The 55,253-nt window shown below is 68.2% G+C and carries 56 protein-coding genes (1 of these 56 running past the window's edge); 26 read left to right on the forward strand and 30 right to left on the reverse strand.

The window, feature by feature from the left end; translation table 11 throughout:
- Nucleotides 1-112: 112 nt before the first annotated feature.
- Nucleotides 113-1,648 (reverse strand): amino acid permease, encoded by a 1,536-nt coding sequence (locus ACWDXS_RS28445; RefSeq protein ID WP_449970252.1) that lies wholly within the window; start codon nt 1,646-1,648, stop codon nt 113-115.
- A gap of 217 nt (nt 1,649-1,865) precedes the next feature.
- Between ACWDXS_RS28445 and ACWDXS_RS28450 the strand changes: the two genes are divergently transcribed.
- Nucleotides 1,866-2,537 (forward strand): TetR/AcrR family transcriptional regulator, encoded by a 672-nt coding sequence (locus tag ACWDXS_RS28450; protein WP_378993320.1) that lies wholly within the window; start codon nt 1,866-1,868, stop codon nt 2,535-2,537.
- A gap of 37 nt (nt 2,538-2,574) precedes the next feature.
- On the opposite strand, the gene ACWDXS_RS28455 is transcribed toward ACWDXS_RS28450, so the two are convergent.
- Nucleotides 2,575-3,396: an alpha/beta fold hydrolase gene (locus ACWDXS_RS28455; protein ID WP_449970256.1), complete on the reverse strand. Its 822-nt coding sequence runs from the start codon at nt 3,394-3,396 to the stop codon at nt 2,575-2,577.
- Between the two features lie 125 nt (nt 3,397-3,521).
- Here ACWDXS_RS28455 and ACWDXS_RS28460 point away from each other — a divergent pair, with 125 nt between their 5' ends.
- Nucleotides 3,522-4,520, forward strand: a complete 999-nt coding sequence (locus ACWDXS_RS28460; RefSeq protein ID WP_449970259.1) for a GlxA family transcriptional regulator — start codon at nt 3,522-3,524, stop codon at nt 4,518-4,520.
- A 6-nt stretch (nt 4,521-4,526) separates the two neighbouring features.
- Here ACWDXS_RS28460 and ACWDXS_RS28465 read toward each other — a convergent pair whose 3' ends face one another.
- The 6 genes from ACWDXS_RS28465 to ACWDXS_RS28490 form a co-directional block, all read right to left on the reverse strand.
- Nucleotides 4,527-5,054 carry a hypothetical protein gene (locus ACWDXS_RS28465; RefSeq protein WP_101465660.1) on the reverse strand — a complete coding sequence of 176 codons (528 nt, stop codon included), beginning with the start codon at nt 5,052-5,054 and terminating at the stop codon, nt 4,527-4,529.
- A gap of 95 nt (nt 5,055-5,149) precedes the next feature.
- On the reverse strand, nt 5,150-5,947 hold the full coding sequence (locus tag ACWDXS_RS28470; protein WP_378993315.1) for a family 1 encapsulin nanocompartment shell protein: 798 nt from the start codon (nt 5,945-5,947) through the stop codon (nt 5,150-5,152).
- Nucleotides 5,948-7,003, reverse strand: a complete 1,056-nt coding sequence (locus tag ACWDXS_RS28475; RefSeq protein ID WP_379313120.1) for a Dyp-type peroxidase — start codon at nt 7,001-7,003, stop codon at nt 5,948-5,950.
- Nucleotides 7,004-7,080: 77 nt separating this feature from the next.
- The gene (locus ACWDXS_RS28480) at nt 7,081-7,407 is read right to left on the reverse strand and encodes a cupin domain-containing protein (RefSeq protein ID WP_101465662.1); all 327 of its coding nucleotides are present in this window, start codon (nt 7,405-7,407) and stop codon (nt 7,081-7,083) included.
- 104 nt (nt 7,408-7,511) lie between these two features.
- A complete protein-coding gene (locus ACWDXS_RS28485; protein ID WP_378993312.1) occupies nt 7,512-7,997 on the reverse strand; it encodes a dihydrofolate reductase in 486 nt (161 codons plus the stop codon).
- Nucleotides 7,994-8,797, reverse strand: coding sequence for a thymidylate synthase (locus ACWDXS_RS28490; protein WP_387445779.1), 804 nt, complete (start codon nt 8,795-8,797; stop codon nt 7,994-7,996). The genes ACWDXS_RS28485 and ACWDXS_RS28490 overlap by 4 nt, the downstream gene beginning before the upstream one ends.
- A gap of 58 nt (nt 8,798-8,855) precedes the next feature.
- Here ACWDXS_RS28490 and cobF point away from each other — a divergent pair, with 58 nt between their 5' ends.
- Nucleotides 8,856-9,614 (forward strand): precorrin-6A synthase (deacetylating), encoded by a 759-nt coding sequence (gene cobF, locus ACWDXS_RS28495; RefSeq protein WP_378993309.1) that lies wholly within the window; start codon nt 8,856-8,858, stop codon nt 9,612-9,614.
- An 18-nt stretch (nt 9,615-9,632) separates the two neighbouring features.
- Nucleotides 9,633-10,502 carry an Fpg/Nei family DNA glycosylase gene (locus ACWDXS_RS28500; protein ID WP_378993308.1) on the forward strand — a complete coding sequence of 290 codons (870 nt, stop codon included), beginning with the start codon at nt 9,633-9,635 and terminating at the stop codon, nt 10,500-10,502.
- Here ACWDXS_RS28500 and ACWDXS_RS28505 read toward each other — a convergent pair.
- From ACWDXS_RS28505 to pdxR, 3 genes are read right to left on the reverse strand one after another with little or no spacing between them, the layout of a single operon-like run.
- A complete protein-coding gene (locus ACWDXS_RS28505; protein WP_449970266.1) occupies nt 10,495-11,940 on the reverse strand; it encodes a dihydrolipoyl dehydrogenase family protein in 1,446 nt (481 codons plus the stop codon). The two genes, ACWDXS_RS28500 and ACWDXS_RS28505, sit on opposite strands and share 8 nt — an antisense overlap.
- On the reverse strand, nt 11,937-12,182 hold the full coding sequence (locus tag ACWDXS_RS28510) for a DUF2630 family protein (protein WP_101465668.1): 246 nt from the start codon (nt 12,180-12,182) through the stop codon (nt 11,937-11,939). The genes ACWDXS_RS28505 and ACWDXS_RS28510 overlap by 4 nt, the downstream gene beginning before the upstream one ends.
- 50 nt (nt 12,183-12,232) lie before the next feature.
- On the reverse strand, nt 12,233-13,627 hold the full coding sequence (pdxR, locus tag ACWDXS_RS28515) for a MocR-like pyridoxine biosynthesis transcription factor PdxR (protein ID WP_449970270.1): 1,395 nt from the start codon (nt 13,625-13,627) through the stop codon (nt 12,233-12,235).
- A gap of 79 nt (nt 13,628-13,706) precedes the next feature.
- Between pdxR and ACWDXS_RS28520 the strand changes: the two genes are divergently transcribed.
- The gene (locus ACWDXS_RS28520; RefSeq protein WP_387445782.1) at nt 13,707-14,399 is read left to right on the forward strand and encodes a pyridoxamine 5'-phosphate oxidase family protein; all 693 of its coding nucleotides are present in this window, start codon (nt 13,707-13,709) and stop codon (nt 14,397-14,399) included.
- A gap of 17 nt (nt 14,400-14,416) precedes the next feature.
- Here ACWDXS_RS28520 and ACWDXS_RS28525 read toward each other — a convergent pair whose 3' ends face one another.
- Nucleotides 14,417-16,519 (reverse strand): bifunctional lysylphosphatidylglycerol flippase/synthetase MprF, encoded by a 2,103-nt coding sequence (locus ACWDXS_RS28525; protein WP_449970274.1) that lies wholly within the window; start codon nt 16,517-16,519, stop codon nt 14,417-14,419.
- A gap of 132 nt (nt 16,520-16,651) precedes the next feature.
- Between ACWDXS_RS28525 and ACWDXS_RS28530 the strand changes: the two genes are divergently transcribed.
- Both ACWDXS_RS28530 and ACWDXS_RS28535 read left to right on the forward strand, forming a co-directional pair.
- Entirely contained in the window at nt 16,652-17,950 is a 1,299-nt protein-coding gene (locus tag ACWDXS_RS28530; RefSeq protein ID WP_449970277.1) for an alpha/beta hydrolase, read from the forward strand.
- A gap of 44 nt (nt 17,951-17,994) precedes the next feature.
- Nucleotides 17,995-18,687, forward strand: a complete 693-nt coding sequence (locus tag ACWDXS_RS28535) for a TetR/AcrR family transcriptional regulator (RefSeq protein ID WP_449970280.1) — start codon at nt 17,995-17,997, stop codon at nt 18,685-18,687.
- Here the strand turns inward: ACWDXS_RS28535 and ACWDXS_RS28540 are convergent.
- Nucleotides 18,636-19,310: a DUF4386 family protein gene (locus ACWDXS_RS28540; protein ID WP_387445786.1), complete on the reverse strand. Its 675-nt coding sequence runs from the start codon at nt 19,308-19,310 to the stop codon at nt 18,636-18,638. The two genes, ACWDXS_RS28535 and ACWDXS_RS28540, sit on opposite strands and share 52 nt — an antisense overlap.
- Nucleotides 19,311-19,367: 57 nt before the next feature.
- Between ACWDXS_RS28540 and ACWDXS_RS28545 the strand changes: the two genes are divergently transcribed.
- Nucleotides 19,368-20,057 (forward strand): TetR/AcrR family transcriptional regulator, encoded by a 690-nt coding sequence (locus tag ACWDXS_RS28545; protein WP_449970283.1) that lies wholly within the window; start codon nt 19,368-19,370, stop codon nt 20,055-20,057.
- Here the strand turns inward: ACWDXS_RS28545 and ACWDXS_RS28550 are convergent, their stop codons facing one another.
- The gene (locus ACWDXS_RS28550; RefSeq protein ID WP_449970286.1) at nt 20,058-21,425 is read right to left on the reverse strand and encodes a hypothetical protein; all 1,368 of its coding nucleotides are present in this window, start codon (nt 21,423-21,425) and stop codon (nt 20,058-20,060) included.
- Nucleotides 21,425-22,237, reverse strand: coding sequence for a crotonase/enoyl-CoA hydratase family protein (locus ACWDXS_RS28555; protein ID WP_449970288.1), 813 nt, complete (start codon nt 22,235-22,237; stop codon nt 21,425-21,427). Before ACWDXS_RS28555 ends, ACWDXS_RS28550 begins: the two co-directional genes overlap by 1 nt.
- 64 nt (nt 22,238-22,301) lie before the next feature.
- Here ACWDXS_RS28555 and ACWDXS_RS28560 point away from each other — a divergent pair, with 64 nt between their 5' ends.
- Genes ACWDXS_RS28560 through ACWDXS_RS28575 form a run of 4 tightly spaced genes read left to right on the forward strand, consistent with a single transcriptional unit; the run spans nt 22,302 to nt 25,893 of the window.
- Nucleotides 22,302-22,907 carry a TetR/AcrR family transcriptional regulator gene (locus ACWDXS_RS28560; RefSeq protein ID WP_387445789.1) on the forward strand — a complete coding sequence of 202 codons (606 nt, stop codon included), beginning with the start codon at nt 22,302-22,304 and terminating at the stop codon, nt 22,905-22,907.
- Between the two features lie 18 nt (nt 22,908-22,925).
- The gene (locus ACWDXS_RS28565) at nt 22,926-24,554 is read left to right on the forward strand and encodes an acyl-CoA dehydrogenase family protein (RefSeq protein ID WP_449970292.1); all 1,629 of its coding nucleotides are present in this window, start codon (nt 22,926-22,928) and stop codon (nt 24,552-24,554) included.
- A gap of 47 nt (nt 24,555-24,601) precedes the next feature.
- On the forward strand, nt 24,602-25,267 hold the full coding sequence (locus ACWDXS_RS28570) for a nucleoside/nucleotide kinase family protein (RefSeq protein ID WP_449970295.1): 666 nt from the start codon (nt 24,602-24,604) through the stop codon (nt 25,265-25,267).
- Between the two features lie 59 nt (nt 25,268-25,326).
- Entirely contained in the window at nt 25,327-25,893 is a 567-nt protein-coding gene (locus ACWDXS_RS28575; protein ID WP_378993286.1) for a potassium channel family protein, read from the forward strand.
- On the opposite strand, the gene pgi is transcribed toward ACWDXS_RS28575, so the two are convergent.
- Nucleotides 25,862-27,505 (reverse strand): glucose-6-phosphate isomerase, encoded by a 1,644-nt coding sequence (gene pgi / locus ACWDXS_RS28580; protein ID WP_449970299.1) that lies wholly within the window; start codon nt 27,503-27,505, stop codon nt 25,862-25,864. The genes ACWDXS_RS28575 and pgi overlap by 32 nt on opposite strands.
- Nucleotides 27,506-27,695: 190 nt before the next feature.
- On the opposite strand from pgi, the gene ACWDXS_RS28585 reads away from it, so the two are divergent.
- Nucleotides 27,696-29,150, forward strand: a complete 1,455-nt coding sequence (locus ACWDXS_RS28585) for an NAD-dependent succinate-semialdehyde dehydrogenase (RefSeq protein ID WP_378993284.1) — start codon at nt 27,696-27,698, stop codon at nt 29,148-29,150.
- A gap of 102 nt (nt 29,151-29,252) precedes the next feature.
- Here the strand turns inward: ACWDXS_RS28585 and ACWDXS_RS28590 are convergent, their stop codons facing one another.
- Nucleotides 29,253-29,546, reverse strand: coding sequence for a chorismate mutase (locus ACWDXS_RS28590; protein WP_056816138.1), 294 nt, complete (start codon nt 29,544-29,546; stop codon nt 29,253-29,255).
- Between the two features lie 377 nt (nt 29,547-29,923).
- On the opposite strand from ACWDXS_RS28590, the gene ACWDXS_RS28595 reads away from it, so the two are divergent.
- On the forward strand, nt 29,924-32,506 hold the full coding sequence (locus ACWDXS_RS28595) for a UvrD-helicase domain-containing protein (protein ID WP_378993282.1): 2,583 nt from the start codon (nt 29,924-29,926) through the stop codon (nt 32,504-32,506).
- Nucleotides 32,507-32,558: 52 nt separating this feature from the next.
- Here the strand turns inward: ACWDXS_RS28595 and ACWDXS_RS28600 are convergent, their stop codons facing one another.
- Together ACWDXS_RS28600 and ACWDXS_RS28605 are read right to left on the reverse strand one after the other, a co-directional pair.
- Nucleotides 32,559-33,938 carry a DUF1731 domain-containing protein gene (locus ACWDXS_RS28600; protein ID WP_449970304.1) on the reverse strand — a complete coding sequence of 460 codons (1,380 nt, stop codon included), beginning with the start codon at nt 33,936-33,938 and terminating at the stop codon, nt 32,559-32,561.
- A 226-nt stretch (nt 33,939-34,164) separates the two neighbouring features.
- Nucleotides 34,165-35,205 carry a M23 family metallopeptidase gene (locus ACWDXS_RS28605; RefSeq protein WP_378993280.1) on the reverse strand — a complete coding sequence of 347 codons (1,041 nt, stop codon included), beginning with the start codon at nt 35,203-35,205 and terminating at the stop codon, nt 34,165-34,167.
- Between the two features lie 517 nt (nt 35,206-35,722).
- On the opposite strand from ACWDXS_RS28605, the gene sucC reads away from it, so the two are divergent.
- The 6 genes from sucC to purH all read left to right on the forward strand — a co-directional run bounded on the left by sucC (nt 35,723) and on the right by purH (nt 42,965).
- The gene (gene sucC, locus ACWDXS_RS28610) at nt 35,723-36,892 is read left to right on the forward strand and encodes an ADP-forming succinate--CoA ligase subunit beta (RefSeq protein ID WP_449970307.1); all 1,170 of its coding nucleotides are present in this window, start codon (nt 35,723-35,725) and stop codon (nt 36,890-36,892) included.
- A gap of 12 nt (nt 36,893-36,904) precedes the next feature.
- Nucleotides 36,905-37,822, forward strand: a complete 918-nt coding sequence (sucD, locus tag ACWDXS_RS28615; RefSeq protein ID WP_378635903.1) for a succinate--CoA ligase subunit alpha — start codon at nt 36,905-36,907, stop codon at nt 37,820-37,822.
- Between the two features lie 204 nt (nt 37,823-38,026).
- Nucleotides 38,027-39,061, forward strand: a complete 1,035-nt coding sequence (locus tag ACWDXS_RS28620; protein ID WP_449970311.1) for a DUF5336 domain-containing protein — start codon at nt 38,027-38,029, stop codon at nt 39,059-39,061.
- Nucleotides 39,062-39,175: 114 nt separating this feature from the next.
- The gene (locus ACWDXS_RS28625) at nt 39,176-40,690 is read left to right on the forward strand and encodes a cell division protein PerM (RefSeq protein ID WP_449970314.1); all 1,515 of its coding nucleotides are present in this window, start codon (nt 39,176-39,178) and stop codon (nt 40,688-40,690) included.
- Between the two features lie 36 nt (nt 40,691-40,726).
- The gene (purN, locus tag ACWDXS_RS28630; RefSeq protein ID WP_378636340.1) at nt 40,727-41,407 is read left to right on the forward strand and encodes a phosphoribosylglycinamide formyltransferase; all 681 of its coding nucleotides are present in this window, start codon (nt 40,727-40,729) and stop codon (nt 41,405-41,407) included.
- Nucleotides 41,400-42,965, forward strand: coding sequence for a bifunctional phosphoribosylaminoimidazolecarboxamide formyltransferase/IMP cyclohydrolase (gene purH / locus ACWDXS_RS28635; RefSeq protein ID WP_449970317.1), 1,566 nt, complete (start codon nt 41,400-41,402; stop codon nt 42,963-42,965). Before purN ends, purH begins: the two co-directional genes overlap by 8 nt.
- 54 nt (nt 42,966-43,019) lie before the next feature.
- Here purH and ACWDXS_RS28640 read toward each other — a convergent pair whose 3' ends face one another.
- The gene (locus tag ACWDXS_RS28640; protein WP_378993271.1) at nt 43,020-43,463 is read right to left on the reverse strand and encodes a hypothetical protein; all 444 of its coding nucleotides are present in this window, start codon (nt 43,461-43,463) and stop codon (nt 43,020-43,022) included.
- Between the two features lie 170 nt (nt 43,464-43,633).
- Between ACWDXS_RS28640 and ACWDXS_RS28645 the strand changes: the two genes are divergently transcribed.
- Nucleotides 43,634-44,191, forward strand: coding sequence for a LysM peptidoglycan-binding domain-containing protein (locus ACWDXS_RS28645; protein ID WP_378635915.1), 558 nt, complete (start codon nt 43,634-43,636; stop codon nt 44,189-44,191).
- A 59-nt stretch (nt 44,192-44,250) separates the two neighbouring features.
- Here ACWDXS_RS28645 and rpsR read toward each other — a convergent pair whose 3' ends face one another.
- The 4 genes from rpsR to rpmB are packed head-to-tail and all read right to left on the reverse strand — an operon-like array spanning nt 44,251 to nt 45,266.
- The gene (gene rpsR, locus ACWDXS_RS28650) at nt 44,251-44,508 is read right to left on the reverse strand and encodes a 30S ribosomal protein S18 (protein ID WP_067449582.1); all 258 of its coding nucleotides are present in this window, start codon (nt 44,506-44,508) and stop codon (nt 44,251-44,253) included.
- Nucleotides 44,509-44,544: 36 nt separating this feature from the next.
- Nucleotides 44,545-44,850, reverse strand: a complete 306-nt coding sequence (gene rpsN, locus ACWDXS_RS28655; protein WP_378993269.1) for a 30S ribosomal protein S14 — start codon at nt 44,848-44,850, stop codon at nt 44,545-44,547.
- A complete protein-coding gene (gene rpmG, locus ACWDXS_RS28660) occupies nt 44,850-45,020 on the reverse strand; it encodes a 50S ribosomal protein L33 (protein WP_449970324.1) in 171 nt (56 codons plus the stop codon). Before rpmG ends, rpsN begins: the two co-directional genes overlap by 1 nt.
- Nucleotides 45,021-45,029: 9 nt before the next feature.
- Nucleotides 45,030-45,266 carry a 50S ribosomal protein L28 gene (gene rpmB / locus ACWDXS_RS28665; RefSeq protein WP_194826729.1) on the reverse strand — a complete coding sequence of 79 codons (237 nt, stop codon included), beginning with the start codon at nt 45,264-45,266 and terminating at the stop codon, nt 45,030-45,032.
- 103 nt (nt 45,267-45,369) lie between these two features.
- Between rpmB and mrf the strand changes: the two genes are divergently transcribed.
- The 3 genes from mrf to rpmF are packed head-to-tail and all read left to right on the forward strand — an operon-like array spanning nt 45,370 to nt 47,114.
- Nucleotides 45,370-46,674 carry a ribosome hibernation factor-recruiting GTPase MRF gene (gene mrf / locus ACWDXS_RS28670; RefSeq protein WP_449970327.1) on the forward strand — a complete coding sequence of 435 codons (1,305 nt, stop codon included), beginning with the start codon at nt 45,370-45,372 and terminating at the stop codon, nt 46,672-46,674.
- A complete protein-coding gene (locus ACWDXS_RS28675; protein ID WP_449970330.1) occupies nt 46,671-46,937 on the forward strand; it encodes a type B 50S ribosomal protein L31 in 267 nt (88 codons plus the stop codon). Before mrf ends, ACWDXS_RS28675 begins: the two co-directional genes overlap by 4 nt.
- A gap of 3 nt (nt 46,938-46,940) precedes the next feature.
- Entirely contained in the window at nt 46,941-47,114 is a 174-nt protein-coding gene (gene rpmF, locus ACWDXS_RS28680; RefSeq protein ID WP_378635926.1) for a 50S ribosomal protein L32, read from the forward strand.
- A 76-nt stretch (nt 47,115-47,190) separates the two neighbouring features.
- On the opposite strand, the gene ACWDXS_RS28685 is transcribed toward rpmF, so the two are convergent.
- From ACWDXS_RS28685 to ACWDXS_RS28710, 6 genes are all read right to left on the reverse strand, one after another.
- Complete coding sequence (locus ACWDXS_RS28685) at nt 47,191-47,415, reverse strand: hypothetical protein (RefSeq protein ID WP_336084385.1); 225 nt, start codon at nt 47,413-47,415, stop codon at nt 47,191-47,193.
- Between the two features lie 504 nt (nt 47,416-47,919).
- Entirely contained in the window at nt 47,920-48,696 is a 777-nt protein-coding gene (locus tag ACWDXS_RS28690) for an MHYT domain-containing protein (RefSeq protein ID WP_378993267.1), read from the reverse strand.
- Nucleotides 48,689-49,288 (reverse strand): GTP-binding protein, encoded by a 600-nt coding sequence (locus tag ACWDXS_RS28695; protein ID WP_266295760.1) that lies wholly within the window; start codon nt 49,286-49,288, stop codon nt 48,689-48,691. Before ACWDXS_RS28695 ends, ACWDXS_RS28690 begins: the two co-directional genes overlap by 8 nt.
- Before the next feature lie 4 nt (nt 49,289-49,292).
- The gene (locus ACWDXS_RS28700; RefSeq protein WP_056813973.1) at nt 49,293-49,664 is read right to left on the reverse strand and encodes a DUF742 domain-containing protein; all 372 of its coding nucleotides are present in this window, start codon (nt 49,662-49,664) and stop codon (nt 49,293-49,295) included.
- Nucleotides 49,665-49,670: 6 nt separating this feature from the next.
- Entirely contained in the window at nt 49,671-50,075 is a 405-nt protein-coding gene (locus ACWDXS_RS28705; protein ID WP_056813970.1) for a roadblock/LC7 domain-containing protein, read from the reverse strand.
- A complete protein-coding gene (locus tag ACWDXS_RS28710; protein WP_449970337.1) occupies nt 50,072-52,852 on the reverse strand; it encodes an ATP-binding protein in 2,781 nt (926 codons plus the stop codon). Before ACWDXS_RS28710 ends, ACWDXS_RS28705 begins: the two co-directional genes overlap by 4 nt.
- 292 nt (nt 52,853-53,144) lie before the next feature.
- On the opposite strand from ACWDXS_RS28710, the gene ACWDXS_RS28715 reads away from it, so the two are divergent.
- Nucleotides 53,145-53,831 carry a response regulator transcription factor gene (locus ACWDXS_RS28715; protein WP_358071318.1) on the forward strand — a complete coding sequence of 229 codons (687 nt, stop codon included), beginning with the start codon at nt 53,145-53,147 and terminating at the stop codon, nt 53,829-53,831.
- A gap of 9 nt (nt 53,832-53,840) precedes the next feature.
- On the forward strand, nt 53,841-55,253 hold the 5' portion of the coding sequence (locus ACWDXS_RS28720; RefSeq protein WP_378993264.1) for a sensor histidine kinase. The gene runs 42 nt beyond the window's last position; 1,413 of the gene's 1,455 nt are visible here — the first part of the coding sequence; the start codon lies at nt 53,841-53,843; the stop codon falls past the right edge of the window.

Genomic DNA, 55,253 nt, shown 5'->3' on the forward strand with positions numbered 1-55,253 from the left:
GGCGGCCCGGCCGCGGACCGGCCACTTCGTGGCCGTCCCTCCCTAGGGGTCGGGAGTGCGGTGGCTGGGTTGGGTGGGTTGTTGAAGACGGGGACGGGCTGGGTGTGGCGGATCAGGTTGTGGCGGGGGCGGTTTCGATGCGGGGAGTGGGGGTTTTGGCTGCTACTACCGAGCGGTAGACGATGGCGCCGGTGGTGAGGATTACGGCTACCGACAAGGGGCCTGCCCAGAGTTGCCACCAGCTGCCGCCGGCTGGGGTGTAGACCTCGGGGCGGGGCCAGGCCAGGTTGATGACCATGGCGATGCCCCAGACGACGGCGAGGGCGTTGATGGGGATGCCGAGGCGGCCCAGGTGGAACAGGGTCTTGTCGTCGGGGGCGGGCAGGCCCTGGACGCGGCGCAGCAGCAGTGGCACGGTGACCAGGAGGTAGGCCAGGTACAGGCTGACGATGCAGACGCTGGCGAGGGTGGCGAAGATGGCGGGGTTGCCGAGGTTCAGGACCAGCAGGCCGATGCCGAGGGCGCCGATCGCGACGGCGGGCCACACGGGGGTGCCGAAGCGGGGGTGCACGGTGGAGAGGGCCTTCGCGAAGGGGAGTTTGCCGTCGCGGGCCATCGAGAACATCAGGCGTGAGCCGGCGGTCTGGATGGCGAGGGTGCACACGATCACCGCGACCGCGACACAGCCGAGCAGCACCGAACCGGCGGGGCTGTTGAGCTTCGAGGTGATGACGTAAGCCAGTCCACCGGTAGACAATTCGCCGTCGGACAGGCTCGGAGCCGCCATCAGCGCGCCGAGCAGCATGAGGCCACCGCCCAGCGCCGAGACCGCCAGCGCGAGCAGGATGGTGCGGGGAGCGACCTTGCGCGGGTTCTTGGTCTCCTCGGAAAGCTCACCGGCGGAATCGAATCCGACCATCACGTACGCGGCCATCAGGCCCGAGACCAGGAATGCCGCCCAATACGGGCCGGGGGAGGCCTGGTCGGTCTGGAACACCACATCGGGGCCGCGCTCGGTGTTGGCGAAGAACAGCGCGATGATCGCCAGCACACCGACGATCTCGACGGTGACACCGATCGAATTGATCTTCGACATCAGGTCGATGCCGATCACATTGATGGTGGTGGTGACGACGAGCAACACGCTGCCGAGCAGCACCGCGTTCATCGCGCCGTCGCGGGAGGTGAGCGCGGTGTCGGTGCCGATGAGCTGGAATCCGCTCCAGATCGAGGGCAGCACCACCTGGAGCGCGATGGCGGCCGCGGAGGCGGTCACGACCTGCGCGATCACCATCATCCAGCCGGCGAACCAGCCGATCAGCCCACCCGCCAGCCGCCGCGACCACTGATAGATACAGCCGGAGATCGGGTAGCGGGCGGCGAGCTCGGCGAAGTTCAGCGCGACCAGGAACTGGCCCGCGAACACCAGCGGCCACGTCCAGAAGAAGGCGGCGCCGCCGAACGAATAGCCGAAGCCGAAGAACTGGAAGATGGTGGTGAGGATGGAGACGAACGAGAAACCTGCCGCGAAGGACGCGTAGCGCCCCAGTTTGCGGTGCAGGACCGGCGTGTAGCCGAAGGCTGCCAGATCGGCGCTGTCGCGGCCGAGTTCGGGTGGGGCGGCGGGGGATTCGAATGTCGTGGCCATGTCGGAGTCCTTCAGCGGTTCGGCCAATATCTATCAGTCGATAGTTTTGCGCGCGCGATCGCTCGAACGGTGTCGTGCGTGTATCGACTGGACGCCCCGCGGTAACTTCTGCGTTGCGTGAGTTTCTGTCAAATGACAGAAATTCGACCGCTGGGCATTCCCGCCGGTGAGCTGCCCGCTGCGGTGCAGGTCGTGGCCCGATGACAGAATCTTCGGTGTGGCGAATCTCGGTCCCGGGCGTCCCCGGCTGGAACAGCGGCGCAGGCAGGGAACTACGCCGCGCGCGGAGATCCTCGACGCGGCGGCGGAGCTCTTCACCACCAAGGGGTACGCCAACACCTCGACGCGGGCAGTCGCCGACGCGGTCGGCATCCGACAGGCATCGCTGTATCACCACTTCGCCGCCAAGGACGACATCCTCGACGCACTACTGGCCGAAACAGTGGCGGGACCGGTCGAACTGGCGCAGCGGATGATGACCGAACCGGATGACGTGGCGACCCAGCTCTACGCGCTTGCCCTGTTCGACGTGCGCCAACTGCGGACGGCGCGGTGGAATCTGGGCGCGCTGTACCTGCTGCCGGAGTTGCGCACGGAACGCTTCGTCGCGTTCCGGCGACGACGTGACGAACTGCGCGGACACTACGAGCGTCTGGCCGCCGCGGCCTCGACGGCCGCGGGGGAATCCGACGACGCGCGGATCCTTCCGTTCCGGCTGGTGGAGACGGTGATCGCGATCAGGTACGACGAGGGGGCGGCGGGCGTGGACACCGAGCGCGTCATCCCGGACGCCGTGCTGCGCATCGTCGGCTACCCGGGCGACACGGGTACGGTGCGGGCATCGGCCGCGGCGCTCCTCGCACGGCTGGGCGAGATCGCTCCCGCCTGAGAGTCCGTACCCGGTGGGCGAGGAGCGCCGCGATACCTCAACTTCGGATGAACGCCAGGATGTCCTGGATGAGTTCCTGCTGATAGGCGCCGAAGACGCCGTGCGGTGCGCCCGCGTACACCTTCAATGTCCCGTTCTCGACGAGCTCGATCGACTTCAGTGCCGCATTCGCGATCGGCACGATCTGGTCGTCGTCGCCGTGCGCGATGAAGACCGGCACCTTCAGGGCCTTCAGATCCTCGGTGAAGTCGGTCGCGGAGAACGCGGCGACACACTCGTAGGCGGCCTGGATCCCCGCGAGCATGCCCTGGCGCCAGAAGTCGTCCTGCGCGCCCTTCGAGACGACGGCGCCCTCGCGGTTGAAGCCGAAGAACGAGGGGGCGAGCTCCTGATAGAAGCTGGAGCGGTCGCTGAGCACCCCGGCGCGGATATTGTCGAACACCTCCATCGGCAGGCCGTCGGGATAGGCCTCGGTGGCGACCATGATCGGTGGGACCGCGCCGATGGTGACGACCTTGGCGACCCGGTCCACACCGTGCTGGGCGGCGTAACGCACTACTTCGCCGCCTCCGGTCGAGTGCCCGACCATGATGACATCGCGCAGGTCGAGCGACTCGATCAGCTCGGCGAGATCGCGCGCGTAGGTGTCCATGTCGTTGCCCTGCCACGGCTGCGAGGAGCGGCCGTGACCGCGGCGGTCGTGCGCGATGACGCGGTAGCCCGCGTCGGCGAAGGTCTTGCGCTCCAGCGCCCACGCGTCGGAGCTCAGCGGCCAGCCGTGGCTGAACACCACAGGTCGTCCGGTGCCCCAATCGGAGAAATAGATCTCGGTGCCGTCGGTGGTGGTGAAGTAGGGCATTGTGCTGTGCTCCTGTCGGAGATGCGGACGAATAGGTTGCCCATAGTTGTCGAGCGCCGGTGCGCTGTCGCCCACCGGAACGGCCGAAGATCCCGCCATTCCGGCCGAGTATTAGATTTATCGGCATGTCCACACCCCGGAATCGCCTACGTCACAGTGCATCCAGTGGTACACGGCGTATCGGGTTTCTCCTGTTCGACGGGGTGAAGGCGCTCGACTACGTCGGTCCCGCAGAGGTATTCGTCGAGGCGAATCAGTTCGCCGATGCCTACGAGATCGTGCTGATCTCGCCCACGGGCGCACCGGTGCACAGCTCGGTGGGCCAGGGAGTTGCTGTGACGACTTCCGTGGCGGACGCGCCCCCGCTCGACACGCTCGTGGTGCCCGGCAGCGAAGTGCGCCCCGCCGAGTTCGTACGTCCCGATCTGGTCGAGGCCGCTAGCGTTCTCGCGGCGCGCAGTCGTCGGGTCGTTTCCATCTGCAGTGGCGCCTTCGTGCTGGCCGAACTCGGGATGCTGGACGGCCGAAGCGCGACCACGCACTGGAAATTCGCCGCCGAGCTCGCCCGCCGGTATCCCCGGATCGACGTGCAGGCGGACCGGATCTTCGTGCGGGACAACGACATCGCGACCTCGGCGGGCGTCGCGGCGGGCATCGACCTCGCGCTCGCGCTGGTGGCGGACGATCTGGGCAGCGACATCGCTCGCCAGGTCGCTCAGGGGCTTCTCGTCTATCTGCAGCGTTCCGGCGGGCAGACCCAGTTCTCGACGCCCATGCGCGCCGTCGCCCTGCCGCCCGGTCCGGTGCGCGTGGTCACCGACCTGATCGCCAGGGACCCCGCCGCGCGGCACAGCGTGGTGGACCTGGCGCGATACGTCAATGTGAGCGTCCGCCACCTCACCCGCCTGTTCACCGAGGAGACCGGGCTCAGCCCGGCCGAGTACGCGGCGAATGTGCGCTTCGATCTCGCCCGGGCCGAGCTCGAAGCCGGCAGTTCGGTGAGCCGGGCCGCCTCCGGCGCGGGTTTCGCCAGCGCCGAGGCGCTACGCCGGGCCTTTGTGACGCGGCTCGGGGTGTCGCCCTCGGACTACCGGCGCAGGTTCGAATCCGAGGCGAGTGCGTAGCGGGTCTCAGCGGGCGGTCGGCGGGGCGATCTGCCAGTGCTGGTTGAGCGCGCCCGCGATCTCGGGCAGCACGGTGATCGGGATTCGTTTGGCGCGCAGCATTTCCCGGATCTCGCTCACCTGTTCGCGCTTGCGCATGTCGTAGGCGCCGGTGACGGGGCGGATCACCGGGGGGATGGACAGCAGTACGAGCTCGTCGGCCGACTCGCCGTTCAGGTCGAGTGCCAGTGCCCAGCGGGCGTGCTCGTCGAGGGTGAAGCGGCCGGCGACGACACGGTCCCACGGCACGGTCGACGAGCGGAACGGGGTCCGCGCGTAGATGGCGTGCTCGTGCAGTTCGATGACATCACGGACGAACAGTGCGACACCCACCGCGAACCCGCCCACCGCCCCGACCAGCAGGCCGGTGATCACCCGGTTCACCCCGAACATCGCCAGGAACAACCCGACGACGCCCGTGGTGACCAGGACCGCGATCAAGCAATAGAACAGACTCCGCCTGGTGGACACCACACCGGCACGCACGACCGACATGCGGACCTCCCTCTCCAGCTCGCCGGGCCCGATGCTCGCGCCGATCGGCGAATCACGATTCGTGGCTCACCCTAGCGGTGCGCATCGCCGCGGACTCACGAGCCGAGCGACACCGCTGCCTCCGAGGTCTCGACGAGGAAGGTGAAGGTCTCCTGGAAGTACAGCTGCACCGTCTCGGCGTCGTGGCTGAGGTAGCCGATCGACAGGTCCTGGCCCAGCGCGAGCTCGAAGTCGCCGCCGCGGGTGGTGAGCGCGAAACCGCCGGAGATCGCCGGCGCCCAGATGATCTCGCCATCGATCAGCCGCTCGATGTGGGTCCGGATCGGGTGACCGTGATCGGAGGTCTCGCTGACCTGGGTGTACAGCTCGGCGCTGAGCACCACCGAATACGGGCCCTGCACGCCGGCCAGGCGCAGGCCGGTGAGGGCGTGCGAGATGGCATCGGGAATGTCGACGACGTTGCTCGGCAGCGCGACGGGGGAGTTCGAGGCGGCATCGCGGATCCCGGTGATGCCCGCGGCGGCGTAGCTCTCGAAGATCGCACGGTCTTCGGCGAAGGCGATCTTCTGCGCGGCGTCCTTGAGGTTGTCGAGGTCGGCGTCGCCCGCTCCGCGCTCGATGTCGTCGAGCTCGGAGCGTTGCAGGGTGAACGGCACCCGCAGCTCGATAACCGGCTGGATCAGGCGCTGATGAGCCTGCACGCCGTCGTCGGGCGAGGCGATCGAGGTGATCCGGCCGAGGTTGCGGGCCGAGAAGTCGAAACCGTGCGGTCCCGATACGTCGACGACCCGGCGACCGGCGATATTGCGCTTGAACGTGCGGGTCGCCTCCTCCTCGATCTGCGACCAGGCTTCGCCGGTGATCGGCGCGAGTTCGCGATGCAGGTTGTTCATTCAATTACTCCTTTTCATCGTGCCGATTGCGAGGGAGCCGTCCGAGCGAGCGGCTGCCGCCGCGTTCGCACGTTCGACGGGGACGATTTCGGGCAGTGTCGCCGGCTCGATCTCGGTGGCCGCCGTGTCGGGTGCGTCGGGCAGGTCATCGAGGAAATCCACGGTGGGCGTGAAGAAGAGCGTGCCGGTCACGGCGAAAGAGAAGTCGAGGATGCGGTCGTAGGCGGCCTCGTCGGTACCGAGGAACATCCGTTCGAGCATGCGTTCGGTGACGCTCGGGGTGGCGGCGTAGGCCACGTAGTAGGTGCCGAACTCGCCGGTGCCGATGGTGCCGAACGGCATATTGGCGCGCACGATCTGGCGTTCGGTGCCGTCGGCTTCGGTGATGGTGTTCACCGCGACGTGCGAGTCGGCGGGTTTCACGTCGTCGGGCAGTTCGTAGTCGGCGAGCTTGGTCCGCCCGATCACCCGCTCCTGTTCCTCGATCGACAGTGCGTTCCACTGGTCGAGCGGGTGGGTGTACTTCTGCACGACCACGTAGCTACCGCCGGTGAACTCGGGGTCCTCGTCGCCGATCAGCGCCGCCGAGGCCGCGCTCGGGCCCTCCGGGTTCTCGGTACCGTCGACGAAGCCGAGCAGGTCGCGCTGCTCGAAATAGCGAAAGCCGATCGTCTCGTCGACGATGGTCGCCGCGCCTTTGAGGCGAGCGCCGATCACCATGGCGAGTTCGAAGCACGGGCCCTGAGTTTCGCCTTTGATATGGAAGAACAGGTCGCCAGGGGTGGCCGGTGCGCTGTGGATCGGGCCGTTGTAACCCGGGAAATCGTGCAGCTCAGCGGGTTTCGGGCCGACGAAGAGCCGGTCCCAGGCCGCGGAGCCGATCGAGGTGACGCAGGTCAATCCTTCACCGGGCACCCGGAAACCGATCGAACGGCGCAATCCGGAGAGATCTGCCAAGAGGTCGCGGACCGCGGATTCGCCACCGGAGTCGATGGTGGCGACAAGGAAAATCGCGGACGGCGTGAGTGGATCGAGGATCGGCTGTGGCTCACCCATGGCGTCCACAGTACGGCTCCGTGCCGACAGGTTTGATCAACACCTCGCGGTGTCAAGCAATTCGGGCGATCGACCTGCTATTTCGCGACGGTCAGCAAAAATGTGACGTCGTCGACAGCTTTGACGCTGTGCCGGGCGCGCGGCACCACGATGAGATCGCCCGCCGAACCCTTCCACTCGTCGGTGCCCGCGATCAGCACCAGCGTGCCGGAGAGCACCTGGATGGTGGCATCGCCCGCATTGTCGTGTTCGGCCAGGCTCTGTCCCTCGGCGAGTGCGACGACCGTCTGGCGCAGCGCGTGGGTGTGGCCGCCGATGAGGGTTTGCGAACTCCGGCCGCTCGTCGACGTGGCCGCCAGCTTGAGCTGTTGACGGGCCACGGCGGTCAGCGATTTCTTGTCCATGGATCGGGCCTTTCGCAGGCATCTCGCGGGCAGGTCTTGCCAGGAGTATGCCCGACGGTGCCCACGCGTTCGGGCGTTTTGCCGCGACCGTTAGCTGCGTGTTGTCAGCCGCGGGTGTAGTGGCGAATGCGGTAGCGCAGACCGGTTTTCGAGGTCAGCCACGGGGTGTCGTCCGCATGCCATTCCGGGCCGATGACCGGGGCGAACGCATCGCCCGCCACGGTGGTGTCGACCTCGGTGACCAGCAGCGTCGTCGCCGAGGCCAGCGCGGCGCGGTAGATCTCGCCGCCGCCCGCCACCCAGGTGTCGGACTCGCCGGTCATCGTCAGCGCGTCGGGTACGGATGCGGCGCGTTCGGCACCGTCGGCCGCCCAATCAGTCTGGCGAGTGACTACGATGTTGCGGCGGCCGGACAGCGGACGAAAGCTCGCGGGCAGCGAATCCCACGTCCGTCTGCCCATGATCACCGGGTGCCCCATGGTGGTGTCGCGGAAATTCGCCATATCCTCGGGCACCCGCCACGGAATGGTGTTGTCGACACCGATCACCCGGTCGTTCGCCTGCGCCCAGATCAGGCCGATCCGCTTCACACCGCCACCGGCGCCTTGATGCCGGGGTGATGTTTGTAGTCGGACAGCTCGATGTCCTCGTAGGCGTAGTCGAACAGGCTCGTCGCCGGGCGCAGGCGCAGCGCCGGGAACGGGTAGGGCTCGCGGGTGAGCTGCTCGCGGACCTGGTCGAGGTGATTGTCGTAGATGTGCACGTCGCCGCCGGTCCAGATGAACTCGCCCGGCTCGAGCTCGGTCTGCTGGGCGACCATCAGCGTGAGCAGGGCGTAGCTGGCGATATTGAACGGCACACCGAGGAACAGGTCGGCGCTGCGCTGGTACAGCTGGCAGGACAGTTTGCCGTCGGCGACATAGAACTGGAAGAAGGCGTGGCAGGGGGCCAGCGCCATCTTGTCCAGGTCGGCCACGTTCCAGGCCGAGACGATCATCCGGCGCGAGTCGGGGTCGGTGCGCAGGGTGTGCAGCACCTGGGCGATCTGATCGATGTGGGTGCCGTCGGGGGTGGGCCACGAGCGCCACTGCACGCCGTAGACGGGGCCGAGCTCACCCTTGGCGTCGGCCCATTCGTCCCAGATGGTCACGCCGTGCTCACGCAGCCAGGAGACATTGGAGTCGCCGCGCAGGAACCACAGCAGCTCGTAGGCGATGGACTTCATGTGGACCCGCTTGGTGGTGATCAGCGGGAAGGACTCGGCCAGGTCGTAGCGCAGCTGGTGACCGAAGATGCTGCGGGTTCCGGTGCCGGTGCGATCGGCTTTTGGCGTGCCTCGCTCCAGCACGTGCCGGAGCAGATCCTCGTACTGCGTATCAGGGGTGGCCACGTCTCGCGATTCTACGGGGGTCGGCTCGGCGGATCGGCACCTGGCAAGCTCTTCGGCTATGCGCAAGCTCTACGTGATCGGCATCGGCGCCGGCGACCCCGACCAGGTGACGGTGCAGGCGATCAAGGCCATGCGAAAGGCCGAGGCCTTCTTCGTGATCGGCAAGGGCACCGAGAAACAGGAACTGGTCGACGTGCGTACCACGATCCTGGCCGAACACGTGGACACGCCGCATCGGATCATCGAGATCACCGATCCGCCGCGTGAGCGCACTCCCGCCGACTACGCCGGTGTCGTCGTGGATTGGCACGAACGGCGCTCCGAGCTCCTCGAAGCCGCGTTCGACCAGGTGGACGGCATCGGCGCGATCCTCGTGTGGGGAGATCCGGCGCTCTACGACAGCACCCTGCGCATGGTCGAGCACGTGCTGGGGCGCGGGCGCGCCGACTTCGACTACGAGGTGATCCCCGGCGTCACCAGCATCGCCGCGCTGGCCGCCCGGCACCGCATGGTGCTGCACCGGATCGGTGAGCCCGTCCATGTCACGACGGGGCGCAGACTGCGCGAAGAAGGGCTCGGACCCGGATCGACCGTGGTGATGCTGGACGGTGAATGCTCGTTCACCGAGGTTCGTGGCGACGACATCCATATCTGGTGGGGCGCCTACCTCGGCATGCCCGACGAAATCCTGATCGAAGGCGCTCTGCGCGAAGTCGAAAGCCGCATCGTGGCCCGCCGCGCGGAACTGCGCGCGGAAAAAGGCTGGATCATGGATGTCTATCTGCTCCGCGACGGATCCCGCGCCGACGCACGATGAATAGCTAAACTGGCAACCGTGCCCGAACTGCCGGAAATAGAGGCGTTGGCGCAGTTCCTTCGGGATCATGCCGTCGGCGCTGTGGTCGGCCGTGTGGACGTGGCGGCGTTGAGTGCGGTGAAGACGTTCGATCCGCCGGTCACCGCGTTGTCCGGCCGCGATGTCACCGGTGCGGGACGGTGGGGGAAATTCCTCGGAATGGATTGTGGCGGACTGTGGCTGATCACCCATTTGTCGCGCGGCGGATGGTTGCGCTGGGTCGATGAGCCGAATCCGTTGCCACCCAAGCCGGGCGGTAAGAGCCCGCTGGCGCTGCGCGTGCATTTCTTCACGCCCGAGGGCGCCACGCCCGCGATCGACCTGACCGAGGCGGGGACGAAGAAACGGCTGGCGGTGTATGTCGTCGAGGATCCGATGCTGGTGCCGGGGATCGCGCGGCTCGGACCCGACGCGCTCGGACTGACCGAGGACGAATTCGCCGCGCTGCTGAAAAGTACATCGCAGCGAATCAAGACCGCGATCGTGGATCAGACTCTGATCGCCGGAATCGGCAATGCCTATTCCGACGAGATTCTGCACACCGCGAAGATCTCCCCGTTCGCGAACACCAGAACGATGTCCGCGGAGAAGGTTTCGCACTTGTACACCGCGATGCGCACGGTGCTGCTCGACGCGGTCGATCGTTCGGTGGGACAGGACGCGGCCCGCTTGAAGGGCGAGAAGCGTTCGGGCATGCGGGTGCACGCCAGAACCGGCCAGGCGTGCCCGGTGTGCGGTGACACCGTGCGTGAGGTGTCCTACGCGGAGCGGTCCTTCCAGTACTGCGCCACCTGCCAGACCGGCGGCAAGGTGCTCGCCGACCGGCGGATGTCGCGGCTGCTCAAATAGTCTTCTCGCGCCAGGCTTCCAGCAGCCGGAGCCAGAATTCGCTGACGGCGGGGAAGGCGGGCACCGCGTTCCACAGCGTCTCCATGGGCACCCGTCCCACCACCGCGATGGTGGCCGCGTGCAACTGCTCGCCCATATCGGGGCCGACGAAGGTAGCACCGAGAATACGGTCGGCGGCGGTATCGATCACGAGTTTCGCGCGGCCGTGGAAGTCGTCACGCGAGAGCGCGGAACCCGCGACGGCGATGTCGAGCTCGACGGTGTCCACCGCGTGTCCGGCGGTGCGCGCCTCGTGTTCGGTGAGGCCCACGGAGGCGAGTTCCGGTGCGGTGTACACGACTTGGGGCACCTGCTGATGGTCGGCGCTCGCGGTGAACCGCGAGCCGTCGAGTGGCTTGCCCTCCGCGCGGGCGGCGATCACGTCACCGCACACCCTGGCCTGGTACTTGCCCATATGTGTCAGCGCCACACGATGATTCACGTCGCCGACGGCGTAGAGCCAGTCGCCGGACACCGCACGCGCGGTCAGCTGATCGTCGACCTCGACATAGCCGGCGGGCAGCCCCACCGCGTCGAGGCCGAGATTCGCGGTGGCGGGGCTGCGGCCGGTGGCGACGACGAGTTCGTCGACCTCGAGTTCGCCGTCGCCGAGCACCAGGGTGACCGGACCGCCGTGGAGGCGGCCGACGCCGGTGTCCTCGGGATCGCGGCGCGAGACCAGTAACGGCTCGGTGTGGAACCGCACCTCGACGATTCCGGTGTCACGCAAGCCCCGCAGCACCAGCTCGGACGCGAACGATTCGCTGCGCGGCAGCAGGCGGTCACCCCGGACCAGCAGGGTCACCTCCTCGGCGCCGAGTTCGGCCAGCCAGGTCGCCGTTTCGCAGGCGACGACACCGCCGCCGATGATGGCGACCCGGCGCGGGACGACGGTCAGGTTGGTGGCGTCGCGGGAGGTCCACGGCAGCGCCTCGCGCACGCCCTGAATGTCGGGGATGGTGGCGGTGGTGCCGGTCGCCAGGACGACGGCGTGCCGGGCCCGCAAGCGCTTCACGCCGTCGTCGGTGGTTACCTCGACGAGTCGTTCGCCGACCAGACGGCCGGCCCCGCGGACGGTGTCGATGCCGGTCGATTTCGCCCACTCGACCTGGGAACTGTCGTCGCGGTCGTGCACGAAGGCGTCGCGGCGGGCGAGGACGTCGGCCACCTGCGGGCCGCTCGCGCTCACCCCCGGCATCGCCTCGCCGAGGTCGAGTACAGCGCCGGGGCGCAGCAGTGCCTTGCTGGGAATGCACGCCCAGTAGCTGCATTCGCCGCCGAACAGTTCCCGCTCGACCAGGGCGGCGGTGCGGTCGCTGCCCGCGATGGCGTAGGCGGCGGCGTTCTCACCCGCCGGGCCCGCGCCGATGACGATGACGTCGTACTCGAGCTCGGTCACTGCAGATAGCCCTCGACCTCACGGGGGGAACGCAGCCCGGTGTCCTCGGGAGATTCGCCGGAGCCGCTGCGTGCGCGCCGCTGCCGCAACAGATCCCAGGCCTGATCGAGCATCACTTCCAGTTCGGCCAGCTGCTTGCGTTCGGCTACCGGGTCGATCTCGCCCGCGGTGGCCTTGGCTCGCAGCGAGTGCTCGTCGTCGACCAGCTGTTTGATCCGCGCCAGAATGTCCTGATCGGTCATGCTCTCACCACTTCGATAGTCGGAGGGGTCGTGCCGGTTCCTGGTCCATGCTACGACCGCGCGGGTCCGGCGGGGCGTGCTGCTTCGGCGAGGCAGCAGGCCGCGATGGGCATGGCGCGGGCGAGGTCGGTGCTGTTCAGCGCGGTATAGCCGATGGCGACGCCGAAGCGGTGTGGTACGCCGAGGTGGTGGCGGGCCAGACCGTCGAGCAGGACGCCGCGGGCGCGGGCGGCGTCGACGGCGTGGCGCTCGGCGGCGGGACCGGGGAGTTCGACGACGACGTGTGAGCCCGCGTCGTCGCCGATGACGGGGAGCCCGCGGCGGGTGAGCGCGTCGACGACCAGGGCGCGTCGTGGCGGGACGACTCTGCGGAGCCGGCGCAGGTGCCGGGACAGGTCGCCGTGGCGGGCGAATTCGCTGAGGATCCGTTGCCCGGCGGGGCTCGGGGAACTGCCGATCTCCGCGCGATGGGCCAGCACCGCGTCGGTGATGTCGGGGCGGGCGACGAGCCAGCCCACGCCGAGGGTGGTGGCGATGATCTTGCTGGTGGTGCCGAGATGGACGACGACATCCGGTGCCATCGCCGCGAGCAGTGGTAATGGTGCTGTGTCGTAACGCAATTCGCCGTCGTAGTCGTCTTCGATGATGAAAGCGCCCGTTCTTCTCGCGAATTCGATGAGCTCGACCCGGCGCGCCGCGGGCATCATCGCACCGATCGGGAACTGGTGTGCCGGTGTGCAATACACCGCGCGGACCCCGGGCGGAATCCGATCCACACACAAACCCCCGGCGTCGACGGGCACCGGCAGCACCTCGATGCCCACGGCTCGCAGCGCGCCGACGGCGCGTAGGTAGCCGGGATCCTCGATGGCGACGGTGTCGCCGGGGCGGAGCAGCGCGGTGGCGAGCTCACCCACCGCCGCGCTGGTACCGGCGGTGGCCAGCACCACCGATCCGGCGCCTGCCGCCAGTCCTCGATGGCGCAGGAGGTGATCGGCGACCGCCGCCCGGAAGTCCGGTTCGCCCGCACGGTTCTTGCGGGCCTCGGGAGCTTGGTCGCCGGCCGCCCGCCACGCGCGGCGCCAGGCGGCGGAGTCGACCGCTTCGGCGCACGGAGCGCCCGGACCCAGATCGAGCAGGCTCGCGTCGGGATCGGCACCGTGGCCCACGCCGGTGGACGGTGGCGCGGTGGCGGGGGCGGTGCTGAGGTAGGTGCCGGAGCCGTGTTTGCCGGTGAGCCAGCCTTCCGCGTGCAATTGGTCATAGGCGCCCGCCACCACCGCCCGGCTCACGCCGAGCCGTTGGGCCAGGGCGCGCGAGGACGGTAGACGGTCGCCGATGCGCAGCACCCGATCGGTCGCCGCGGCGCGCAGGGCATCGGCCACCTGCACCGACAGCGGTTCGGGGGCGGTGCGGTCGAGTGGGATCGGAAGGTCGTCGAGCATCGTCCACCTAGAATTGGCCTGTTGAAATTCTGTTGGATTGGACCTACGCGTAGTCCACTTCTTCGGCGAAGCTCATCTTATGAGCACGCACGACGTCAACCGCAACCCCCTGTCACCGACCCCGCGCACCACGCTGACACGCTCCAAGGAACGCGGCACCACCGACCGCGCGGCACTGGACGCGGTGCTCGACGCGGGCCTGGTCTGCCACCTCGGCGTGCTGCTCGGTGGCTCGCCCGTGGCGCTGCCCACCATCTACGGTCGCGTCGGCGACACCCTCTACCTGCACGGATCCACCGGCGCGGGCAATATGCGCGCCGCGATCGACACCGACATCTCCCTGACGGTGACCCACGTCGACGGGCTGGTGTACGCGCGCTCGGCCATGCACTTCTCGATGAACTACCGCTCCGCGGTGATCCGGGGCAGGGCGGTGCTGGTCACCGACGAGGCTGAGCGCGACAACGCGCTGCGGGTGATCGTCGAGCACGCCGCGCCCGGCGCCTGGGATCGGGTACGCCCGCCCAACCGCAAGGAAATGGCGGCGACGATGGTGCTCGCGCTCGACCTCACCGAGGCCTCGGTGAAGGTGCGCTCGGGCGGGCCGAACGACGACGAGGGCGACATCGCGACCGGCGGTGTGTGGGCGGGCGTATTGCCGCTGCGTCAGGTGTGGGGCGAGCCGATCCCGGCCGGCGACCTCGAACCCGGCATCGACGTGCCCGCTGACGTCAGCGCCCGGGTTACGCCGGTCGCGGTGCCCGCGCGTTGAGATCCGCGCGTCGGCGTCTATTTGCCGGACGCTCCGAGAGTCATCAGATCCTTGGCCGAGACCTCGGGTAGGTATGCCTTCGTCAGAGCGATGCCGATGCGGGGCAGGTCTGCCTCGTCGCGGTAGCACAGGTACACCGGCTCGTGGCGGGGCTGGAACTTGGCCTTGAACGTATGCAGTGACCGGAAGCCGTAATACGGCTCCATCGCGGCGCCGAGCCCTTCGAGCAGACGGTCGATGGGCTCGGCACCGTCGGTCCTCGCACTGCGCGCCAACGGTGCCCCCGAGAGCGAAACGATCTCGGCGCCTTCCCCTTTGAACACCTGGCAGGACGAGGCGATGAGAAATTCCACCACCGGCCGGAAACCGCCGGGGCGCCTGCGCATCACGTCGAGGGTCCAGCCGCGGATCTCGTCGCCGGGGCCGTAGACGGGCAACCACGAGGTGACGCCGTGCACGCTGCCCTTGGCGTCGACGGCCAGCCCCACCCGCACGGCCGGGTCGAGTGCCTCCTCCACGCCGCCGAGGGTGAATCCCATTTCGGGCAGCCCCTTTTCGCCCACCCACTCCTCGGAGATGGCGCGCACCTGGGCGATCACCGCGAACGGTTCGTCGGCCAGCTCGACGAGCCGGAACTCGATGCCCTCCTTGTTCGCCTTGTTGATCGCGGAGCGGATGTCCTGCCACGCCTTGCCCTTGAACTCGAGCTGCGGCAGGTCGACGATGGTGTCCTCGGCGATCTGCACACTGCGCCAGCCGAGTTCGCCCGCGATCTCGGCGACCGCCTCGGTGGTGGAGAACAGGCACGGGACGAGTCCGTCGGCTTCGCAGCGATCGGTGAACCCGGCGATGGTGGCGGGGAGGAGATCCGCGGGGCCGATCGGATCGGTGAGCACGATGACAGCGCCCGCGTGACGCTGGTAGGCGACGCAGCGTTCACCGTCGGCGGCGAACCAGTATTTGTTCTCCGGCCAGGTCGTCATCCACGACATGGTGCTGCCGCCGTAGCGGGCGAGCAAGGCGCGCACCGCATGTCCGGGATCGGTGCCGGTGAGTGCGCCGTCGGTGATCTTGCGCCGCACGGGCACCCGGAACGCGCCGCGGCCGCTGTAGAGCAGCGCCACCTCGACCGCCCACAGCAGACCTGTTCCGAAGGTCACCGCGCCTTCGGTCTCGAAGTCGGTGCCGATGGCCACGCCGAGCAGCACCAGCGTGAACACCACGTGCAGCAGGCCGTAGGCGAGAGTGCCCCACCACGCCCAGTGCCTGCCTTTCCGCAGTTGCTCGGCCACCACCGTGATCACCACCACGGTCAGGATCGTGCTCCACAGCGAGCCGCGTTCGTTCTCGGTGGGACCGAGCAGGCTGTTGCCGGGGAAGAAGTACACCGCCACCGAGGCCGTCGCGATCACCAGCAGGCCGATGAAGGCCAGCATGCGAACCTCACGTCGGGTGCGGGGCCAGAAGCCGTGTTCGGTGCGGCTGAACAGCTTTTCGCCCGCGGGCAGCCAGACGGCGATCGCGATGAGATGCATGAGATCGGCGAAGGTCGACTCGAACAGGAACGTGAGCGCCACGTGCGCCATCAGCACAGCGCGTACCCGCAGGCGCCACGGCGACCGCAGCGTTGCCGAGACCGCGGCCAGCGCCGAGAACGCGGCCGTGGTGAATCCGACATCGCGGACCTCGGAAAGCCGGTCGGCCCAACCGAGATGGGTGTGGGCCAGCAGCCCCACCGTCACCGACGCGCCGAGAATGCCGATCAGCTGGCCCGACAGACAGACCAGTGCGGTGCGCACGGTGCCGAGCCGCCACTCCGTCCAACCGACCGCCGCCGCGAAAATGATTGCCATGCAGAAGTATTGGAAGGGGGTGAGTCCGAAGAACCAGCCGGACAGCGGCGTCCACCACTTGCCCTCGGTGAGCGGCGGCCAGCCGTAGGCGATATCGGGATACCAGGATCGCTCGTCGAGCCTGCGCCACAGACCACCGCCGGCGATGCCGAGGATCGCGACCACGACGAGGAAGCCGAGGGTGAACGGCATCCGGCGGATCACAGTGTGCGCCATGGTGACGCCGCGCGAGGGCGCCGATTCGGGGGCAGCCGCGTTGTCGTTCATAGAACCACCCTTTGCTGCGAGTGCGCCGCACCGGCGCGGTGAGGTCGTCTGTGTACCGTATGTCATCGCGGTCGTACCAGGACCGCGATGCGCGCGCCAGGGCAGTCGAGGTGGCATCTGTGGAGGTCAGAGATGACGCGAATCACCGATCTGTCGTTGCTCACCGGATGGTTGCCGGTGGCGTTGACGGTCCTCGGCGCCCTGGGTGCGGTCTGGTTGCTGTTACCTCGTGTACGACGATATGTCACGACGATCATGCCGATCGTGGTGCTGGCCGCGGTGGTGCTCACCGTGGCGCTGTACTTGTTCGTGGAGGAGGTGTGGCGGCCCTTTCCCGATCCGATCGCCGTGTCGGTGTACGTGCTGATCGGGATCGCGGTGGCCGCAGTGCTGTTGGTGGTGCCGCGAATCCTGGTGCGCCGGACGGTGTGGACCGGCGTGGTGACTGTGCTCGCGGCCGTGGCGGTGCTGGTGGCGGTGGGAGTCAGGATCAACCTGGAGTACGCGTCGTATCCGACGGTGGGTGCGGCGCTCGGGGTCGAACAGATCGACCGGGTCGACGCGCGTGAGCTGACCCGGCGCGAGCAGGTGATCAGCGCGCGTCCGCTCGAGCCGGCCTGGCCCGCGCCCGGTGGATTGCCCGACGGCGGGCGAGTTCTGACCGCGACGGTGCCGCCGACAGCGTCCGGATTCACCGCGCGCGATGCCCAGATCTATCTGCCGCCCGCCTATTTCGCGGATCCACGTCCGCTGCTGCCGGTGCTGGTATTGCTCGCCGGTGAGCCGGGTGCGCCGCAGGACTGGTTCGTCGGTGGGCAGCTGGTCGAGACCATGGATTCGTTCGCCCGCGCGCACAACGGGCTCGCACCGGTCGTCGTGGTGGCCGACGGGACCGGCTCCCAGCTGGCGAACCCGCTGTGCCTGGACTCGAAACTCGGCAATGTCGCCACGTACCTGGCTGTCGACGTGCCGAACTGGACGCGAGCGAATCTGCAGATCGACCCGGATCCGCGTTCCTGGGCGGTGGGCGGACTCTCCTACGGCGGCACCTGCGCACTGCAACTCGCCACCAATTACCCCGCCGTCTATCCCACCTTCCTCGACATGTCGGGTGAGGACGAGCCGACCCTGGGGGACCGTCAGCGCACGGTGGACGCCGCGTTCGGTGGGGATACCGCGGCGCTGCTGCGGGTCAACCCGCTCGATCTGCTGCGGACGCGGGCGTATCCGGACTCCGCCGGCGCGTTCGTGGTCGGCGCCGATGACGAGACGTACCGGCCGCAGGTGGAGCGGATGTATCAGGCGGCGAAGGACGCGGGGATGGACGTGCGGTTACGGATTCTGCCCGGCGGACACAGCTTCGCGCTGTGGGAGTTCGGGCTGCGTGATCAGCTGCCGTGGCTGGCTACCCGGCTCGGCCTGACACCCTGATCGGCGACGGATTCCGCGAGGGTCCCCGGAGTACAGTTCGACGCATGTCCGAGGCGAAAACCCCAGGTACGGACGTTGGTGGCCCGCCCGCCGAGCAGCAGATCGCCGAGGCCGCGCTCGCCATCGTCGACGCGGACGGCGCGGGGGCCCTGTCCGTCGGTGCGGTGGCGCGACGGCTCGGGGTCGACGCGGACGCTGTGCACGCCCGCGTCGGTGGGTTGGACGGCCTCGAACGCGCGGTGATCGACAACGTGCTGTCGTCGGTGGCGCTCGGGCCGCTCTCCGACGACGGTGTGGAGTGGACCGCGGCGGTGATCCAGTTCGCGCTCGGCATGCGCGCTCGGCTCTTCGACCACCCCGCCGTGGCGGAGTTGATCATGTCGGGGCCGATGGACAGTCCGTCGGCCGATGGACCGGTGGCACGGGATATGACCGAGTCGCTGTTCGTCTGCCTCGCCCGCGGCGGCCTCCAGGCGCCCATCCGTGCGCACGGGGTCTACGCGGTATTCGTGTACGTGCTCGGTTCGATCGCCCTCGACGTGGCGGAAACCGACGGAAAGCCGCCGCTGCCAGGCGAATCGGAGCGGATCGCGGCCCGCCGCGCGGCGCTGCGAGACCTGGATCCAACCAGGTGGCCGCGCACCGCGGCGCACCTGGAGGAGATCGCCGCCTGGACCTCCGTGGATCAGTTCGTCTGGGGGCTTCGTGTGCTGCTCGTCGGGATGACGGCGACCTGACGCGCGAACGCGCCGCGGCCGAGCAGAGCCGCGAAGGCCAGCAGCCACCCACTCCACAACACGTAGCCGAGGAAGTTGACGACGGCGGCGGGCTCGATGCCGAGCGGGATGACGACGCCGGTCGCGATGGCGGCGGCGCTGGTGTAGCCGAGTGCGGCGAACCACCGCGGGGTGCGCAGGGCCGCGATGACCAGCGCGGTCCAGATCGCGGTGAGGGTGTAACCGGCGGTTTCGCCCAGGAGGGTGCCGAGCAGGGTGTGCTGTCGTTCGAAGGTGTCCGCGTCGGTCAGGGTGGGGACCAGTAGCGGCCAGCGCAGCAGGCCGATGGTTTGCACGAGGGCGGCGGCGATGCCGGCTCGCACCGCCCAGCGCATCGTGGGGGAGTCGTCCAGGCGCCCGATCAGAACGGACAACGGGACGAAAGCGCACGCCGCGGCCGCGAGGAGGGCGAACAGCGTGACGATCGTGGCTTGCTCGGCCCGGAATCGGGCGAGGACCTCGGTGGCGGGCAATTGCAGGACGTCGGGGTAGTCGAACGTCATCCCGAGGCCGACGAAGGCGAGGTTCATCAGGATCGGGGCGCCGATCAGCAGCGTGATGGTGGTCCATGGCTTGTTGTGCACGAGAATCCATTCTGGCTGTACGGGGTACAGGTAGCTGTACGGGGTACAGTCCACCGCATGTCGAAGGCGAAGTCAACAGGTGGCGGCGCGGCGCGGCCGGCGCGGCGCTCGTTCACCGAAGAGCAGGTGGTGGACATCGCGCTACAGCTCCTCGACGAGGGCGGGACCGGGGCGCTGTCGATCCGGGCGGTGGCGGGCAAGCTCGGGGTGAATCCCAATGCCGTGTACACCTACGTGGCGAGCCGGGCCGATCTGGAGCGCGCCGTGATCGAACGCGTGCTCTCGGCGGTTGCCCTCGAACCCCTGCGCGACCCCGGCGTGGAGTGGGCCGACGCGGTGATCCAGTTCGCGCGCGGCCTGCGCGCGGAGCTGCTCGCGCATCCGGCGGTCGCGCTGTTGATGATGTCGGGGCCGATGGACGGGCCGTCGGCGAGCGATGTCGGCGAGGCGTTGTTCGGGTGCCTGGCTCGAGGCGGTTTGTCCGAGGCGAGGCAGGCGAACGGTGTGTACTCGCTGATCGTGCAGGTGCTCGGCGGCATCGCGCTCACGGTCGCCGAGACCGACGGAAAGCCGCCGCTCACTCCGGAATCCGAGCGGGTCGCGCAACGTCGCGAGGGGCTGGCCCTGCTCGACGGCGACCGCTGGCCACGCTCGGCGGCACAGGTCGACGCGATGGCAGCGTGGAACTCCGAGGATCAGTTCGTGTGGGGGCTGCGTGCCTTGCTCACGGGGATAGCTGTCGGCTGACTACCAGGGCGCGGGATGTAATCCCGTTGCCGCACAGGCCTTGTCGACGGCGTCGGGCAGGGAATCGCTGTCGGCGGCGAGGCTGACCAGGGCGAGTGTGTAGGTATCGCCGAGGTGGGAGAGGTAGCCCGCGAGCTGGGTGCGGGGGAAGGCGGTGATGCCGGGATGGATCGCGCGGGCGGCCACCCGGGTGCAGTCGTGCGGGCCGACTCTTCGCACCGCGTCGGGCAGGGTTCCGATGTTGGAGCACAGGATGTCTCGCTCGCCCGCGCCCTTGCTGAGGGTGTAGGCCCAGCGGTCGGGGATCACCTGGAGGATCTCCTCGGGCAGGCCCGCGGGGCTGGACATTCGGTGCTGATAGGCGGACCTCGCCTTGTCGCGAATGGTCGCGGGAGTGTCGACGCGGTGGATGGCGATCTCGGTCACCGCGAGATCGTTGTCGACTCGGGGTTCCTCGCGCGTGTCGACGGGCAGGCTCGCGGTGATGATCGGGTTCGGGAAGCCGTTCTGCCACAGGATGTTCGCGATCAAGTGGATGAACAGGCTGTTCGGGGTCCCGCCGAGGGTGCTCGCGGTGGCGTCCCAGTGGGCGGCATCGAAGGTCAGCAGGAGGGGGCGCAGGTGTCGGTCGCCGGTCGAACCGGGATTCGCCGGCGCAGCGCTGCTGGAGGCCGACTCGCGCGGAACGTGGTCCGTGGTCGGTCGGGCCGACCGCCGGGGGAACCTGCGTAGCAGCGCCCGGGTCGTGCCGCCGAAGATGGTCACCCACTGGGAGACCGCATCCGCCCACTCCGACGACGTTGTCCGGTATCGCGTTTCGCTGGTGGGCGCTATGCCGATCGAGGCGTGCGCCGGATCGAGCGAGCGCAGCGCGGCGGTGACAGCGTGGATCAGGCCACGGGCGTCGGCCAGGACATGCGAACAGGTCAGGGCGACAACGGTTCCGCCGTCGTCGAGGCGGGCAGCGGACAGGCGCCAGCCGGGCGCGAACTCGGGGTCCAGATCGGTGCCGAGGCTGTCGGCCCATGGCAGGACCGCGTGGGCGGGGAGTGGGCCGATACCGCGACCGGAATCGTGGTGGGCGATCGGCATTGCCGGCCAGCCGGTCTCGGAGATCGCGGTCCGGTTCGGGAGGAGGTCGAGGGGGTGGGCGCTGGTGTTGGGCTGCCAGCCTCTGCGGGCGCCCGGAACCCGGGAGCCGACCACCCTGCGGCCGAGCCTGCCCAGCCGCAAGTGATCGTGAATCGCTTGCAACAGCGCGGGTTCCATCGCATCGGGAGTACGCCACAGACCCTGTAGCGCGATGGGCGTGCCCATCCCGCGGTGGGTCCGCAGGAAGATCTCGTCGACGACCGTGAGGCGGTCCATCAGCGGTGGTCGGCGCTACCGTGCCTGCCCTCACCCGCAGCGAAGCGGGCGGCGCCGTCGAGTGCGCCGCCGGTCAGCGCGGTCATGCCGTGCCGGAATTCGACGCGCAGCGCCTCCTCCTCGGTGTGTCCGTACTGGTCGTACAGGGCGGCGCGGTCGGTGCGCAGACAGGTCTGGGGGAGCGCGGCGAGCTGGGCGGCCAGTTGCTCTGCCGCGCGGCGGGCGTCGCCGGTGGGCACGACCCGGGTGACCAGGCCCATCTGTAGCGCCTCGGGCGCGCTCACCGGGCGGCCGGTGAGGATCATGTCGAGTGCGCGACCTTCGCCGACGATGCGCGGGAGGCGCACGGTGCCGCCGTCGATCAGCGGGACGCCCCAGCGGCGGCAGAAGACGCCGAAGATGGAGTCCTGCTCGGCGATTCGCAGATCACACCACAGGGCCAGTTCGAGCCCGCCCGCCACGGCGTACCCGGACACCGCCGCGATCACCGGCTTGGACAGGCGCAGCCGGGTCGGGCCCATCGGGCCGTCACCGTCCTCGGTGGCCTGATTGCTGTTCTCGGTGCCCAGAGCTTTGAGGTCGGCGCCGGAGCAGAAGGTGCCGTGTTCGCCCCACAGCACGGCGACCGAGGAGGTGGGGTCGGCGTCGAACGCGCGGAACGCCTCCACCAGCGCGCGAGCGGTCGGGCCGTCCACCGCGTTGCGGGCGTGTGGGCGATCCAGGATCACCGTCGTGACCGGGCCCGCGTGTTCGACGCGCACCGAATTCGCCGGACCGGATGCGCTGGTTTCGGCGGGTGAACCTGTTTCCATTCCTCGACCATACGGCCACGGTGCCCCTTGTGTGAAGAGGTGAATCAATGGTTCACTTCTTCACATGGTGTACCGCAGGACCCCGGCCGTACAGGCCCGGCTCGACGCGCAACGGGCGTTGATCGTGCACGGCGCCACCCGCGTGCTCTCCCGTGACGGGTTCGCCGGGCTGTCGATGGCGGCGGTCGCGGCGGAGGCCGGCATCGCGACCGGCACCGTGTACAAGCAGTTCGAGAACAAGGCCGAATTGGTCGCGGCGGTCTTCGAGACGGTCGTCGCCCGCGAGGTCGACGCGGTCCGGGCCGCGGTGGCCGAGGGTGACGTGGTGGGGCGGGTCACCGCCGCGGTGGAGACCTTCGCCGGGCGCGCGATGAAGAATCCGAAACTTGCCTACGTGCTGCTGGCCGAGCCCGTCGACGCCGCCGTCGACGCGCAGCGGCTGGAATTCCGGCGGGCGTTCGCCGCGTCGTTCGAGACCGCGATCGCACACGGTGTCGCCGAAGGCCGCTTGCCTGCCCAGGAATCGAGCCTCACCGCCGCCGCCCTCGTCGGCGCGATCGGTGAGGTGCTGGTCGGCCCGCTGGCCGCCGCGCCGCACGCCGAGACCGTCATCCCCGAATTGGTCGCTTTCGCCGTGCGCGCACTCGGTGCGCGCCCGGAAACGTTGTAGTCGAAGGAGTTACCGGATATGCCGACCCACGAAGTCTTCAACCAGGCGCCACCACTGATCCCCTTCGATGCCGCGCGCAACCCCGCGCTGCTGGAAGGTCTGCACCGCGAAGGCGCGGGCTGGGCCGAAGCCGAAGTGCGCGAACTCGGCGCGCTGGCAGGCGGTTTCGCGGCGCAGGAGTGGGGCAGACTCGCCAACGAGTACCCGCCGGTGCTGCACACCCACGACCGGTGGGGCAATCGTGTCGACGAGGTGGAATTCCACCCGCACTGGCACGACCTGATGAATGTCGCGGTGACACATGGGCTGCACGGTTCGCCGTGGCTGGACGAGCGGCCCGGCGCGCACACCGCGCGCGCCGCCAAGTTCTACACCTGGGGCGCCGCCGACGCCGGACACATGTGCCCGATCTCGATGACCTACGCGGTGGTGCCCGCGCTGCGCCACAACCCCGAACTGGCGGCCCGCTTCGAGCCGCTGCTCGGCTCGCGCACCTACGATTTCGGCTTGCGTGAACCATCGACCAAGGCCGGTCTCATCGCGGGCATGTCGATGACGGAGAAGCAGGGCGGCTCCGACGTCCGGGCCAACACCACCACTGCCACACCACAACCCGATGGCTCGTACCGCATCGTCGGGCACAAGTGGTTCACCTCGGCGCCCATGTCGGATATGTTCCTCACGCTCGCGCAGGCCCCGGGCGGCCTGTCGTGTTTCCTGCTGCCCCGGGTACTGCCCGACGGCACCCGCAACCCCCTCCGCATCCAGCGGCTGAAAGACAAGCTGGGCAACAAGTCCAACGCGTCCTCGGAGCTCGAATACGAGAACGCCACCGGCTGGCTCGTCGGCGCCGAGGGGGCAGGCGTGAAGACGATCATCGAGATGGTCAACATGACCCGTCTCGACTGCGTGATCGGCTCGGCCACCGGCATGCGGCTCGGCGCGGTCACCGCGATCCACCACGCCCGCCACCGAAAAGCCTTCGGCGCCGAGCTGATCGACCAGCCCGCCATGCGCAATGTGCTGGCCGACCTTGTCATCGAATCGGATGCCGCGACCACGGTGATGATGCGACTGGCCGGGGCCACCGACCGTGCGGGCAGCGATCCGGCCGAGGCCGCGCTGCGCCGGATCGCGCTCGCCATCACCAAGTACTGGGTCTGCAAGCGTGCTCCCGCCCACGCCGCCGAAGCACTGGAATGCCTGGGCGGCAACGGCTATGCCGAGGAGTCGGGCATGCCGCGGCTGTATCGCGAGGCGCCGCTGATGTCGATCTGGGAAGGGTCGGGCAATGTGGCGGCGCTGGACGCGTTGCGCGCCATGGGACGTCAGCCCGAGACGGTCGAGGCCTATTTCGCCGAGGTCGGACTCGCCCGCGGCGCCGATGCGCGCCTCGACGACGCGATCGACCGGGTGGGCAAGGAACTCACGGACCTGTCCGATATCGAATATCGTGCCCGCCGCGTCGTGGAACTGATGGCACTCGTCCTGCAGGGCGCACAGTTGGTGCGGCACGGGCATCCCGCCGTCGCGGATGCCTTCTGCGCCACCCGACTCGGCGCCGACTGGGGCATCGCCTTCGGCACGCTGCCCGTCGGCGTCGACACCGGTGCGATCCTCGAGCGAGGCTTCGTCGACGTTCGCTGAGTCCGTCTTGTCATCGCGTGCTGCCACCCGGTGCGTAGGGTAGGCCCGTGACCTGGGCGAACGAGGTGCTGTCGGTGGGCGAACTGGCGCAACGGGTCCCGGTGCGTCATGAGCGGTTTCTGCTGGGGATCGCCGGGCCGCCGGGAGCCGGGAAATCGACACTGGCGCAGCGGCTTCGCGTCGAGCTGTGCCGGTCAGGGCGGCCCGCGGCGGTGGCGCCGATGGATGGCTATCACCTGCGAAACGAGGTGTTGCGGGCGCGGAACGCCCTGGCGCGCAAGGGTGAGCCGGATACCTTCGATGCGGGCGGGTTCGTCGCGGATCTGCGGTTGCTGCGGGAAGCGCCGGTCGGAGCGCCGGTGCCGTGGCCGCTGTTCGATCGCGCGATCGACGAGCCGACCGATGGCGGTGTTGTCGTGTGTGACGAGCGGGTGGTCGTCATCGAGGGCAACTATCTGCTGCTGACCGAGACCGAGGCACCGGGTTGGGCGGATGTCCGCGGGCTGCTCGACGCGTGCTGGTACCTGGACGCGCCGCGGCAGGTGCTCACCGAACGACTCATGGACCGGCACACCGCGGGCGGGCGAACACCGGACCAGGCGCAGGAGAAGGTGCTGGGGAGCGATCTGCGCAACGCCGATCTCATCGCGGCGAGCAGGAACCGCGCTGACCACGTGTTGACCGCGGTGGGGGACGGCTATCGCGTGACCTGATTCGTGTCGAACGGCGCGTGTGGCACGGAAATCGGCAGCTTCGGGGCAATCATGGAGTGATGACGCGAGGTCGGCGGTTCCCCGGGCATGCGATGCGCAACGGCGCGGCGGCGTTGTGCGCGGTGCTGTTGTACTACAGCGTGCCGGTGGGCTGGATGTTCGAGCTCGACGCGTGGCCGGGGCGGTTGGTAGGGGTGGTCCTCTTCGCCGGCGGGATCGCGGGGCTGGGCTGGCTGGTCTGGCGGCGGATCGACAACTATCTGCGGGAGCCGACCGCCGCGGGAGCACAGGTCGACGGATTGCTGCTGCTCGTATGCATCGTCGGTGTGGTGTTCGCCCTGTTCTACTACCGCTTGCAGCAGCTTCATCCGGATCAGTTCGCCGGGCTCGAAACTCGCACCGACGCACTGTATTACACGCTCGTCACCCTCGGCACCGTCGGATTCGGCGACGTGCACGCCGTCGGTCAGGCCGCGCGCATCGCCACGATGGTGCAGATCGTGTTCGACCTGGTGGTGCTCGGCACCCTGCTCACCATCATCACTACCAGCGTGACCGGCCGGATCCAGGCCGCGACCCGTGCCGCGCACAAGGTCAGCGGCGATGCGCCCGATACCACTCGATGAGCTCGTCGGTCGACGAATCGCCCACCGACACCGGCTTTTCCGGTCCGCTCAGCAGCGGCATCAGGGCGAGCGCCTGCTGCTTGCCCAGCTCGACACCCCACTGGTCGAAACTGTCGACACCCCAGATGATGCCCTCGACGAACACCTGGTGCTCGTAGAGCGCGATCAGCTGACCCAGCGCCGACGGCGTGAGCTCCGCCGCCAGGATCGTGGTGCTGGGCCGATTGCCCGGCATCACCTTGTGCGGCACCAGTTCCGGGTCGGTGCCCTCGGCGCGGATCTCCTCGGCGGTCTTGCCGAACGCCAGCACCTTCGACTGCGCGAACAGGTTGCTGATCAGGATGTCCTGCATGCTGCCGGTGCCGTCGCGGGTCGGCAGGTCGTCGGTGGACCTGGCGAAGCCGAGGAAATCGGCGGGGATCAGGCGGGTGCCCTGGTGGAGGAGCTGGTAAAAGGCGTGCTGGCCGTTGGTACCCGGCTCGCCCCAGAAGATCTCGCCGGTCGACGAGGTGACCGGGGTGCCGTCGGCGCGGACCGACTTGCCGTTGGACTCCATCGTCAATTGCTGGAGGTAGGCGGGGAATCGGGCCATGTCATTCGAATAGGGCAGGACCACACGGGATTCCGCGCCGAAGAAATTCGAGTACCAGACACCGAGCATCGCCAGCAGGACCGGCGCGTTCTCCGCCAGCGGCGCGGTGGCGAAATGCTTGTCTATGGCGTGCATTCCGCTGAGGAATTCCGCGAACTGCTCTTTGCCGATGGTCACCATCACCGAGAGGCCGATCGCCGAATCCACCGAGTAACGGCCGCCGACCCAATCCCAGAAGCCGAACATGTGCGCGGTGTCGATGCCGAAGGCAGCCACGCGTTCCGCGTTCGTCGACACCGCGACGAAATGCTTGGCGACCGCTTCCTCACCGAGCGCGTCGACCAGCCAGCGGCGCGCGGCGGTGGCGTTGGTGAGGGTTTCCAGCGTGGAGAACGTCTTGGACGCGACAATGAACAAGGTGGTGGCCGGGTCGAGGCCGGTGAGCTTGGCGACCAGATCGGCCGGGTCGACATTCGAGACGAAACGGGCGCCGATGCCCGCGTCGACGTAGTGGCGCAGTGCGCGATACACCATGTCGGGGCCCAGATCCGAGCCACCGATGCCGATATTGACGATGGTCTCGATGCGTTCGCCGGTCGCGCCGCGCCACACGCCCGAGCGCACGGAATCAGCGAATTCGCCCATCCGCCGCAGGACGTCGTGCACTTCTGCATCGGCGTCGGTGCCGTCGATGCAGAGCTGGTCGCCGACCGGTAGGCGCAGGGCGATATGGCCGACCGCGCGATCCTCGGAGGTGTTGATGTGCTGGCCCGCGTACATCGCGTCGCGGCGTTGCGGCACACCCGCCGTGTGCGCGAGATCGACGAGCAGGCGCAGGGTTTCGCGGGTCACGCGATGTTTGCTGTAGTCGATGTGCAGGTCCGCCACCTGCATCGTCAGCTCGCGACCGCGTGCCGGGTCATCGGCGAACAGCTGCCTCAGGTGCATCGGCGCAACGGTGCGGTGATTGCTGTGCAGTGCCTGCCAGGCCGCCGACGCGGTGATGTCGCTGCTGCTCACGAGCCGAGGGTACCGCGTTACCGGCGGGCAGGCGCGCGGGTGTCGACGACCCCGACAAGCCACCGGTACGGTCTGGGAGTGTGCCGGGCACGAGGCCCCACCGCCTCCCACTGCCGCGCACGCGACGCAGGGCCGAGAGCTGCCAGTCGAGCTCCCGGACGACGCGCTACATTCTCGGAGAGGCGGGACAGTGTCTGAACGCGATGTACTCGAATTCGTACCCAAGGGTTTGTGGATCGGCTCCGGGCCCGTCGACGCCACCGGGGGTGGCACTTTCGACGTACACAATCCGGCCGATGGGACGGTGATCGCGCAGGTCGCCGACGCGACTCCCGAGGACGCGATGCGGGCGCTGGACGCGGCAGTCGCGGCGGGACCGGCGTGGGCGGCGACGCCGTCGCGGGAGCGGGGCGAGATCCTGCGGACGGTGTTCGAGCAGCTCACCGCGCGAGCGGAGGAATTCGCGCTGCTGATGACGCTCGAGATGGGCAAGGCACTGTCGGAGAGCCGCAACGAGGTGCGCTACGGCGCCGAGTTCTTCCGCTGGAACAGCGAAGAGGCCGTGCGGATCCACGGGCGGTATCTGAACGCGCCGTCGGGAACCGGGCGGATCATGGTCGCCAAGCAGCCGGTGGGTCCGTGCCTGGCGATCACGCCGTGGAATTTCCCGCTGGCCATGGGCACCCGCAAGATCGGGCCCGCGCTGGCGGCGGGCTGCACGATGATCGTCAAGCCCGCCTCGGCGACGCCGCTGACCATGCTGGCGCTGGCCGAGCTCTGTAGCGAGGCAGGCCTGCCCGACGGGGTGCTGTCGGTGATCACCACCCAGCGTTCCGGGGCCGTCACGGGCCCGCTGATCGACGATCCGCGGCTGCGCAAGCTCACCTTCACCGGCTCCACCGAAGTCGGTAAGAAGCTCGTTGCGGCGTCCGCGAACCGGCTGCTGCGCACGTCCATGGAATTGGGCGGCAACGCGCCGTTCGTCGTGTTCGACGATGCCGATATCGACGCCGCCGTGGCCGGTGCGATGCAGGCGAAGCTGCGCAACGGCGGCGAAGCCTGCACCGCCGCCAACCGGTTCTACGTCCAGCGCGGTGTGGTCGCCGAGTTCACCGAGAAGTTCGTCGCCGCGATGGCAGACACCGTCGTGATGGGCCCCGGCACCGACGCCGCGACCACCCTCGGCCCATTGGTGAGCGAGGATCAGCGCGAGATCGTGAGCGACCTGGTCGACGATGCTGTCGCCGTGGGCGCGCGAGCGTTGATCGGCGGCAAGGTTCCCGGCGGTCCAGGGTGGTATTACCCCGCCACGATCCTGGGCGATGTCCCGCCGTCCGCCCGCATCCTGCGCGAGGAAGTGTTCGGTCCGGTCGCCCCGATCGTCGCGTTCGACACCGACGAGGAGGGCGTCGCCGCCGCGAACGACACCGAATACGGTCTGGTCAGCTACGTGTTCACCCGAGATCTCGACCGTGCGCTGCGCATCTCGGAGGCGATGGAGAGCGGCATGGTGGGCGTGAACCGTGGCGTCATCTCCGACCCCGCCGCCCCGTTCGGCGGCGTCAAGGAATCGGGCTTCGGTCGCGAGGGCGGCACCGAGGGCATCGAGGAATACCTGAACACCAAATACATCGCCCTGACCTGAGCCGGACAGAAAAATAACCGCCCCGGGGATGGTGTCGCACCCGGGGCGGCTTTTCGGAAGCGGCGAACTGGCTGGTCCGCCGCATGGTTTGTGGTCTGGGGGCTAGCGGCCGAGACGGCCGCGGCCGAGGCGGAGCAGGAGCATGGCGAGGGTGTGGCCCTCCTGGCCCAGCTCACTGAAGCGCTCGAGAACTTTCATCTCACGGCTGTGGACCAGGCGCGTACCACCGGAGGCCATCCGGGTGCGGCCGATGATCCGGGAGATCTCGCTGCGGCGTTTGATCGCGGCGAGGATCGTGGCATCGAGCTGATCGATCTCGAGGCGGAGCTTGTCGATCTCAGCTTCGGACTGCGGCAAGGCCGAATCGGAGCCGGTGGTCGTAGCAGGGGTGCTCATCATTCATCTCCTCGTGTCAGAACTTGGATCGGTCAAACCGAACGGCCTGTTACCCGATCTGTTCCGTCACCCTGAAACTTTTCCCGATGGGCAGTACTGGATCCCCCCGGGAGTGCGCGATCAGTACTCCCCGCCACGATATCGGATCGGCTGCCGACCCGGACATGCGGAGAAGCGCTGACCATGTGGCTCAGTCTGCCACGGGGCGCTAGGTAGGCAAAACAGTTCTGTTTGTGAATTCGCTGAGAACGTTCACCAAGCGTCGCCCGCGTCGACCTGGCCGGGTTCACCGGAAGTTTGCCCGGCTGTCGCTGTCCGGTCATCGTGGTAGCGGCAGTTCGCGGCTTGTCGGTGCCCGCCGGTAGCGTGGACACACGATGGATATCACGGTCGCTCCCCACGCCTCAGCCACCGATCCCAGCGAACCCGCGCCCGCGGCGAAGGGTGCCGTGCCAGCGCCTCGGGACGGGGGTGGCACCGGCGTGTCCGCGCTGGCTCAGGCGGCGGCGAGAAACAGCGCCGACCAGTCACAGCGTCGTCAGGAGCGGGAACAACAGCGCGCCGAGGAGATCGAGCGTCTGCTCGACGGGCTCAACCCGCCCCAGCGTGCCGCGGTGATGCACGCGGGCTCCCCATTGCTGATCGTGGCGGGCGCGGGCTCGGGCAAGACCGCCGTGCTCACCCGCCGGATCGCCTATCTGCTCGCGGCGCGCGGCGTCCGCACCGGGGAGATCCTGGCCATCACCTTCACCAACAAGGCCGCCGCCGAGATGCGGGAACGGGTCGCCGGGCTGGTCGGTCCGCGGGCGGCCAGCATGTGGGTGTCGACCTTCCATTCCAGCTGTGTGCGCATTCTGCGGATGCAGGCGGCCCTGCTGCCCGGCCTGAATTCGAATTTCTCGATCTACGACGCCGACGATTCTCGTCGGTTGCTCACGATGATCAGTCGCGATTTCGAGATCGATACGAAGAAGTATTCGGCGCGTTTGCTGTCGACCGCCATTTCGAATCTGAAGAACGAACTGATCGGTCCGGAAAAGGCCGCCGCCGACGCCGAAGCCGACGACACCGAACTGCCCGCGCTGGTCGCCCGAGTCTACGCCGAGTACCAACGGCGACTGCGCACGGCCAACGCGATGGACTTCGACGATCTGATCGGCGAGACGGTGGCCCTGCTGCAGAACCATCCCCAGGTCGCCGAGTACTACCGGCGCCGGTTCCGGCACGTGCTGGTCGACGAGTACCAGGACACTAACCACGCCCAGTATGTGCTGGTGCGTGAGCTGGTGGGGCACCACAGTACGGCGCAGGAGCAGGCGGTCGAGCCGAGCGAGCTGTGTGTGGTCGGCGACGCCGATCAGTCCATCTACGCGTTCCGTGGCGCCACCATCCGCAACATCGAGGAATTCGAACGCGACTTCCCGGACGCGGAAACCATTCTGCTGGAACAGAACTACCGCTCCACCCAGCACATTCTGTCCGCCGCCAATGCGGTGATCGCGCGCAACGAGGGCAGGCGCGAGAAGAAACTGTGGACCGATTCCGGCGAAGGTGAACTGATCACCGGCTACGTCGCCGACAACGAGCACGACGAAGCGTCCTTCGTCGCCAAGGAGATCGATCGGCTCGTCGACACGGGCGAGGCCAACTACGGCGACGTGGCGGTGTTCTATCGCACCAACAACAATTCGCGTGCGCTGGAAGAGATCTTCATCCGCATGGGCCTGCCGTACAAGGTCGTCGGTGGTGTGCGGTTCTACGAGCGCAAAGAAGTGCGCGACGTGGTTGCCTACCTGCGCGTGCTGGAGAATCCCGAAGACGCGGTGAGTGTGCGCCGCGTTCTCAACACTCCACGTCGCGGGATCGGCGATCGTGCGGAGGCGTGCGTGGCAGTGCATGCCGAACAGCGCGGTATCGGTTTCGCCGCGGCGCTGCGTGATGCCGCCGAAGGCAAAGTCGCCCTGCTGAATACCCGCGCGCAGCGGGCCATCGCGGGATTCCTCGATCTGCTCGACGAGATCCGGGTGGCCGGAAAACGGGCCGACAGCGACTATCCCGATGTGGGCAATGTCGTCGAGGCGGTGCTCGACCGCACCGGATATCGCGGTGAATTGGAAGCCTCCGACGATCCGCAGGACGGTGCGCGGCTCGACAACCTCAACGAATTGGTCAGCGTCGCACGCGAATTCAGTTCCGAGGCATTCAACAACGCCGAGGCCGCCCGTGAGGAAGGGCTGGTGCCGGAGGCGGGCGACGGCGAACCCGAGCCAGGGTCGCTGGCTGCGTTCCTCGAGCGGGTGTCGCTGGTCGCCGATACGGATCAGATCCCCGATGAGGGCACCGGCGTGGTCACCATGATGACGCTGCACACAGCCAAGGGGCTGGAATTCCCGGTGGTCTTCGTGACCGGCTGGGAGGACGGGCAATTCCCGCACATGCGGGCGCTGGGGGACCCGAACGAGCTGGCCGAGGAACGTCGTCTGGCCTACGTGGGGATCACGCGGGCTCGCCAGCGGCTCTATCTCTCGCGCGCTGTGGTGCGGTCGGGCTGGGGGCAGCCGGTGTCGAACCCGGAATCCCGTTTCCTGCAGGAGATCCCGCAGCATCTGCTGGATTGGCGCAGATTGGAGCCGGTTGTCTCGCCGGTGCAGCGCGGGCGGCGCCGGGGTGAGGACAGCGGGTTCGATCGGGATTGGACCAGTGGGAGCGGCTGGGATCAGCGGCCGGGTGTGCGTGGTGGATCCGGCGAGCGCCGGCCCGCGCCGGGCGGGGCGGTGAAGCGGAACAACACCGAACTGGTTCTTGCCGTGGGGGATCGGGTTACCGATGACAAGTACGGGTTGGGGCGGGTTGTGGCCGCCGATGGGGTGGGGCCGTTGGCTACGGTGACCATCGACTTCGGGTCGGCGGGCAAGATTCGGCTGATTCCGCAGTTCAGCCGGACGATTGTGAAGTTGTGATGGTGGACCCCCGCCCACGCTCCCGGCATGCGGAGCGTGGGCGCAGGTCGGGTCAGTGGGGCAACAGGTCTGTCAGGGCCTCGTCGAGGGTGGGGTAGCGGAAGTCGAAGCCGGCCTTGTGGAGGACTTCGGAGGTGGCGTGGCGGCCGGTGAGGCCGAGTGCTGGGTCGGTGCGGAGGAAGACGGCGCCGACGGTGAGCACGGCCTTCGGCGTGGGGGGTGATGGGGGGCGGTGCAGGATTCGGCGGAGGGTGGCCATGAGTTCGGTGTTGCGGACCGGGAATTCGGTGGCGGCCACGAGGATGCCGTCGGGGAGGGTGACGGAGGGGTCGAGGCCGAGGGAAGCGCGGACGATGGCCAGCCAGTCCTCGATGTGGATCCAGCTGAACCATTGATCGCCGGGGCCTACGCGGCCGCCGAGACCTGCCTTGGTGAGCTGGCCCAGGCGTTTGAGGGCGGGGGCGTCGGGGTCGAGGACGATGGAGGTGCGCAGGATCGTCCAGTGGTCGGCGCGAGCGGGGTCGAACGCCTCCTCCCATGGCTGGGCGACGCCGGTCATCTGCGGGAGGCCGACGGGCAGGGGAGTTGTTTCGGTGCACCGGGTTTCGCCCGCGTCGGACCAGATGGCCGTAGTGCTCGCCTGGACCCAGTAGTCGACGGGGGTGTCGCGCAGGCGGGCCGCAGCGACGAGAGCAGTGGTGGAATCGACTCGGCTGGAGCGCAATTCGGCGACATTGCGTTCGGTCGGCCTGCAGTCGACCAGTTTCCCGGCGAGGTTGATCACCGCGAGACGACCTGGTTCGCGCAGTTCGGCGGACCAGGAGCCGACCGAGCGGCCGTCCCACTCGGTCTGGCGGAACGGCAGATCCGGGTTGCGGCGGCGGGTCAGCAGGGTGACACGTTGTCCGCGGCAGGTCAGATCGGCGGCGATCTGGAGACCGAGCGCGCCGGTGCCACCGGCGATGACGACATTCAGCGCGTCGTCGACGGGAGCCAGTCCGGCCAGCCGGGCCAGCCGCGAGAAGTTCACGCGCGCATCGGTTTCGATGAACGGACGGACTACGGTGCGCGCCGCGGCGGCGGAAGGGCCGGTGAACCGCAGTTCCTGGGTGATCTCGGTGCCGCCGTCGCGCGGAGTCAACCGCCAGGTGAGGTGCATGGTGCCCGCGGGTTCGGGCTGCTCGATGCCGAGCTCACGATTCGGTTCGAACACGGTGACAGTGAACGGTTCCGCGAACCGCCCGTGAATTCGCGCGGAGACCTTGCCATCGGGGAGATAGTCGCCGGTGGCGCCGACGGCAACCGGCCCGTGCATCCGCACCGACCGCACCCCGGGGTTCCACTCCGGCCACTGCTCGAGATCCCCGAGCACCCCCCACACCAATTCCGGTGCGAGCCCGATGAACTGCGTGTACTTCGTCGTACCAGCCATAGCCGAAACGCTAACCCCGCCACCTGCTCAGGGGAAGCGTGCCGCTGGTCACGCAACAAGACCGTCCGCAAGCTGCCTCGATTACGCAACAGCCGGGCGAACGAAAGATGATCGGTCGTTTTCACCGACCACGCGTCGGCATCCCGACGGCAGTCACAGCAAGCCGACCAGTACTGAGGTCCGGCCTGAATTCATGGGAAGGCGGACCTGTTCTTGCCGGTGATCACTAATCGCGCTGAGCGCCGAGGCTGATGCCGCGGGTGGCCAGCCACGGGACCGGATCGATCTTGTCGGTGCCGTTGAGCCAGACCTCGAAGTGGCAGTGCGGGCCGGTGGAGAATCCGCGGTTGCCCATCGTGGCGATCTGGTCGCCCGCCATCACGCGCTCGCCCTGCGAGACCGTGGCGGTGTCGATGTGGCCGTAGATGGTGACGGTGCCGTCGTCGTGCAGGACACGGACCCACATGCCGAAACCGGACGCCGGGCCCGCTTCGATGATGGTGCCGTCGGCGACCGCGTAGATCGGGGTGCCGATCGGTCCCGCGACGTCGATGCCGAGGTGCTGGACGCCCCAGCGGGCGCCGAAACCGGAGGTGTAGTTGCCCGCGGCGAACTTGGTGAACAGGGGCCGCAGCTTGGCGGATTCCTGGGCGGCGAGGTCTTCGGCGAACTTGGCGCCCTTGGCCAGGATGTCGTCGAAGTGGTTCTTGTCGGCGATGGTGGTGGCGTCGAGTACCTGGGGTGCCGCGCCGGTGCCCGGGTCGCCGACGTCAGCCGTGCTCATGGACTGGGCGGCGATCTCGTGGACCTGACCCGCTGCCTCGTAATCGATACCGTGCGCGGGCTGGCCCGGATCGGCCATGGCCGCCTGACCTGCGGCGACAACCGCACCGGCGGCGACGGCGATGACCGCGGCGCGGCCCTTCAGGGCGGCGGGCGGTGCGGGGACGCGGTGTGCGCCACCACGCCGTTCGGCGCGGCGCGGCGCGGGGGATTCTTCCGCGGTGGTCTCTTCGGCCGCGGGCGCCCAGTCGGTGCCGTACGTGCCGGTGTCATAGGACTCGTCCGCGGTCCATTCGTCCTCGGCGGGCGTCCACGCCGCGTCGTCGGACCACGAGTTCTGGTCGCGCCACGCGTCGTCGGTCTGCGGCCATGCGGCGGCGGGAGCCCGGCGGGCCTGCGGATGCGACGTGTATTCGTCGGCGTACCGGTAACGGTGGCCGGAGTTGGTGCGATTTTCGACTGGAAGGGTGGAGCGGTGGTTCATCGGCCGTGCCGATTCGCCAGCTGTTCCAAGCGAGTACTGAAGTACCTCAAGCTTGTCGTCCTCCTCAGTCCTGACTTGCCAGTCGTGACCTGGTTGTCGTGACCTGGTTGTGACTTCGACCGCATTGACGGTAACGAAGCGATTGCAGAGTGGCAAGCGCTGGTTGAAAACCTACACGCGTGTGTGACATTCGTCACCGTAACGCCATGGAATATCTCACCGTTTTCCGGCATCTCGGGTGAGGTCTGTCGACGACATAACGTAGTAGATGCCGGGGGGTTCCGGTTTTAGGCGGCCCGACCTGCCAAGGCGTTGTGAAACATCCAAAAACTACTCGCCAGTAGCCTTGGCCAGCGGTTTTCCGGGGCTCCCGTTATGGGTCGTGACCTGCGCCACTTACTATGAACGTGGTCGTTTACCCCTCCCCGTGACTAGCTACAGTCCGATCCGACCCGCTACCGACGTCGGGCCGCCAACAAAGACGTTGTCATAGCAACGCAGACGAGACGGTGAGTACATGGATCTCTTCGAATATCAGGCGAAGGAGCTCTTCGTTAAGCACGGAGTGCCTTCGTCCGAGGGTCGTGTTTGCGACACGGCCGAAGAAGCACGCGCCATTGCCGAGGAAATCGGCAAGCCCGTGATGGTCAAGGCGCAGGTCAAGGTGGGCGGCCGCGGCAAGGCTGGCGGCGTCAAGTACGCGGCCACCCCGGAAGACGCGTTCACGCACGCGCAGAACATCCTCGGCCTCGACATCAAGGGCCACATCGTCAAGAAGCTCCTGGTCGCCGAGGCCAAGGACATCGCGGAGGAGTACTACATCTCCTTCCTGCTCGACCGCTCCAACCGCACCTACCTGGCCATGTGTTCGGTCGAGGGCGGCATGGAGATCGAAGAGGTCGCGGAGAAGACTCCCGAGCGCCTCGCCAAGATCGCCGTCGACGCCGTCAAGGGTGTCGACCTGGCCTTCGCCCGTGAGATCGCGGAGAAGGGCCACCTGCCCGCCGACGTGCTCGACGCCGCGGCCGTGACCATCCAGAAGCTGTGGGAGGTCTTCGTCAACGAGGACACCACCCTGGTCGAGGTCAACCCGCTGGTGCGCACTCCCAACGACGAGATCCTCGCCCTCGACGGCAAGGTCACCCTGGACGAGAACGCCGAGTACCGGCATCCCAACCACCTCGAGTTCGCCGACGTCGACGCGACCGACCCGCTCGAGCTCAAGGCCAAGGAAAACGACCTCAACTACGTCAAGCTCGACGGTGAGGTCGGCATCATCGGCAACGGCGCCGGTCTGGTCATGTCCACCCTGGACGTCGTCGCGTACGCCGGTGAGAACCACGGCGGCGTGAAGCCGGCCAACTTCCTCGACATCGGCGGCGGCGCTTCGGCTTCCGTGATGGCCGCGGGCCTGGACGTCATCCTGGGCGACGCGCAGGTCAAGAGCGTGTTCGTCAACGTCTTCGGTGGCATCACCGCCTGTGACGCGGTCGCCAACGGCATCGTGGGCGCCCTCGAGGTGCTCGGTGACGCGGCCACCAAGCCGCTGGTCGTTCGTCTGGACGGCAACAACGTCGTAGAGGGTCGCCGCATCCTCGCCGAGGCCAACCACCCGCTGGTGACGCTGGCCCAGACCATGGACGAGGGCGCCGACAAGGCCGCCGAACTCGCCTTCAGCGCCAAGTAAGGAACAGCGAACATGTCCATCTTCCTGAACAAGGACAACAAGGTCATCGTCCAGGGCATCACCGGCGGCGAGGGCACCAAGCACACCGCGCTGATGCTGAAGGCGGGCACCAACGTCGTCGGCGGCGTGAACGCGCGCAAGGCCGGCACCACGGTCAAGCACACCGACAAAGACGGCAACGAGATCGAGCTGCCCGTGTTCGCCTCCGTCGCCGAGGCGATCGAGAAGACCGGCGCCGACACCTCCATCGCGTTCGTGCCGCCCGCCTTCTCCAAGGACGCCATCATCGAGGCCATCGACGCGGAGATCCCGCTGCTGGTGGTCATCACCGAGGGCATCCCGGTGCAGGACTCCGCCTTCGCGTGGGCCTACAACGTCGAAAAGGGCGAGAAGACCCGCATCATCGGCCCGAACTGCCCCGGCATCATCACCCCCGGCGAGGCGCTGGTCGGCATCACCCCGAACAACATCACCGGCAAGGGCCCGATCGGCCTGGTGTCGAAGTCGGGCACCCTGACCTACCAGATGATGTACGAGCTGCGTGATTTCGGTTTCTCGACCGCGATCGGCATCGGCGGCGACCCGGTCATCGGCACCACCCACATCGACGCCATCGAGGCGTTCGAGAAGGACCCCGAGACCAAGATCATCGTCATGATCGGCGAGATCGGTGGCGACGCCGAAGAACGCGCGGCCGCGTACATCAAGGCCAACGTGACCAAGCCGGTCGTCGGCTACGTCGCCGGTTTCACCGCGCCCGAGGGTAAGACCATGGGCCACGCAGGCGCCATCGTCTCCAGTGGTGGCGGCACCGCGCAGGCCAAGCAGGAAGCGCTCGAGGCCGCAGGCGTGAAGGTCGGCAAGACGCCGTCCGCCACCGCCGCGCTCGCTCGCGAGATCCTGGAGAAGGCGTCCATCGCTTCTGCGTGATCTGAAATCTCACACTGTCGAAGGCCGCCTTCAGGTTTAACCTGGGCGGCCTTCGTCGATTCATCCACAGGCGGTGGTTTATCCACAGCCTGCATCGGTAGGTGATGACCGGGGCCGTGGCGTGCAGTAGCGTCAGGTATCGGATCAGGCACCAGTCAGTTCGACGCGACCGATGCGCACGACTCGACAAGGAGACGACGAGACATGTCATACCCGACCGGGGGCTCCGGGTACAACACACCCGCGACACCCGCCGCGCCTCAGGGCCCGAGTACCGGAGCCGCCGCGGCTTCGCCATCGACCGCGACCGGTTCGGATGGCAAAGGACTGCCGTTCATCCTGACCGCGGCCGCCGCCGGACTCGGCGTCGTCACCTTCCTCCTCGGCTTCGCGCCGTATGTCGGCTTCACCGCGCTGCGTGAGACCACCACCGGCAGCATGTTCGAGTCGAGCAGCGGCGCCCTCGCGACGCTGATCCTGGCCGCCGCCTTGCTGGCCGGGCTGTCGTTGCTACCCAAGCAGAACGTTCTCGGCGTCGCCGCGGCACTGGCCGTGGCCTCGTTCCTCGGCGTCGTGGTCTCGCTGATCAGCGTGGGCGAGGGCATGGAACTGCAGTGGGGCGCGTTCGCGGTGGCCGCGTTCTCGTTCATCGTCGCCGTGCTGCTGGTGCTGGCATTGCTGTTCGGGCTCGGCATCATCAAGGTGCCGGCGCCGAAACCGGCCCAGCCGCAACAGCAGCAGAACCAGTACGGCCAGTACGCCCAGCAGGGTTACGGCCAGCAGGGCTACGGCCAGAGCACCGGCCAGCAGCCCTACGGGCAGACCGGTTACGGCCAGGCCCAGACCGGTGGGCAGTACCCGACGCAGTCGCCGTCGCCGTACGGCCAGCAGAGCCAGCCGTCGGTGCCGCAGGCGCAGCAGCCGACCTACGGCCAGCCGGGCCAGCAGTCCTACGGTCAGCCGGCACAGCAGTCGCCGTACGGCCAGCAGTACGGTGCCCCGCAGGCGCAGCAGCAGCCCTCGCCGTATGGTGCGGCGCCGCAGGCACAGCCGCGTCCCGACGAGAGCGCGACGCAGACGTTCGGCGGGCAGCAGCAGGGCCAGCCGTTCGGTGCGCCGACCTACGGTGGCGCACAGCCGTCGTCGCCCGGTCAGCCGCAGCCGTTCGGTGGCGAGCAGACCGCCGACCCGGCGGCCGATGCGACCACCGCGTTCCGTCCGAACGACGACAACAAGTAAAACCGACGGCTGCCGCACGGTGGTTCAGGTTCGATCGCGAGCCCACAGGTACGCCTGTGGGCTCGCGGCGCGCCTGACCCGCGGCCGCCGGGGAAGCTGCCACGCTGAATTGTCATGAGCTCCCGTAACGCCCTCGTGCGCCGGACCTCCGGGTCACGCGGCACCGGGGAGACAGTCGCCGCATCACCGCCCGGGCAGGAGCCCGGCTGGTGGTCGCTCTCGCCCGAGCGGGCGCGAACCCTGCTGCTGGTCGCGGCGAGGCCGACGATCACCGCCTTGGCGGCGACGGTGCTGCTCGTCCTCGTGGTCATGCTCACCACCGGCACCGATCTCACCAGTGCGCCCGCCGCGGTCGCCGCGACGTGGCTTGCCGCCCACCAGGTTCCGCTCACGGTCGGCAGGACGACCCTCGGCCTGCTGCCGCTGGCGCCGACGGCCGTGCTGGTCTGGCTGGCCGCCCGCGAATGCGCGCGGGCCGTTCCGAACCGCCCGACTCCCGTCGAGCTGGGCTGGTTGACCGGTGCCGTGCTGGCCGGACCGCTGCTGATGACAGCCGTCTGCCTCGCGGTCACCGGCGATGCCGCGGGTGTCACCCCGCTCGAATCCTCGGGTCCGATCGCGGCGTTCGGCTGGGTGTTCGTGCTGTATCTGTTCGCGGCCGCCGCCGGGATCGCCGGCCGGGCGTGGAGTTCGGTGTGCGCGCTGGTGCCGATCGAGATCCCGGAATGGGCGGTCCTCGGCGCCCGCGCGGCGCGTCGCACCGTGTTGCGCATGCTCGGCTGCGCCGTGCTGGCCACCGTGATCTCCTTCTTCGCGCATCTGTCCCGGCTCGACGGTGCCTTCCAGCAGGCCCACAACGTCACCGACGTGCTGGGTATGACCTTGCTTTCCCTGCTCTATCTGCCGAATGTGGTGATCGGCGCGGCGGGGATCCTCAGCGGCGCCGCGGTGCTGTTCGGAGCGGGCTCGGTCGGGCTGTTCGGCGTGACCGGCGGGCACATGCCGGTGCTGCCCGCGCTGATCCCCGTGCCGGAAGGCCCCGCGTCCCCGTGGTGGGCGGCGCTGCTGCTGGTCCCGCTCGCCGTCGGCGTGCTCGGCGGGATCGAACTCGGCCGCACCAGCGATGACCGGCCCGGCGCGCCGTGGGCGACGCTCACCTGCGCCGCGCTGTCCACGCTGACGTTCCTGATGCTCGCGATCCTCGGCAGCGGTCAGCTCGGCGCCGTCGGGTGGGTGGGCGTCGATCTGCTGATGCTGGTCGTGCTGATGGTCACCTGGTTCGGTTTCGGCGGCTTCGTCGGCATGGTGTTCGCCCGCCGCTTCCTGGCACCGACCGCGCCGGCCGAGGTGTACGACGACTACGACGACGCAGACGACTACGAGGACTACGACTACTACGACGAGGACGAGTACGACGACGAGGACGACGATCCCGACGAGTACGCCGATGCTGTCGAATACGACGATCCCGCAGTCGAAGTCGACGGCGAACTGGTCGAGGACTTCGACGACGACCTCGAAGTGAGCATCGCCGCGCCCGGCTCGACCGACGAGCCCGCCGACGACATCGTCGACGTCGAAGTGGTCGAGTCGGACCTGCCGGACGAGGACAAGACCCCCGGTCGCTAAGCTCGACCCGGCGCCTGTCGCCATCGCCGCCGCCCGATCACACGCAGGAGTAGAGCGCTGACGTCCTCGTTTGCCCCGTGGAAGCCCGCCAGAACACCGGCCACCGTCGTCGTTCTGGCCTCGGGCACCGGCTCGCTGCTCAACGCACTGCTGGCCGCCGCACGCGAGCCCGGCTACCCGGCGCAGATCGTGGCCGTCGGTGTCGACCGGGACTGCCCGGCCACCGCGCACGCCGAGGCCGCCGGTGTGCCGCACTTCAAGGTGGGGCTCAAAGACTATTCCGACCGGGACGCCTGGAACGTCGCCCTCACCGAGGCCGTCGACGCGCACAAGCCCGATCTGGTGGTCCTGGCCGGCTTCATGAAAATCCTCGGCCCCGCGTTCATGGAACGTTTCGGCGGTCGTCTCATCAACACCCATCCCGCGCTGCTGCCGTCGTTCCCCGGCGCGCACGGGGTGCGTGACGCGCTCGCCTACGGCGTCAAGGTCACCGGCTGCACCGTGCACCTGGTCGACGCGGGCGTGGACACCGGCCCGGTCCTCGCGCAGGAAGCGGTCGCCGTGATGCCCGGCGACGACGAGGACACGCTGCAGGAGCGCATCAAGGTTGTCGAGCGACGGTTACTGGCGGAGGTCATCGCCGCCGTCGCGACGCGAGGCATTGTCTCCGACGGACGAAAGGCAGAAATACCAGTGAGCGAGCACGCCGGTGAGTGAACGTAAGGCGATCCAGAGGGCGCTGGTGAGCGTCTACGACAAGACCGGGCTCGTCGAGCTCGCCACCGGGCTGCACGCGGCCGGTGTGGAGCTGGTGTCGACGGGGTCAACCGCGGGCAAGATCGCCGAGGCCGGGATTCCGGTCACCAAGGTCGAGGATCTGACCGGGTTCCCGGAGACCCTTGACGGCCGGGTCAAGACGCTGCATCCGCGCGTGCACGCGGGCATCCTGGCCGACACCCGTCGTGCCGAGCATGTCGAGCAGCTCGTGGAACTCGGTGTCGAGGCGTTCCAGCTGGTGGTGGTGAACCTGTACCCGTTCACCCAGACCGTGGCCAGTGGCGCGAGCGTGGACGAGTGCGTCGAGCAGATCGATATCGGCGGGCCGTCGATGGTGCGTGCCGCGGCGAAGAATCACCCGTCGGTGGGTGTGGTCGTCGACGTCACCGACTACGACGACGTGCTCGCCGCGGTGAAGTCCGGCGGGTTCACCCTCGCCGAGCGGACCGCGCTGGCCGCCAAGGCCTTCCAGCACACCGCGAGCTACGACGTGGCCGTCGCGAGCTGGATGGGCTCGGTCGCCGTGCCCGCCGTCGCCGAGGAGACCGAGCAGTTCCCCGGCTGGGTCGCCGGTTCGTGGGAGCGCGCCGCGGTGCTGCGCTACGGCGAGAACCCGCACCAGGCCGCCGCGCTGTACACCAGCAACGACGGCACGGTCGGGATCGCGCAGGCGAAGCAGTTGCACGGCAAGGAGATGTCGTACAACAACTACACCGACGGTGACGCCGCCTGGCGGGCCGCGTTCGACTTCGACGAGCCCGCGGTCGCGGTGATCAAGCACGCCAACCCGTGTGGCATCGCCGTGGCGGGCGATATCGCCGAGGCGCACCGCAAGGCGCATGCCACCGACCCGGTGAGTGCCTACGGTGGCGTGATCGCGGCCAACCGTGAGGTGAGCGTCGAGATGGCCGAGCAGGTCGCCGAGATCTTCACCGAGGTGATCATCGCCCCCGGGTACGCGGCCGGTGCCGTGGAAGTGTTGCAGCGCAAGAAGAACGTGCGCGTGCTGGTGGCCGACGCGCCGCAGCGCAAGGGCGTGGAGCTGCGCCCGATCAGCGGCGGTGCGCTGCTGCAGGACCGCGACGTTCTCGATGCCGAGGGCGATGATCCGGTCAACTGGACTCTCGCCGCGGGCGACCCGGCCGACGTCACCACCCTGGCCGACCTCGAATTCGCCTGGCGCGCATGCCGTTCGGTGAAGTCGAACGCGATCCTGCTCGCCGAGGACGGCGCCGCGGTCGGCGTCGGCATGGGCCAGGTCAACCGTGTCGATTCCTGCAAGCTCGCCGTCGAGCGCGCGGGTGAGCGTGCGAAGGGTTCCGTCGCCGCCTCCGACGCCTTCTTCCCGTTCTCGGACGGGCCGGAGATCCTGGTGGCCGCGGGTGTTCGCGCGATCGTGCAGCCCGGCGGTTCGATCCGCGACAAGGACACCATCGAACTCTGCAAGGAAGCCGGCGTCACCCTGTACCTGACGGGCGCACGTCACTTCGCTCACTGAGTCCGAACCCGAAACGGGTGCCGCGCCGAATCCTCGGTGCGGCACCCGTTTCGGCTATCCGGCGTCGACTACCTCGCGGCTGCCCAGCGGGGAACTCAAGGGGATTTCCAAGGTGCCGAAGACGGCGTTCATGGTGCACATCTTGTTCACGGAGTCCGCTCGGGTCCCGGAGCGCAGGGATACGGTGACCACCTCGGCGGTTTCGGTGACGGAGGCGTCCACGGCGTAGCACTCGGGGTTGCCGGTCTGGAAGTTGACGCTGATCTTGTTCTCGCTCAGCCGGTTCCAGGACGTGAACGGGATCGGGTGCGGGTTGACGAGGGTGGGATCCGCGGTGAAGGGCTGCCCGATGCCGGGGTTCGGGTCTTCGGGCCGGGTGTTCGTGGTCGACGTATTCGGTTGGGGCGCAGCATCATCCGAGGATCCGCAGGCGGTGAGCGGTGCGATCAGCACGGCCACGGCTGCCGCGGCGGCGGTGTAGCGCGACATCGTTCTCATGGTGTCGACCCTAGACGGCGCGGCCCGGCCGTGAACTTTCCGCGAACCCTGCGCATAACTCCTCCATTTCCCGGCCGCGGCGACTACATTCGGCTTCGATGCGGCTCTGCGGCAATCGGCCGGCATCTTCTGTTGGGCTGAAGCAATTGGCGATCTTCGAAAGGAACAACGTGGCCGACACGCTGCGCGTAGGCGAAGAACTGGGACTGGGGCAGTCCCTGACCGGCGGTGCGTACACCCTGGCTCTGCAGCCGGATGGCAACCTGGTGCTGACCGAGCCCGACGGCAATGTCGTCTGGGCCGCCATGACGCACGGGCAGGACGCGCAGCGCGCGGCCCTGCAGCACGACGGCGACTTCGTCGTCTACAGCGGTGGCGGCGCGCGTATCTGGGCGACCGACACCAGCGGCAAGAACGTCGAGAAGCTGGTCGTGCAGCCCGACCGCAACGTGGTGCTCTACGGCACCGACGGCTCGGTCGCGTGGGCCACCGCCACCAATACCGACAACCCGCTGCCCGCGCCGGAGCCGGTCGCGGCGGCCCCGATCGCCGAGGAGGTCCCGCCGCCGCCGGCCGCGCAGACCTACACGGTCGAGTCGGGCGACACCCTGTGGGCGATCTCGGAGCGCTTCTACGGTGACGGCAACCGCTACCAGGAGATCGCCGCGGCCTCCGGTATCGACAATCCGGATCTGATCAACGCCGGTCAGGTACTGACCATCCCGTAAGGCGCAGACGAAAGTGGCCCCGAGGCAACAGCTTCGGGGCCATTCTCGTGTTCACGGCGCTACTTGGTGGTGGTGAACGGCAGCAACGCCATCTCGCGCGCGTTCTTCACCGCGACGGCGACCTGACGCTGCTGCTGCGGGGTCAGGCCGGTGACGCGGCGGCTGCGGATCTTGCCGCGATCGGAGATGAAGGTCCGCAGCAGGTTGACGTCTTTGTAGTCGACGTACTCGATGCCCGCGGCGATCAGCGGATTCTTCTTCGGCTTACGCCCCTGGTCGGCGCGTGCCTTCTTGGACGGTGCTCGCTTCACTGCCATGGGATATTCCTTCTCACGAATCAGTTTGGGGAGTCTCTACCAGCTCGATTTGTGGACCCCGGGAAGCTCACCCCGATGGGCCATCTCGCGCACACGAACACGGGAGAGGCCGAACTTGCGGAGATAGCCGCGTGGGCGGCCGTCAGCAGCGTCCCGATTGCGCAATCGTACCGGACTGGCATTGCGTGGCTGGTTGCGCAGTTCGGCCTGGGCGGCCGAGCGTTCGGCCTCGCCGGTGCTCGGCTTGCGGATGATCTCCTTGAGCTCGGCGCGCCGGGCCGCGAACCGTTCGACGATCTCGCGCCGCTGCTCGTTGCGGGCGATCTTGGATTTCTTCGCCATCAGCGCTCTTCCCGGAAGTCGACGTGGCGGCGCACGACGGGGTCGTACTTGCGCAGAACCAGCCGGTCGGGGTCGTTGCGGCGGTTCTTGCGGGTGACGTAGGTGAAGCCGGTGTCCGCGCTGGACTTCAGCTTGACGATCGGCCGGATATCGGTCGCTTTCGAGGCCATGTTCAGCTCCTAGATCTTGTCCCCACGAGCGCGGATGCGGGCCACCACGGCCTCGATCCCGTCGCGGTCGATGGTCTTGATGCCCTTGGTGGAGACCGTCAGCGTGATGCGGCGGCCCTCGCTGGGCAGGTAGTAGGTCTTGTGCTGGATGTTGGGGTTCCAGCGTCGGTTGGTGCGCCGGTGCGAGTGGGAGACGGCTTTTCCGAAGCCGGGCTTGCGACCGGTGACCTGGCAGTGGGCCGACATGCGACCTCCTTCCATGGTTATGACAACCATTTTCGACAACGATTATTCCGCACTGTACAGTCGCCGTGAGGTAAATGAAAATCATTGTCGAAAGGGGTATCGGGTGCTGGACCAGTCAGACCGGAGAACGCCCGTGGTGCTGCTGGCCGGCTTCTCCGGACCCGCCATGGGCGGCGTCGAGCACATCGCGGCGACGCTGAGCGAGGACGCGGGCACCGTGGTGGTGCATCACGACCTCGCCGAGCTACGTGAAGGCGTGGTGCGGCGCACGGTGCGGACCGCGGGCAACGTGAGCACCACGGTGCTCGAACTGGCGCACGGGTGCGTGTCGTGCACGTTGCGCGCCGATCTGCTGCCGATGCTGTGCACGCTCGCCACCCGCGATCACGTCGAGCGGATCGTGCTCGCGCTGGATCCCGGCATCGAGGCGGAGGCGCTGTGCCACGCGATCGAGCATGTCGAGGTCAGCGGGGTGGCCGATCGTGTCGACGGGCCCGCGGGCCGCAGCGTGCGGATCGAAGCCGTGCTGACCTGCCTGGACGGGCAGCAGTGGCTCGCCGATGCCACCGGTGACGAGGTGCTGGCCGATCGCGGGCTCGCCTCGGCCGACGACGAGCGCACGGTCGCGCAGGTGGCTGTCGGCCAGGTCGACTTCGCCGACGCGCTGGTGGTACTCACCGCGGGCGCCGACGCGCTCGATCACGAGCGGCTGGCAGCCGTGCTCGCCCGCCTCGCACCCGCGGCGCCGGTCGCCTGGCTGCCCGACCTGTCCGGCTTCGACGCCATCGAGATCGGTGCGCTGCTGACCCGCGTGCCCGCGGACTCACGCCGGGGCCGGATCTTCGACGCGCACGCACCGCTGCTGCGGGGACAGCCGCCGCTGAGCACCGACTGCGGCGTCTCGATCGTCGAATTCGCCGCGCGCAGGCCGTTTCATCCCGAGCGGCTGCACGAAGCCCTCGACGTACTCCTCGACGGCGTGGTCACCGCCCGCGGCCGGATCTGGCTGGCGACCCAGCCCGACCACGTGGTCTGGCTCGAGTCGGCCGGTGGCGGGCTGCGGGTCGGCGGCGCCGGTCGCTGGCTGGCCGCGATGAGCGCCGAGGAACAGGCCGGCGCCGACCCGGATCGGCGGGCGATGGGCGCGCTGGGCTGGGACGAGCGATTCGGCGATCGCGATGTGTCGCTGGTGATCCTGGCTCACGACGCGGACCCCGCCGAGATCCGGCACGCCCTGCACTGGGCGCTGGTCGAGGACGACGAACTGCTGCTCGTCGACCGGGCGCCGGAACGAGTCGCGTTGTGGGAGGACCCCTTCGGCGACTGGCATCAAGATCCCTGCGCCGATCCCACCGAGGCAACGGCCTCGGCGAGCGAGCGCACAAACCCGAGAGGAGAAACGGCATGAAAGCGGACATCCACCCCGACTACCACCCCGTCGTGTTCGAGGACGCGAGCACCGGCAAGCAGTTCCTGACCAGGTCGACCGCGAACAGCGACCGCACGATCGAATGGGCCGACGGGAACACCTACCCGCTCATGCTGGTCGACGTGACCTCGGATTCGCACCCGTTCTGGACGGGCACCGCCCGCAACCTCGACACCCAGGGCCGGGTCGAGAAGTTCGAGCGCAAGTACGGAAAGCGCTCGCGCGCAGGCAAGGAAGGCTGAATCATGGCGGTCCCCAAGCGCAGAATGTCGCGCTCGAACACCCGAAGCAGACGCGCGCAGTGGAAAGCGGAAGTCCCGCAGCTGGTCCCGGTGACAGTGGGCGGTGTCGAGTACCGAGTGCCACGCCGTATCGTCAACGCCGTCCGCAAGGGCATGATCGACCCCGCCCGGCTCTGACGCCGACGACAACGGCCTGCCGGAACCGCCCGGCAGGCCGTTGCCTGTCTCTACCGCCCTGGGTTTGCGGCCCGCGTCATCCTTCTCGTTCGGCCAGCGCTACGAGGGTCGCGGCGAGCTGGAAGAACTTGTTGTTGCCCAGGTCGGCGATGGTCTTGATCTTCAGCGCCTCGAGCAGTTGCTTGTCGTGCGCCTCGGTGAGGCCGGCCAGCGCCGACGGGGGCGCGGCGAGAATTTCGGCGAGCGTCTTGTTCTCGAATTCCTTGTCGAGGACTTTGTCGAGCACCACGTTGACGGCCATGCGAACTCCTTCGAACGAACCTTGGATGTGCCGGGCGAGACGGATGCGCCCATCAGCGACCATAACTCGGTTGGCGCACCAGGTGGTGGGCTTCCGGGGGCTCGGCGGTTCGTTCTGCCCTGCCATCTGTCCAGGGGACTTACTGCGGTGCTGTTCTGCCTGTTCAGGGCCCTAGGGGAGGGTGTGGGGCAACCGCCCCGTTAACCGTGTGATGCATGCCACTTGGCAGGAACGCGCGCAAGGGCTTGCGGGGTATTTGCTGACGGTCGAATTACCAACTCTCGGTTTGTTTTTCGCCACAAGAAAATTCCCGAACCACTGATGCGGAGTCCCTCACAGGTATGTACTCTCGTGCGGGAGGGCGGGTTCCCCGAGTATGGGGAACCCGCTCATCGCCACTTCAGAGGCGGTTTTCGCGGCAGTTCGCCGCAGGTTGCGAGAGCTCGGATCAGCGGGGCGGAAGACCGGAAATATTCCGACAAACCGGACGTTAGCTGGTTGCGGTCAACGGGCCGGAACGGGCTGACGCACCGGGACCGCGACATCGCGTCGATCCGGCGCCACCAGCACCGCGGTGATCGGCACGGTCAGGCCGAGCGCACCGATCACGAACATCGGGAACACCAGGTCGAACAGTGGCATCCCGGCCGGTGTCCGGATACCCGGATCGATCGAGAAGCTCAGCGCGGCGATGGCCGTGTAATACACCGCCGCGACGCCGAGCGCGAACAGCACCGACACCAGCACCCGCATCGGCACCCGCCGGACCACCTGCGATACCCACAGGGTCGCGGTGCACAGCGCCATCGACACCAGCACCGACACCCCGATGAGGCCGAGTGACTCGTCGACGGTGCCCTGCACGGCGAGCGCGTCGAGGGTCAGATAGGTCGACAGTCCGATGCTCAACCCCATCGTCAGCCCACCGATGATCAGCCGCGGCACCTGGGGGGTCCGGCCACTGATCAGCAATCCGGCCAGGACGCCGACCACCGCGATGGCCAGTGCCGCCGCACCGAGCGCGACGTTGTAGCGCATCGTGCTGTCGTTCACCCGCATCGCCAGCAGCGCGACGGAATTCGCCAGCCACAGCCCGACCCCGCCGAGCGAGACCGCGGCCATCGTCAGCCAGATCAGCCGGAACCGGATCGAGTACTTCGCATGCCGGATACAGGCGAACGCCACCAGCGCGCCGAGCGCCGACAGGTCCAACGCGAGCCACGCGATCCCGGTGCCGTGCGCGAATGTCTCGGCACCGGTCGCGGCGAGCAGATCAGGCACGCCTGCCCGCTCCTTCGAACTGCTGCGGCTCGAGCTGGGCGATGGCGTATTCGGTCACCGCCGCCAGTGCCTGACGGACCTCGACGGCATTGCGCGCGTCGATGTCGACGATCGGGATGCCCTCGCGCACCGAGAGCGCTTCGCGCAGTTCGGCGATGGGGAAGCGCGGAGCGTTGGGGAAGCGGTTCACCGCGATCAGGAACGGCAGTCCACGCGCCTCGAAGAAGTCGACGGCGGCGAAACTGTCTTCCAGCCTGCGGGTGTCGATCAGCACCACCGCGCCGATGGCGCCCCGGATCAGGTCGTCCCACATGAACCAGAAGCGCTTCTGGCCCGGGGTGCCGAACAGGTAGAGCACCAGGTTGCCGGGCAGCACGATGCGCCCGAAGTCCATGGCCACGGTGGTGGTTTCTTTTTCCGGCGTCTCGGCGAGATCGTCGATGCCGTCGGAGAAATGGGTCACCATCGCCTCGGTGCGCAGCGGCACGATCTCCGACACCGCACCGACGAAAGTCGTTTTACCGGCGCCGAATCCGCCCGCTACGACGATCTTGGTCGACGCGACCCGTTGTTCTTGTGCCGGCGGGCGCATGCCATCAGAGGCCACGGAGTCCACGCAAAGTCCTCTCCATCAGTGATCGGCGTTCGTCGTAGCTCGCCTGTTCGGTCAGCGTCGAATGCACTCGAAGAATCCCGCCCACTACGAGATCACCGATCATCACCCGGACCATACCCAGTGGGCGACCAAGGTATGCGGCAATCTCGACGACAGAAAGCCGATGTGTGGCAAGACGCACGATTTCGATCCGCAAATCGCCTGCGGACCAGTCGTTGTGCGCTGTATAAGATACCGTCTCGACGACCGCCTCCAAGGGCAGCGCGATCGCGGGCTCGGTGCGGCCGGAGGTCAGGGCATAGGGCCTGACCCGGGTAGTCGGCCGGTGATCGGATCCGTAAGGGCTCGACATCTCACCTCAGCCGGCGGAGCGGGCGGTGGCGGTAACCGCCGAGCCCACCCGGTCGACGAGCAACGCCATCTCGTAGCCGATGCGGCCGATGTCGTGGCTCTTGTTGGCCAGAACCGCCAGGTGCGAACCGTTTCCGACGCTCATCACCAGCAGATAGCCCCGCTGCATCTCCACGATCGACTGCATCACCTTGCCGCCGTCGAACAGGTGCGCGGCACCCATCGACAGGCTGGCCAGACCGGCGGTGACCGCGGCCAATTGCTCGGCGCGGTCGGCGGGTAGATGCGGACTGGTCGCCTGGAGCAGTCCGTCGGCCGAGACGAGCACCGCGTGTGAGACGCCGGGTACGTCGCGGGTGAAGCGGGCGACCAACCAGTTCAGATTCTCGTCTGTGGGGTGCGCGTTGCTCATTCGAGGCCTCCGTCGTTGTACTGGATCTCGGCACGGCCGCTGCGGACGCCGCTGAGATGTCTGGTCAGGTTGTTGCGGATCTCCTCGGGGTCGCGAGCGCCCGCTTCCTCCGCGGGGGTGAGCCCACCGGGGACGAGCTGAGCGCCCGGCTTGCGGATCGGCAGCCCGCCGCTCGTTCGCGAGGACGTAGGTGGATGGTCCGCCTCGGCGGCGGCCGACCAGCCCGCGTCGCCGGGGGCGCTCCACGACGCGCCGTTGCCGTTACCGGATTCGGTGGGGGCCGAGGCGGGTTCGACGAGCCACTCCGAGACCATCCGCTGGTAGATCGGGGTCGGCGCCGGGCCGGAGACCGGCTGTAAACGGGTGCTCGTCGTCGGCATCGGGTCGACGTCGAGGGGACGCGGCGCGGGTTGCGGCTCCTGGGGCGCGGCCGGTGCGGACGACGCGGCGAGCTCGGCCAGCGCGTTCGCGGGGATGCGCTGCGGCAGGCCGAACGGCGACGAGTCGGGAGCGGGCGCCGCCGGATCGGTCGTCACCGGGAGATCGTCGGTGTCGTGATCGTGCTCGGCCCACATGCCCGCCGGTGCCGCGTCCTCGTCGGGTTCGACGATGGCCGGTTCCGGCGGGGGCGCCGGTACCGCGGCCGGAACACGTTGCGGGAGACCGACACTGGTGAGTGGGTTCTTGGGCGCGCTCGCGCCGTTGGCCGGGACGAGCGGATTCGGATCCGCGAACGTCGGCAGCGCGGGAAGCGGTGAGGCGGGCAGGTCGAGATCGGTCACGGCGTCGAGCGAGACCAAGGGGCGCGGTCCGGTCGGCATGATCGGATTCGGGCCGGTGATGTCGGCCGGAGTCAGCGCGTACGGGCCGATCCCGGCGGGGACGATCGGATTCGGCCCGGTGGCCGGACCCGACGACATGGGCGGCGACGGCGCGACGAGCGCACTGGGCAGATGCACGCTGGCCGTGATGCCGGGCTGCGGGGCCGCACCGCTGGTACGGCGCAGGCTGACCGTGATGGTGTGCCGCTTGGCGAGCCTGCCGACCACGAAAAGACCCATGCGACGGGCGGTTTCGATGGTCACCTCACCACCGGAGGCGAGCCGGTCGTTGGTCGTCTGCAGATCCTCGGCCGACATGCCGAGGCCGCGGTCGGTGATCTCGATCAGATAGCCGCTGTCGACCGCCCGGCCGACGATGACCGCCACCGATGTACTCGGCGGGGAGTAGCGCAGGGCGTTGTCGATGAGCTCGGCGAGCAGGTGCTCGATATCGACCGCGGACTCACCGGCCACGACGCCGTCGGGCACATTGCCGATCTCGACCCGCTGGTAGTCCTCCACCTGCGAGACCGCGCTCCACAGCATGTCCGACAGCGGCACCGGCGGCAGATGACCGCGGCGCAGCACGGTGCCCGCGAGCACCAGCAGGTTGTCGCCGTTGCGGCGCATGCGGGTGGCGAGGTGGTCGAGGCGGAACAGCGTCTGCAGGCGCGAGGGGTTGTCCTCGTCGTGCTCGAGTTCCTCGATGAGCGCGAGCTGCTGCTCCACCAGCGACTGGCTGCGCCGCGACAGCGTCTCGAACATGTTGCCGATCTGCAGGCGCAGGCGGGCCTGATCGCCCGCCAGATTCAGCGCCTGCTCGTGGATCTCGTCGACGGCACGGGCCAGCTGACCGATCTCGTCGGTGGAGTGCACACCCACCGGCATGATCTCCGGCGTCGCGCCGCCGCTGCGGACCACGGCCAGCTCGTCGGGCAGCTTCACATGCGCGACCTCGAGCGCGTCGCGGCGCAGCCTGCGCACCGGCACCACCAGGGTGCGGGCCACGGCCAGCGCGAGCGCCAGGCCCGCCAGCAGCATGCCGAGCACCAGGGTGGTCTCGCGCAGGGCGCCGGTCTGTGCCGTCGCGGTGTTGCTGTCGAGAGTGTGGTCGATGTTGTCGAGCAGCGCGGAGATCGTGGAGGCGTAGGTGTCGGCGCTCACCTGGAGCGTGTTGAGTACCGCCGCGTTGGTGGTCGGATCACCGCTGTTCTGGCTGAACACACTGATCCGGGTCTGCACCGCGTCGAGCAGCGCGGCCATGCTGCCCGCCTGGTCGGGCAAGACCATCGCGTAGGTCTTGATCATGTTCGATTCGGAGCCGAGCTCGACGAGCATCTTCGCTCGCGCGCTCTGGCTGCGACCGGATTCGGGCGAGACGACCAGCGTGCGCTCGCGGGTGAGCACCCGGCGGGCCTGGTGCAGCGCGGCCAGCTGGAGGAAGTAGCGCTGCACGACGAAGTCCTGGACCTGCGGGGTCTTGGACAGCGCCTTTCCGATCCGTTCGCCGATCTCGTCGGTCTGCTCGCCGACCATCGCCGGGGACCCGCCGCGCACGGTATTGCGCAGGGTGGCGCCGGTGGTGGTGGCCGCGGTGAGTTCACTGGCGACGACAGGGTCGATGCGGGCCGAGCGCAGCGCGCTCTGCACCTCGGCGAGCGCCTGGTCGTAGGTGGTGAGCGCGGCGTCGGTCTGAGGGTCGGCGATCGCACCCCAGTTGGCCGTCGCGGCGACGGCGAGTTGTTCGGTGGCGGTGGCGAATTTGACGACGGGACGGATGACGGTGGCCTGTTCGGTGGCCGCGCCCAGCTGCGTCATCGTCTGCAGTTCGTTGTTGATCCGCAGCACGGCGAAGGTGGTCGCGAGCATCACCGGCAGCACCAGCACCACACCGACCTTGCGCGTAACCGACCAGTTGGACAGGCTGAATTGCCAGGAGCGCGATGCAGGTTCCATCCGCGTGCGTTGCCTCTGCTTCCACGTGTGACCCCGGCCCGCGCGGGGAGGTCGCGGAGCGATGCGAGCGCAGAACCAACTGGAGGTCTTCTTTTACCGCAGGAAAGATACCGTGCCGAGTGGGCATCGGCAATCCGGGCCACACGGTCTGTAATTCGCCGAATATGCGCTGACACAACGACGATTCGTTCGGGTTTGTCAAGACCTACAACATACCTCCGGCGAGAACACGACGTTCGGCGCGCCGAGGCCTCTCAGTACGTTCTCAGTCGGTCACGGCAAACTACAGCACATGCGCATTCTGGTAGTCGACGACGATCGCGCGGTGCGGGAATCACTGCGCCGGTCACTGAGCTTCAACGGCTACACCGTCGACCTCGCTGTCGACGGTCTGGACGCACTCGAGAAAGTGACCGCGGCCAGGCCCGATGCGCTGGTTCTCGACGTCATGATGCCGCGCCTGGACGGACTCGAAGTGTGCCGAAGGCTGCGCAGTACGGGCGACGATCTGCCGATTCTCGTTTTGACCGCGCGCGATTCGGTGTCCGAACGAGTGGCCGGCCTCGACGCGGGCGCCGACGATTATTTGCCGAAACCTTTCGCGTTGGAGGAATTGCTGGCGCGTTTACGGGCGTTGCTGCGTCGTCGAACGCCCGATCCCGGTGAAGCGTCGGAGGCGATGGTGTTCGCTGACTTGTCGCTGGATCCGGTCACCCGCGAGGTTTCGCGCGGCGAACGCGCGATCAGTCTGACGCGTACCGAGTTCTCGTTGCTCGAGATGTTGATGGCCAATCCGCGCCGAGTGCTCACTCGCGGACGAATCCTCGAAGAGGTCTGGGGCTACGACTTTCCGACCTCCGGCAACGCGCTGGAGGTCTATATCGGCTATTTGCGCCGCAAGACCGAGGCCGACGGCGAGGAACGACTGATCCACACCGTGCGTGGCGTCGGCTACGTGCTGCGCGAGACCCCTCCGTAGGCGGGCGAGATGGCACACAAGGAACCCGCGGTCGCCGTTCTCGGCAGGCCGCTGGACGCGAGCGAGATGCGTCCGCCTACCCCGCTCACCCGCTCGGTGTCCCTGCGCTGGCGGGTGACGCTGCTGGCCGCGTCGGTGGTGCTGATCGCGGTCGCGGTCACCTCGATCGCCGCCTACGCGATGGTGGCGCGCGCGCTCTACGCCGACGTCGACGCCCAGCTCGAGGCCCGCGCGGCGACGATGATCAACAACAATTTCGAGACCGCCGGTTTCCAGTCGATCGTGCTGGCCGGGCTGTTCTCCAACGATGTCGGCGTCGCGCTGATCTATGCCGGTCACAAGCCGTATATGCCACCCCAGCAGACGATTCCACCGGTCGGCGCCCAGGAGCTCGCGGTGGCCGACGGCAAGATCAATTCCTCGCTGCGCACCGTCGGTGACCAGCGGGTACTCGCCGCGCGTACGCACAGCGGCGCGACGCTGATCATCTCGCAGAAGCTCTACCGCACCCGCGAGGTGCTCGATCAGCTGGCGTGGCTGCTGTTCGTGGTCGGCGCGTGCGGTGTCGTGCTCGCCGCCGCCGCCGGAACCGCGGTGGGCCGCACCGGTCTGCGCCCGATCGCCCGGCTCACCGCGGCCACCGAGCGCGTCGCCCGCACCGACGACCTGACGCCGATCCCGGTGACCGGCGACGACGAATTGGCCAGACTCACCGAGAGTTTCAACACGATGCTGCGGGCGCTGACCGAATCACGCGATCGTCAGCGCCGGCTCGTCGCCGACGCGGGCCACGAACTGCGGACGCCGCTCACCTCGCTGCGCACCAATATGGAGCTGCTCATCGCCTCGGGCAGGCCGGGCGCGCCCCGGCTGCCCGACGAGGACATGGCCGAATTGCGTGCCGATGTGGTCGCCCAGATCGGTGAGCTGTCGACGCTGGTCGGCGACCTGGTCGACCTGGCCCGTGAGGATGCTCCCGAAACCGTGTACGAGCGGGTGGATCTCGGCGAGGTGGCCGAGCGTGCGCTCGAGCGTGCGCGCCGCAGACGGGTGGGGATCACCTTCGTGGCCGATCTGGCGCCCTGGTTCGTCTACGGGCACGAGGCGGGGCTGGAACGGGCCGTCCTCAACGTCCTCGACAACGCGGCGAAGTGGAGTCCGCCCGACGCGGTCGTCCGGATCACCATGCGCCCGGCCGGCCCCGGACTGCTCGAACTGGCCGTCGGCGACGCTGGCCCCGGCATCCCCACCGGCGAACGCGAACTGGTCTTCGAACGCTTCTACCGCACGACCGCCTCGCGCTCGATGCCCGGTTCCGGACTCGGGCTGGCCATCGTCAAGCAGGTGGTGACCAAACACGGCGGCACCATCGCGGTGGACACCTCCGATCGGGGCGGCGCGCTGGTACGCATCGTGTTGCCG

This window comes from Nocardia sp. NPDC003183, assembly GCF_053590715.1.

Excerpts from the sequence above, each read along its gene's own strand:
- ACWDXS_RS28445 (WP_449970252.1), bottom strand. The coding sequence starts at position 1,648 with ATGGCCACGACATTCGAATCCCCCGCCGCCCCACCCGAACTCGGCCGC.
- ACWDXS_RS28455 (WP_449970256.1), bottom strand. The coding sequence starts at position 3,396 with ATGCCCTACTTCACCACCACCGACGGCACCGAGATCTATTTCTCCGAT.
- ACWDXS_RS28460 (WP_449970259.1), top strand. The coding sequence starts at position 3,522 with ATGTCCACACCCCGGAATCGCCTACGTCACAGTGCATCCAGTGGTACA.
- ACWDXS_RS28465 (WP_101465660.1), bottom strand. The coding sequence starts at position 5,054 with ATGTCGGTCGTGCGTGCCGGTGTGGTGTCCACCAGGCGGAGTCTGTTC.
- ACWDXS_RS28470 (WP_378993315.1), bottom strand. The coding sequence starts at position 5,947 with ATGAACAACCTGCATCGCGAACTCGCGCCGATCACCGGCGAAGCCTGG.
- ACWDXS_RS28475 (WP_379313120.1), bottom strand. The coding sequence starts at position 7,003 with ATGGGTGAGCCACAGCCGATCCTCGATCCACTCACGCCGTCCGCGATT.
- ACWDXS_RS28480 (WP_101465662.1), bottom strand. The coding sequence starts at position 7,407 with ATGGACAAGAAATCGCTGACCGCCGTGGCCCGTCAACAGCTCAAGCTG.
- cobF (WP_378993309.1), top strand. The coding sequence starts at position 8,856 with ATGCGCAAGCTCTACGTGATCGGCATCGGCGCCGGCGACCCCGACCAG.
- ACWDXS_RS28510 (WP_101465668.1), bottom strand. The coding sequence starts at position 12,182 with ATGACCGATCAGGACATTCTGGCGCGGATCAAACAGCTGGTCGACGAC.
- pdxR (WP_449970270.1), bottom strand. The coding sequence starts at position 13,627 with ATGCTCGACGACCTTCCGATCCCACTCGACCGCACCGCCCCCGAACCG.
- ACWDXS_RS28520 (WP_387445782.1), top strand. The coding sequence starts at position 13,707 with ATGAGCACGCACGACGTCAACCGCAACCCCCTGTCACCGACCCCGCGC.
- ACWDXS_RS28525 (WP_449970274.1), bottom strand. The coding sequence starts at position 16,519 with ATGAACGACAACGCGGCTGCCCCCGAATCGGCGCCCTCGCGCGGCGTC.
- ACWDXS_RS28530 (WP_449970277.1), top strand. The coding sequence starts at position 16,652 with ATGACGCGAATCACCGATCTGTCGTTGCTCACCGGATGGTTGCCGGTG.
- ACWDXS_RS28535 (WP_449970280.1), top strand. The coding sequence starts at position 17,995 with ATGTCCGAGGCGAAAACCCCAGGTACGGACGTTGGTGGCCCGCCCGCC.
- ACWDXS_RS28545 (WP_449970283.1), top strand. The coding sequence starts at position 19,368 with ATGTCGAAGGCGAAGTCAACAGGTGGCGGCGCGGCGCGGCCGGCGCGG.
- ACWDXS_RS28550 (WP_449970286.1), bottom strand. The coding sequence starts at position 21,425 with ATGGACCGCCTCACGGTCGTCGACGAGATCTTCCTGCGGACCCACCGC.
- ACWDXS_RS28555 (WP_449970288.1), bottom strand. The coding sequence starts at position 22,237 with ATGGAAACAGGTTCACCCGCCGAAACCAGCGCATCCGGTCCGGCGAAT.
- ACWDXS_RS28560 (WP_387445789.1), top strand. The coding sequence starts at position 22,302 with ATGGTGTACCGCAGGACCCCGGCCGTACAGGCCCGGCTCGACGCGCAA.
- ACWDXS_RS28565 (WP_449970292.1), top strand. The coding sequence starts at position 22,926 with ATGCCGACCCACGAAGTCTTCAACCAGGCGCCACCACTGATCCCCTTC.
- ACWDXS_RS28575 (WP_378993286.1), top strand. The coding sequence starts at position 25,327 with ATGACGCGAGGTCGGCGGTTCCCCGGGCATGCGATGCGCAACGGCGCG.
- ACWDXS_RS28590 (WP_056816138.1), bottom strand. The coding sequence starts at position 29,546 with ATGAGCACCCCTGCTACGACCACCGGCTCCGATTCGGCCTTGCCGCAG.
- ACWDXS_RS28595 (WP_378993282.1), top strand. The coding sequence starts at position 29,924 with ATGGATATCACGGTCGCTCCCCACGCCTCAGCCACCGATCCCAGCGAA.
- ACWDXS_RS28600 (WP_449970304.1), bottom strand. The coding sequence starts at position 33,938 with ATGGCTGGTACGACGAAGTACACGCAGTTCATCGGGCTCGCACCGGAA.
- ACWDXS_RS28605 (WP_378993280.1), bottom strand. The coding sequence starts at position 35,205 with ATGAACCACCGCTCCACCCTTCCAGTCGAAAATCGCACCAACTCCGGC.
- sucC (WP_449970307.1), top strand. The coding sequence starts at position 35,723 with ATGGATCTCTTCGAATATCAGGCGAAGGAGCTCTTCGTTAAGCACGGA.
- sucD (WP_378635903.1), top strand. The coding sequence starts at position 36,905 with ATGTCCATCTTCCTGAACAAGGACAACAAGGTCATCGTCCAGGGCATC.
- ACWDXS_RS28620 (WP_449970311.1), top strand. The coding sequence starts at position 38,027 with ATGTCATACCCGACCGGGGGCTCCGGGTACAACACACCCGCGACACCC.
- ACWDXS_RS28625 (WP_449970314.1), top strand. The coding sequence starts at position 39,176 with ATGAGCTCCCGTAACGCCCTCGTGCGCCGGACCTCCGGGTCACGCGGC.
- ACWDXS_RS28640 (WP_378993271.1), bottom strand. The coding sequence starts at position 43,463 with ATGAGAACGATGTCGCGCTACACCGCCGCCGCGGCAGCCGTGGCCGTG.
- rpsR (WP_067449582.1), bottom strand. The coding sequence starts at position 44,508 with ATGGCAGTGAAGCGAGCACCGTCCAAGAAGGCACGCGCCGACCAGGGG.
- rpsN (WP_378993269.1), bottom strand. The coding sequence starts at position 44,850 with ATGGCGAAGAAATCCAAGATCGCCCGCAACGAGCAGCGGCGCGAGATC.
- rpmG (WP_449970324.1), bottom strand. The coding sequence starts at position 45,020 with ATGGCCTCGAAAGCGACCGATATCCGGCCGATCGTCAAGCTGAAGTCC.
- rpmB (WP_194826729.1), bottom strand. The coding sequence starts at position 45,266 with ATGTCGGCCCACTGCCAGGTCACCGGTCGCAAGCCCGGCTTCGGAAAA.
- ACWDXS_RS28675 (WP_449970330.1), top strand. The coding sequence starts at position 46,671 with ATGAAAGCGGACATCCACCCCGACTACCACCCCGTCGTGTTCGAGGAC.
- rpmF (WP_378635926.1), top strand. The coding sequence starts at position 46,941 with ATGGCGGTCCCCAAGCGCAGAATGTCGCGCTCGAACACCCGAAGCAGA.
- ACWDXS_RS28685 (WP_336084385.1), bottom strand. The coding sequence starts at position 47,415 with ATGGCCGTCAACGTGGTGCTCGACAAAGTCCTCGACAAGGAATTCGAG.
- ACWDXS_RS28695 (WP_266295760.1), bottom strand. The coding sequence starts at position 49,288 with ATGCGCCCGCCGGCACAAGAACAACGGGTCGCGTCGACCAAGATCGTC.
- ACWDXS_RS28700 (WP_056813973.1), bottom strand. The coding sequence starts at position 49,664 with ATGTCGAGCCCTTACGGATCCGATCACCGGCCGACTACCCGGGTCAGG.
- ACWDXS_RS28705 (WP_056813970.1), bottom strand. The coding sequence starts at position 50,075 with ATGAGCAACGCGCACCCCACAGACGAGAATCTGAACTGGTTGGTCGCC.
- ACWDXS_RS28710 (WP_449970337.1), bottom strand. The coding sequence starts at position 52,852 with ATGGAACCTGCATCGCGCTCCTGGCAATTCAGCCTGTCCAACTGGTCG.
- ACWDXS_RS28715 (WP_358071318.1), top strand. The coding sequence starts at position 53,145 with ATGCGCATTCTGGTAGTCGACGACGATCGCGCGGTGCGGGAATCACTG.